Origin of the sequence: Burkholderia sp. BCC1638 (genome assembly GCF_902833195.1) — a bacterium.
Lineage (GTDB): Bacteria > Pseudomonadota > Gammaproteobacteria > Burkholderiales > Burkholderiaceae > Burkholderia > Burkholderia diffusa.
Genome location: NZ_CADFEC010000027.1, coordinates 1 through 56743, shown reverse-complemented (window position 1 = coordinate 56743; position 56743 = coordinate 1). Strand labels below are relative to the sequence as shown.

Sequence of the window (56743 nt, the reverse complement as noted above, 5' to 3'; positions counted from 1 at the left end):
CCAAGCCTTGCGATACGCGGCGATGAATTCGGCTTCGGCCTTCAACTGCGCGAATTGCGGCTGCGTGCGGAAATGTTCGAGCCAGCCGAACACGGGTTCCGGCACCGCCCATTGCACGAAGCTGTTGGTGCGTTCGGCGAAATACTGGTCGCGGATTTCGGTGGCGGAAATGTCTTCGGTCGCATCGACGTCGAGGAGCTCCCATTGCGGGAACATCCGGAGGTAATACGACGTGGCGTCCTTTTCGTGGCCGATCAGCCCGACCTTGTGATGCGCGACGTCGCCGAGCGCGGCGGCCACGGCATCCTGCACCCAGCGCACCCAGTCGCCGTCGTTGTACGTCGAATCCTGCACGGGCGCGACCGTCACGCGATCGCGCTCGGACGGCTCGAGCAGCGAAGCCAGCATCTGGCAGCGCTCGTCGAACGAAAACGGATCCTTGATGGTGCGGGGCTTGTCGGTCGACCCGATCAGCACGCACACGCGCTCGGCCCGGCTCAGTGCCGACTTCAGCACGTTCAGGTGACCACGATGCGGGGGCTGGAAACGACCAATGAAAACGAGCGCGTCGAAGCGCCGGTTCTGTTGCGTACTCATGAGGCTCCCTCAAGAGATTGAAACGCTTCGGGTCTTTCCCGAAGGCATGGAATCGATCGTAGGGGAATTCCCGGAGAAGGTCAATCGAGCACGCGCTCGACTTGACGAAGTCTGACGAAACGCGCGGCGCCGGCGCGGTACACTCGATTTCATCCCAATCCGCGCCGTGGCGCCCGCCATCCATCATGAGGATCTCAGTCAGCCGGATCGTCGGCGTCGATCGCAGACGCCTCTTCACGTGGTCGCAGGACTACGCGCGGCGGCTCGTGTGGGACAGCTTCCTCGCCGATGCGTATCTGCTCGACGGGATGACGGCCGACGTCGGCGTCGACGCGTTCTGCCGCAGCCAGTCGGGCGCGACGATGGTGTCGCGCTACATCTCGTACCGTCCGCCGCAGGTCGCGGCCATCGAAATGGTCGACGGGCCGAAAGTGCTCGAACGCTTCAGCGGCAGCTGGAATTTCACGGAACGCACGCCGGGCACGACCGAAGTGAAGTTCACGTACCAGTTCCGCGCGCAGCCGTCCTGGCTGCGCTGGCTGCTCGAACCGCTGATCGGCGCGTTCTATCTCGTGCACACGCGCCGGCGTCTCGACTCGTTCAAGCGCTGGGCCGAAGCCGAAGCGTTGCCGCACTGAGCGTCGCTCACGCGACGCCGCGCGCCACCTGCTGCCGAACCTGTGCATGCGTGCCGAGCGCGGCGGCGATCGCATCGACCGCATCGGCCGCGCGCGCGGCGCCGCACATGAATGCATCGACGGCCGCGAAGCCGTGCTCGGGCCACGTATGAATCGTGATGTGCGATTCCGCGAGCAGCACGACACCCGTGACGCCGTGCTCGCCGCCGAAATGATGGAAATGTGCGCCGATCACGTGCGCGCCGGCCTGACGCGCGGCGTTCGTGAGAATCGTCTCGAGCCGCGCGGCGTCGCGCAGCAGCGCCGCGTCGATGCCGGCGAGATCGGCCAGCACGTGCGAGCCGAGCATCGCACGCGGCGCGGCGAGACCGTCGCGCGCCGTCATTTGTGCGACCCGTACGACGAGTAGCCGCTGCGCGCCGACGAACTGCCCCACCCGCCGCCGCCCGAGCCGCTGCCGCCGAGCGACGCGCAGCTGAACAACGTGACGACGATCAGCCCGTAAAGTCCGTAGAGGATGTAGCGCATTACGCGTTGCCCCCGTCCGACGCGAAACTCTTCCACAGCCATTCAGGCAGCCACAGCACGAGCAGGCCGATCAGCACGTAGACGGAGCGGCCGCTGAACGAGAACAGCGAACCCATGTTGAAGATCACGAGAATCGCGCTGAACACGAGCGGCAGCGGCGCGAAGCTGTGCGGGTGCTTCGCGCCGAACAGGCCGGTCGACTGCCCGGCGGAACCCGTTGCGGACGCAACCGCCTCCTTCGCGAGCGCCGGCGTGGCGAAGCGTTCGGCCAGCGCGCTGGCCGACAACGGCTGCGCGCGCGACCAGACGATTTCCGCGGCGCTGCGCTCACGCGTGAGCTTGTCCTTCTGCCAGCCATAGTCGACGATCGACGTGCGGTCGCCCACCTGCACCCGCCAGTTGAACGCGCCCACCACGTACACGACTTCCGAGTCGTACGTCTCGCGCAGCCGGTAGGTCTTGCCGCCGTCGGTCACGTCGGATTCGCCGCCGATCGTCGGCCAGCGATCGAGCACCTGCACGCGCTCCCAGCGCCCTTCACTCTGCACGAGCCACAGGAAGCCGCGCTTCGGATTCAGCAGCAGGTATTCGTCCCACGTCTCGTCGTCGTCCGGCACGCGGCAACGCATCATGCCGATCACCGTGTACTTCACGCCGTCGAACGTGCCGATCGCGCCGAGTTCCAGCGCGCCCTTCACGGCATCGAGCTTGCGCTGTGCGGCGAACACGGTCTGCTGCTCGGCCGTGCACTGCACGCCCGCGTGACAGCTGCCGCACACGACGTAATCGGCCACGTCCGGCACATAAGACAGCGGCGCGCCGCAGCTCGGGCACGCGAACGGCACCATCTCCGCACCGCGTTTCTCCCGCGTATCGGTTTCGGTATCGCGCAGCCCCGTGAACGCGAGCGCGTCGAACTCCAGTGCCTCGCCCGTATAGACGGCGGGGCTCCCGCCGTTCGCATCGGCGTCGGAATAGTCGAAGGTCGCGAACGCGTTGCCGGTGCGCAGGTCGACGACGCGCGCTTCCCAGCCCGCATCGACGCGGAACGGCAACTCGCCGTCGCCGCCCGTGCAGCGCGCGGTGCGCACGTCGGACACGAGAAACGCGCGGCCGCCGTGATCGATCCGCATGCCCGGTTCCAGCGTGCCGAACGCAGGCCACGCGCCGCCGGATGCGTCGTCGGGCTCGCGCACCGTGACCGCATACTGGCCCGATGCATCCGACAGCCAGCCGAACGCGCCGTCGTCGAACACGACGTACCACTCGCTCCACGCGCCGGCGTCGTAGGTCATCTGGAGGCGGCCGAGCACCGTGAACGCCCGCTTGCCGTAGCGCCCGGCCGTGCCGATCTGGATCGGCGACGCGTCGTCGAGCACCGTGGCGAGCTCACCGATGCGTTCGACGTCGGCACCGCGCTTGAGCAGCGTGCTGCGACAGAACGCGCAGACGGCCATCACCGCCGCCGCCGAGCGAAACTCGACCGGCGCGCCGCACTGGGGGCACGAAGTGCTGAACATGCGCGACGCTTACCGGGTGAGCTTCGCGAGGATTTCCGCCTTCGCGCGCGAATAGTCCTCTTCGGTCACGAGGCCCTTGTCGAGCAATGCCTTCAGCTGTTCGAGGCGTTGCACGTAATCGGTTCCTTCGGCCGGTGCGGCCGGCTGCGCGGCAGCCACCGGTGCCGCGACGGGCGCGGGCGGTGCGGACGGCGCCGGTTGCGCGGCGCCCGCGATCTGACCGGCCATCGCCTGCCCGATCGCCGCGCCGGCCGCGAGCCCCGCGCCGACGCCCGCGATGCCGCCCGGGTTCTGCGCGGCCAGCGGGATCGCCTGTGCCGTCTGGTATTGCGTCGCGCGGGCGAGATCGCCGGCCATCCCCGCGCCGATCCGCAGGTCGAGCGCCTTCTGCAACTCGGCCGGCAGCGACACGCTTTCGACCGCGAACGCATCGAGCGCGAGGCCGTAGCGCGTAAACACCGGGACCAGCGCCTCGGCGACGCGTTGCGACAGCAGCGTCTGGTTCGCGGCCATGTCGACGAACGGCACGTCGGCCGAGCCGAACGTGGTACTCATCGCGGTGACGACCAGGTTGCGCAGCTGCTGCTCGAGATCGTCGACCGTGTACTGCGCGCGCGTGCCGCTCACCTCGCGGTGGAACGCGGCCGCGTCGACGATCCGGTACGAGTAGATGCCGAACGCGCGCAGCTGCACGAAGCCGAATTCGCGATCGCGGATCGTCACCGGCTGCGCGGTGCCCCAGCGCCGACCGAGCTGCAGCCGCGTGCTGAAGAAGTAGACGTCCGACTTGAAAGGCGACTGAAAGAATTTGTCCCAGTTCTTCAGGTACGTGAGCACCGGCAGCGTGCGCGTTTCCAGCTTGTACAGGCCGGGCTGGAACACGTCGGCGACCTTGCCTTCGTTGACGAAGATCGCGACCTGCGTTTCGCGCACGGTCAGCTGGCCGCCGTACTGGATCTCCTGGTCTTCCATCGGATAGCGCCAGGCGAGCACGCCGTCGGTGTCTTCCGTCCATTGCAGGACGTCGATGAACTGCTTGCGGATAAACGAACCCAGACTCATGTCGGTCTCCTCGAGCGCGTGGCGCGTCAGGTCAGGCAGGCGGCATTGATGATGCCGACGACGAGCGACGCGGTGCCCATCAGGCCGCCCATCGCGATGTTGCGATCCTCGATCGCATGATTCATGCCGGGAATCAGGCGCGTCAGCACCGCATAGGTGGCGAGCTGCACGGCCATCGCGCCGACGGCCCACAGCACGACTTCGCCGAGCGTCGAGTTGTGCGCGATGCTGGAGGCGAGCGTCAGGCAGAAGCCGATCAGCGCGCCGCCGAACGACAGCGTCGCGGCCGCGTTGCCGTCGCGGATCAGTGCCAGTTCGTCGAACGGCGTGACCTTCAGGTACACTGCCGCGAACACGAAAAGCAGCACGAACGCCGACAGCAAATGAACCGCATAAAGATAGGCACTATTCATTCTTTTCCTCGGATTTTGTGCTCGGTTCGCCGCCCCCTCGCCGGCCGGCCCATGGCGGGCCGCCCCACGAAAATCCGCGCCAGTATATCCACATTGACGAGCCCTGCACAACGGACGCGCCATGCTGCATAAGCGCGCGCTCGTCCTGTCGATCCTCGTGCTCGCGTCGTGCGGGCTCGGCTACGAACTGATCAACAGCGCGCTGTCGAGCTACCTGCTCGGCGATTCGATCCTGCAATTCTCGTCGGTGATCGGCTGCTACCTGTTCGCGATGGGGATCGGCTCGTGGCTCGCAAAGTTCGTCGAGGACGACGACGTGCTCGATCGCTTCGTCGACATCGAGCTGCTCGTCGGCCTGCTCGGCGGCGTATCGGCCGCACTCCTGTTCGCGGTGTTCGCGTGGCTCGCCGCGCCGTTCCGCGCGGCGCTCTATGCGCTCGTGCTCGCGCTCGGCCTGCTGATCGGGATGGAGATCCCGCTCGTGATGCGCGCGTTCCAGCAGCGCCGCCAGGCGTTTCGCCATACCGTCAGCGAGGTGCTGACCTTCGACTACCTCGGCTCGCTCGCCGTATCGCTGATCTTCCCGCTCGTGCTCGCGCCGCGTCTCGGCCTGCTGCGCACGAGCTTTCTGTTCGGGTTACTGAACGCATTCGTCGCGCTGTGGACCACGCACCTGTTCCGCGACGAGATCCGCAACGTGCGCGGCAAGCTGATGCGCGCGTCGCTCGTGATCGGGCTGCTCGTTGCCGGCTTCGCGCTGTCGGACCGCATCACGCACTGGGCCGAGCACGGCGTATACGGCGACGAGACAATCTATTCGGAAACGACGCCGTACCAGCGCATCGTGCTCACGCAATGGCACGACGACATGCGGCTGTACCTGAACGGCAACCTGCAGTTCTCGTCGCGCGACGAGCATCGTTATCACGAGGCGCTGATCCATCCGACGATCGAGGCGCTGCCGTGGGCGAAACGCGTGCTCGTGCTCGGCGGCGGCGACGGCCTCGCGGTGCGCGAACTGCTCAAGCACCGCAACCTCGAACGGATCACGCTCGTCGATCTCGACCCCGCGATGACGAAGCTGTTCTCGACCTCCGCGCCGCTCGTGAAGCTGAACCAGGGCGCGCTGAAGGACCCGCGCGTGCAGGTGATCAACGACGACGCGGTGCGCTGGCTCGAATCGAACGCCGACGTGTACGACGCGATCGTCGTCGACTTCCCCGATCCGACCAACTTCGGGCTCGGCCGGTTGTATTCGGTGCCGGTGTTCCGGCTGCTCGCACGTCACCTGTCGGAAAACGGCTATGCGGTGATCCAGTCGACGTCGCCGTACTTCGCGCCGCACGCATACTGGACGATCATCGCGACGCTGCACGAAGCCGGGCTCAACACGTGGCCGTATCACTGCTACGTGCCCTCGTTCGGCGACTGGGGCTTCGTGATCGCGGGCAAGCGCCACGACTTCACCGTGCCGACGCGCTATTCGGTGCCGACGCGCTGGCTCGACGCGCAGACGGCCGCCGAGATGTTCCATTTCCCGGCCGACATGCCGGCGCTGCCGATGTCGCCGAACGAACTCAACGACCAGCCGCTCGTGCGACGCTTCGACGACGACTGGAAGCACGTGCTGCGCTGATGGATCGCCGCACGTTCCTCGTCGCGTCCGCGGCCGCATCGCTTGCCGCGTGCGGGCGCACCGGCTGGATCGAGACGACGCCGCGCGTCGGCTACCCCGGCATGCGCGAAGGTCACGCGCTGCGCGATCACGCGGCGCTGCCGCCGCCGTCCGGCACGATCGAGACCGACGTCGCGATCCTCGGCGCGGGCGCGGCCGGCCTGTCATGCGCGTGGCAGCTCGCGCGCGCCGGTCATGCGCGCTTCGTCGTGCTCGCCGGCCCAGAATTCGGCGGCAACGCGGCCGGCGGCCGCTTCGGCGAGCTCGGTTATCCGAAAGGCGCGCACTACCTGCCGCTGCCGTCGCTCGAATCCGCGCATCTGCGCGACATGCTCGCCGATCTCGGCGTGATCGAATCGGCACCGTTCTCCGCGCATCCCGCATACGACGAACGCGCGCTCGTGCACGCGCCCGACGAGCGGCTGTTCATCGCCGGCCAGTGGCAGGACGGCATCGTGCCGACGACCGGCCTCGACGCCGCCGCGCTCGCGCAGCAAACGCGCTTCTTCGCTTACACCGACAGTCTGCGCACCGCGCGCGGCACGGACGGCCGCAAGGTGTTCTGCATCCCGATCGCCGAATCGTCGCGCGACCCGCGCTGGCGCGCGCTCGACCGGCGTTCGTTCAAACAGTGGCTGCTCGACGAGGGCTACACCGCGAGCGCGCTGCACTGGTACCTGAACTACTGCTGCCGCGACGACTACGGCGCGGGCTACGAGCGCGTGTCCGCATGGGCCGGTCTGCACTACTTCGCGTCGCGCGGCGGTCACGCGAGCGATGCGGGCGACGGCGCGGTGCTGACCTGGCCCGACGGACTGCACACGATGGTGACGAAGCTGAGCGACTCGATCACCGCGCGCACCGGCTCGAACGCGTGGTCGCGGGACGGGTTCGCCGTTCGCGCGACCGAACGAAACGGCGGCGTCGACGTGCTGTGCGCACGCGTCGCCGACGACGGTACGCTGACGACGTTCACACTGAAGGCGCGGCGCGTCGTCAGCGCGATGCCGCTGTTCGTCGCGGCGCGCGTGTTCCCGCAGCTTCACGCATACGGCTTCGATCCCGTGCGCGACCTGCCGCCGCGCGCGCCGTGGCTCGTGTCCAACTTCCTGCTCGACGGGATGCCGGCCGAAGAGGCCGGCGTGCCGCTCGCATGGGACAACGTCGTCTACGAAGGCGCGGGGCTCGGCTATGTCGTGTCGACGCACCAGCTGATCCGGATGTCGCCGCCGACGCGTTCGGTGTTTTCCGCCTACCAGGCGCTGAGCACGCGCTCGCCGGACGACACGCGTCGCTGGCTCGCGCAGGCAAAGCCCGACGCGCTGCGCGAGCAGGCGGCGATCGACCTCCAGGCTGTCTACGGACGCGAGCTGTGGAAACATGCGACCGCGCTCGAGATCACCGTGCGCGGCCACGCGATGGCGACGCCCGACGTCGGATTCCTGAGCCGGCCGGGGTTGCTCGCGCTGCGCGAGGCAGACGGCCCCGTCGTGTTCGCGCATGCGGACCTGTCCGGGCTGTCGCTGTTCGAGGAAGCGTCGTACTGGGGCATGCTCGCCGCCCGGCGCGTGCTCGCCTGATCGCCGGCGCGCGACGCCGTGCGGCAGCGGTCATTTCGTCATTGCGGCGCCGCCGGCAACCGCTATAATCGCGCGACATTCCGACTGCATTGAGCAGGCCGACGGTGCGCGCCATACGACGCGCCGCATGTCCTCCTCGACAACAACAATGACAAACCGAACCGTTCGACGCCTTCGCCCGTTCGTACGCGCCGCCGCGCGCCTGCTCGCGTGCGCGCCGCTGCTGGGCGTGCCGCCGGCGCTGCATGCGGCCGACGCCGCAAGCCCGGACGCACAGCCGGCCGCCGGCCGCTACGTCGTCGTCGACACCGGCCATACGCCGGCCCACCCGGGCGCCACCGGCGCCAGCGGCCGCGTCGAATACCGATACAACCTCGACCTGTCCACCGCCGTCGCGGAGAAGCTCGCCGCGCACGGCGATCGCGTACTGCGCACGTCGGCCGACGGCCGCGAGATCGCGCTCGATCAACGCTCGACGCAGGCCTCCGACGCGAACCTGTTCGTGTCGATCCATCACGATTCGATGCAGCAGCAGTTCATCGACGCGGGCCGGCAACGCGAATTCCGCGGTTTCGCCGTGTTCGTGTCGGAGCGCAATCCGCACTACGCGGAAAGCCTGCGTTGCGCGAAGGCGATCGCCGAGCGGCTGATCGCAACCGGCGAACGGCCATCGCTGTATCACGCGCAGCCGATCAAGGGCGAGAACCGTCCGCTGATCGATCCGCAACTCGGCATCCACCGCTTCGACGATCTCGTCGTGCTGCGCACCGCGCCGATTCCGGCCGTGCTGGTCGAGGCCGGCGTGATCGTCAATCCCGACGAGGAAAAACGTCTCGCGCAGCGCGAGACGATCCAGCGCCTCGCCACCGCGATCGCGGGCGGGATCGACGTGTGTACGGCGGCCAGGTAAAGGTAACGCCCGTTGGTTTTCAACGGATTTCACCCAGTGAGGAGGAGTGCCATGAAAAAGAAGAATCTGCTCGTATCCTGCGCTTTGCTTGCGCTCGCCGTTCCGTTCGCCGCGCATGCGGCCGGCTGCGGCAAACCGCGCAGCGCGTTCGATCAGGTGTACTGCAGCAGCAACGAGTTCTCGCAGCTCGACCGCGAGCTGAACGACGAGTACGGCCGCGTGCGCAAGCAGTTGAGCGGCGACCAGCAGGCGAAGCTGAAGACGGGCCAGCTCGCGTGGATGAAGCAGCGTGACGACCGCTGCAGCGAAACGCGCGACGACGGCTATCTCGTGAACCTGCAATGTGCGATCGACTACACGCAATCGCGCCTGTCGTTCCTGCGCGAGCGCGAACGTGAGTGCTCGAGCACGGGGTGCGTGACGGCGAAGCTCGGGGAGTAAGGGCTGACCGGGTGCCGTGCCGTGAGTCGATTCGCGGCACGGTACCTTCTTTCGTGCACCATTCGTCATTCGGCAATCCGATGGCACATCGATCACCTCGAACATGACGACGATCGACATCCGCGCCGCAACGTCCGTCGATGCATCGGCCATCGCCGAAATCCACGTCGCATCGTGGCGCGCAACCTACCCGGGCATCATGCCTGCCTCGTACCTCGCCGGTCTGTCGGTCGAACAGCGCACCATCGCCTGGCGCGACGTGCTCGACGCTGGACGGCCACGTGTCGCACTCGCCTTCACGGAAGGCGAGCCGAGGGGCTGGATCGCCTATGGTCCGACGCGCGACTCCGACAAGGATCCCGCATGGGGCGAAATCGAGGCGATCTATCTGCATCCGTCGCATTGCGACCTGGGAATCGGTGCCGCGCTGGTCGCCCATGCGCGCCGATCGCTGCATGACGCGGGGCATCGGTGGGTATCGCTGTGGGTCCTCGTCGAGAATCGTCGGGCGAAGGCATTCTACGAACGCGAAGGTTTCGTCGCCGAGCACGACGCCAAGACGTTCGAGATCGACGGTGTGCCGATCGAAGAGATCCGCTATTGGCGTGCGCTTCCTTAGTCACACCGTCACAGAAACCACCGATACTCCCGCGCCCCGATCTCGTTTCGAAAATCCAGCTCCTCCTGCCGCTTGTTCTCGCAATACACCATCACGAATTCACTGCCGAGCCCTTCCCGCACGGCCGCGTGATCCTGCATCGCCGCGACGGCGGAGAGCATCTCCTTCGGAAAATCGATCCCGCTGCCGCGATCGTCGTTGAGCGGCGCGATCGGCTCGATCCGTGCGTCGAGCCCGTGCTCCATCCCGCTGAGGATCGCCGCGAGCACGAGGTACGGATTCGCGTCCGCGCTCGCGAGCCGATGCTCGATCCGCAGATTGCGCGCATCCGATTCCGGAATCCGGATGCACGCATCGCGATCCTCAAAGCCCCAGCTGGCACGGCTCGCCGCGTTCACCATCGATCCATAGCGCCGGAACGCATTGTGATTCGGCGCGAACACCGGCATGCAGTGCGGCAGCAGCTCGAGGCAGCCGGCCACCGCATGCCGCAGCGGCCGCTGCCCATCCGCGGCGAGCAGGTTGCGGCCCGCGTCGTCGTACAGGCTCACGTGCACGTGCATCCCGCTGCCCGGCGCATGCAGATACGGCTTGCCCATGAAGCTCGCGCGATAGCCGTGCTGCAACGCGACACCGCGCGTGCTGCGACAGAACAGCGCCGACCAATCGGCCGCGCGCAACGCGTCGTCGGTGTGTCCGAAGTTGATCTCGAACTGGCCGGGGCCGAGCTCGGCCGTGATCACGGTCGCGTCGACGCCCTGCTCGCACGCGGCCTCGACCATCTCGTGCAGCACGTCGGAAAACCGCGACAGGCGTTCGATGTGCATGTTCGGCTGGTCGTCGCGGTCGTCGCTCAAGCGATCGCGCGGATACTGCGGCATCCCGTCCGCGAGCTGCGCGGCGAACAGATAGAACTCGAGCTCGAACGCGACGACCGGCCGGATACCGCGCGCCGCGAACCGCCGCAGCACGCGCGCCAGCACCTCGCGCGGCTCGAACTCGATCGGCGCATCCGTGCCGTCGGAGCTGATCAGCATTTGCGCGAGCGGCTGCCGCTCCCAGCGCACCGGCTTCAGCGTGCCGGGAATCAGGCGACGCGGCGCATCCGGGTCGCCGTCGTTGAAACAGTAGTCGCCGATCTTGTAGAGACCGCCCTGCGTGCCGAGCAGCACGCAGTTCTGCGGCAGCTTCAGCAGCGAGCCCGACGCGACCTTCTCGAGCGCATCGATCGGATAGCGCTTGCCGTAGAAATGACCCGGCAGGTCGAGACAGATCAGGTCGACATAACGGATCTCGGGATGCGCCTGCCGGAATGCGCGGATTTCATCGACCAGCGCGGGAACAACGTCAGCCATGTCTCATCCTTTCCATGTCTTGTATGGCGGTGCCGCGGCGCGGCGAACCGGACTCATCGGCATGCGGCACGTCACATGCCCGCTATCGATCAGTACTGCAAACCGGCAGCACAGCGCGACGGCCCGTCGCCGCCGTCCGACAACCTCAGGTGAACACCCAGATCACGCGTGCCGGCGCATCACTCAGGTTCGCGTAACGAAACCGCTTGTGCGCGGGAAGCTGAAATGCGTCGTTCGGGCCGAGCGTGACGGGCGTGTCGTCGCCGTCGATCCAGATTGTCAGCTCGCCTTCGAGCACGAAGCCGCCCTGCTCGTCGCTGTCGTCGACGGAACGCTCGCCGCTGCTCGCGCCGGGCGCGAGATGGCTCTCCAGGATCGAGAAGCGCGAACGCATGTTCGGCGACACGAGGATGTCCGTGATGCCGGCCGCGTAATACACGGTGCGCCGCTCGTCGGGCCGCGTGACCCACGCCACGCTGCGCGGCTTGCTGAGGCTGTAGAAATATGTGGTCGGCACGCCGAGCGCCTCGCCGATCGCGGTGAGATCCGCGACCGTTGGACGCGACAGCCCGCGCTCGACCTGCGACAGAAAGCCGACGGAGCGGCCGATCCGTTCCGCGAGATCGTTGAGCGTGACCTTGCGATGCTTGCGCAGATCGCGGATCAGGATCGCCAGACTTTCTATCTCTTCCTGTTCGTTCATGGTGGATTCCGGTGCGTCAGACGGTATCGCGCAAACGGTACCAGGCCTTGCCGATCGCTTCCAGCGGCGCGGCGAGACGATCGCCGCCGGGGAAGCGCGGGTTGCGGATGCGCTGGTACTGCGCGAGCAGGCGATCGTCGCCGAGCACGGCATCGGCGACCGCGCGCGCGCCGGCAAGCGTCGGCAACACACCATGCCCCGAGAAGCCCTGCAGCCAGAAGCGCTGGCCGCGACGGCCGATGTCCGGCGTGCGTCGCATGCTGATGTCGATGTGGCCGCCCCACGCGTAGTCGAGCGGCACGCCGGCCAGTTGCGGGAACACGCGTTCGAGGTGTGGGCGCGTCGCGGCCGCGATGTCGGCCGGAATCCCGCCGAGATACGTGCAGCCACCACCGAACAGCAGACGGTTGTCGGGGCTCAGGCGGAAGTAGTCGGGCACGAACTGGTTGTCGATCACGCAACTGTTCCGCGGCAGCAGCGAGCGTGCGACGTCCGGCGCGAGCGGCGCGGTCGCGACCTGGTAGGTGCCGACCGGCAGCAACCGGCGCGACAGTTCGCGATCGAGCCGGTCGACATACGCATTGCACGCGAGCACCAGCACGTCCGCGCGCACCTCGCCGCGCGCGGTGCGGGCAACGTGACCGCCCGCGGTCTCGCGACAGTCGAGCACGCGGCTTTGCTCGAAGATGCGCCCGCCGGCCCGTTCGATCGTCTGCGCGAGACCGAGCGCGAGCTTCAGCGGATTCAGATGGCCGGCCTCGGGATCGTGGAGCGCGGCAAGATAGCGCGCGCTGCCGATCCACTCGGGCATCTCGTCCGGCCCGATCACGCGCAGCCGGTCGTAGCCCCAGCGCTGCGCGGCCTCGTCGCGGGCCTGCGCGAGCATCGCGACGCGACGCGGCCGCACCGCGGCCCACAGGCTGCCGGGCCGGTAGTCGATGTCGAAGCCGTGCCGCGCGGGCAGTTCGCGCACTTCGGCCGCGGCCCAGCGCATGCTGTCCCACAGCACGCGCGCGCCGTCGCGGCCGAGCGAATCCTCGAGCGGCTGCATGTCGCACGACCAGCCGAGCAGCGCCTGCCCGCCGTTGCGGCCCGATGCGGCCCACGCGACGCGGCTCGCCTCGAGCACGACCACGCGCTTGCCCGCAAGCGCGAGGCGCAATGCCGTATGCAGCCCGCTGAAGCCCGCGCCGACGACCAGCACGTCGGCGTCGACGCGTTCGTCCAGTTCGGGCCGCCTCGGAATCGGCGCCGGATAAGTGCCGGCGTAGTAGCTTGCGACGTGACGGTCGGACTGCACGAACATGCGGACTCCCGTGAAATTCTCGCCGGATAATTTCATGAAAAATTAGCACGGCAATTTCACGAGAGCAAGCGGGAGAATGAGGGCACGTCTTGTGGTCCGACGAACTATAGTTGTGCGCTTTTCAGGGGGGCGGTGCGATTTGTCAATTCGCAGGAGTGCTCCTGCAAGCCATGTAGTTGCGCTTTGGAAATGTCGCCTTCTACTCGCGATGCAGCGTTTCGAGCATGGCTGATGACAGCCGCTGGCAAGCGCCATGGCCCTTCGACTGCAGCCCGGGCATCATGCCGACGACAAAGTCGATGAACGCTCTCACCTTGGCCGGAACGTGATTCCGACTGGGGTAGTAGACATAAAGCGGGAACGTCTCGTCGCGCCAGTCAGTCAGGATCGGCTCCAGCGTGCCGGCACGCAGGTGCGCGTCGATTCCGAGGTCAATCAGCTGAGCGATCCCGAAGCCTGCAACGCACGCGCCGATTTTGGTTCCCGCATCCGTGACGGTCAGATTCCCGTTGACAGCCACTTTCACTTTCTCGTTGTCGCGCCAGAATTCCCAGTCGAAGGGCCGACCAGTAGCCGGATCGATGGCCAGGATGCATTCATGGCCGTCATCGACCAGATCCTGCGGCGACCTCGGCCGGCCGCGTTGCTCCAGGTAGGACGGCGCGGCCACCGTCAGGACCCGCGGGCTATACAGCCTGCGACAGACCAACGTGGAAACGGATGGCGTCCCGAATCGTATGGCGAGATCGAATCCGTCGCTTACCAGGTCTGGCACGTCGTTCCGGGTTTCCAGCTTCAGATGAAGCGCAGGGTAATCCTTCATGAACTGGGCCAGCTCCGGCGCCAGCACCAGGCGAGCGAATGCTGCGTCGCACGCCACACGGAGCGTTCCGTTGACGAGCGAGGTCTGGCCGGAGGCTTCGGCGGTCGCCTCTTCGATTCCCTGGAGCAACGGCCGCACCTTTGACAACAGCTCGTGGCCAGCGTCCGTCACTTCGACGTGCCGGCTGGTGCGATGCACGAGCTTCGTGCGCAGGCGGTCCTCCAGTCGCTGAATGGCGCGACTGACCGCAGGCTGAGTCCTGCCCAGACGAGATGCGGCACGGCCAAAGCTCCCGGATTCGGCGATGGCCGCAAGTACAAGCAAGCCGCTGACAAGTCCTCCGTCGAGGTCTTCCATGATCCATGAGTTCCTGTAATGACAGCGATAACCGGGCCGCCGTAGCCGAGCCGAGGACGATCGCTCACTATACGAGCCGTTCACTATCGAGGAAAGCCAGTCATGACCCAGACCCAAGCCGTCGTCGCGTTGATCGAGGATTACTTCAATCTGGCTTACGAGCCGAAGAGCCGTGACTTCAACAAGGTCTTTCATCCGAGCTGCCTGATTCAGTGGCTGGATGAAGGCCGGCTGCGCACCCTGTCGTCGTCGGAGTACGAGGCGCTCGTCAACGGGAGGCCGAGCCCCCGGTCAACCGGCGCACCAAGAGACGAGGCGATCCTCTCCATGGAGCACATCTCGGACGGCCTTTCAGCGGCCACGGTGCGAGTGCGGATCGGAAGCAGGCTGTTCAACGATCACTTCGTCATACACAAGGTGGACGGCAGTTGGCTGATCGCCACCAAGGCGTCTGCCATCGTGCGTACGTTCGACTGAAACGCAGAGCTGCAAATGCGCATCAGTGTCCTGATTCATTCGGGCGCGACTCAATCGGTGAAAGATCGCCGGCGGAGCCACGCCGACGAACCGGGTCATAAAACATTTCGATGTAGTTGTTGAAGTTTCGTAGCTTCTGCTGATGAAGCCCCTTCGTGCGCTAATCGCGTCCGGTTAATCCGCTAATGCGGTGCGGCGGAGATCAAGCTACGACCGATCGGCCGCGCCCGCTGCGCACCCGACACGCTGCACGCGCGCCCCGCTTTGCGCCGCCACGATCCTGCATTACCATCGTGCGTCCGCCGCGCATACCCGCGCGCCCCGCCACCTCTGCGCTCCCGCACCGATGCTCGCCCTCATCATCATCGCCGGCCTGTGGGCCGGCCTGCAAAACGCCCTCGCGGGCGGCGGCTCGTTCGTCACGCTGCCCGCGCTGATCGTGTCGGGGATGTCGCCGCTCGCGGCGAACATCACGTCGACGGTCGCGCTGTTCCCCGGCCAGGTCACGACGGGCTGGGCGAGCCGGAACATGGTGCGCGGCGCGGGCAAGCTGCCCTTTCGCGCGCTGTTCGCGATCAGCGTGGTCGGCGGCGCACTCGGCGGCCTGCTGCTGCTGAAAACCCCGTCATCGATCTTCTCGCACCTCGTGCCGTGGCTCGTGCTGTTCGCGACGGTCGTGTTTACATGGGGCAGTTTCTTCCGCAAGCCCGGCGCCGACACGCAGCATATCGGCCCCGTCACCGCTGCGATCTCGCAATTCCTGATCGCGATCTACGGCGGCTACTTCGGCGGAGGCATCGGATTCCTGATGATGGCCGCGCTGACGATGGCGGGCCTGTCGCCGCGTCACGCGATGTCGACGAAGAATGCGCTCGCGGGCGTGATGAACGCGTCGGCGGTCGCGCTGTTCCTGACCTCGCCGCACCTGCACTGGCGCGAGGCCCTCGCGCTCGGCGGCGGCGCGATCGTCGGCGGCCTGCTCGGCGCGTGGGCGCTGCACCGCGTGAACGAACGCGTGCTGCGGATCGCGATCGTCTGCATCGGCGCCGCGCTGACCGTCGGGCTGTTCGCCAAGCCGATCTGACGCACGCGCAATCGACGGGCAAGCGTCCGTGCGGCGAGCGACGGCGGAGTAACGCGCCCACCTCGATGTCGCGGGCGTTTCGGGGCGACTTGCGCGCCCCGCGCTTCAATGCCCGCAGGCGTATGCGTTCAACTTCAACCGAACGGTCGCACGCCGATCAGCGGGCCATGCAGGAACAGCGCGAAGACGGCCCATACGACGAGCCCGGCGACGATCGTCACGGCATCGCCCGACAGCCTGCCGGCCGGATAGCGGACGCCGTCGCGGCGATCGCGCGCGCGCCACACGACGAAATCGACCAGCGACCACACGAAGAATGCGCCGAACAGCACGACCGCGTGCAGCGTGCCGTTCGCGAGCAGGTGCGCGACCGCCCACACCATCACGCCGGCCACCATCGGATGGCCGACGAGCGTCTTGATGCGGTTGCGCGGCACGTAGGACGCGGCGATCAGCACGAATGCGATCGCGGTCAGCATGCCGGTGAGATGGCGAACGCCGACGGGCGACACCCACAGCAGCGTCCCGCCCTGGCGCGCGACGCCGTAACCCCAGATGATCAGCACGAAGCCGACGATCGACGCGAGCGCATAAGGGCCCTTCCAGCGTTTCTCGCCGATCCGCTCGATGGTCGCGGATCGCCAGCCGTCCGCGACGATCCGAATCGAATGCACACCGAGGAAGATCGCTAAACCGAGAATCAGGACGAGCATCGGCTATCTCCGTCTGGAACGATGAGTGGGGAATCATTCGCGCGGCTTTCGATGCGCCGTTCGCGAGGCCGGCAGCGAGACCGGCTCGGGGTCGCGCCGGGCACGGACGCGATCGCGCCGATCATAAACGCCGGGGCCGCCGTTGTGAAGCAGCCGGAACATGCGGTGCGTCAAACCCGGCGCTTGCGCGCACCCGACGTGAACCGAAAGAAAGGAAGTAAGAAAAAGGAAATGCGCCGCCGTACGCCCGGCGCTACGTGCGCTTGCGCGTCGCTTCCGGTTTCGGCGCCGGCTTCGACTTCGGCCGCGCCTTGCGCTTCGGCGCCCCCGCCAGCAGCGCCGCGCGATACGCGCCGCGACACCAGTCGAACAGCGCGCCCGCGTCCTCGAGCACGTCGGCCGGCGTTTCGTAATAGCCCTCGAGCGCAACGGTGCGCGTGGGACGCTCATACGAGAACGGTCCCATCCCCGCCGCGACGAACGCGGGGCGGTTCACGTCGTCGACGCGCAAAAACAGCGACCCGCGCGACATGAAGCCGAACATCACGCCGTCGAGCCGCATCGCGGCGCCGCTGAAGAACCGCACGACCTGTACGTTGCCGAGCGGCGCGAGCCGATACGCGATCTCCTCGCCGTGCGCCTTCTCCGATTGCCAGCTCATGCGGGCTCCGTGCAGCGCTGCGTCCACACGTCGAGTTCCACGTCGTCGAAACCGACGGCCGCCGCGCTCTCGCGGATCTGCCGCCACGTCGCACGATCGACCGGAATGCCGTCCGCGCCGCGCGCGGCGCGGCTCGCCTCCTCCGGCTCGCCGGGCATCCGCACCGGCGCATCGCCCGCCTGCGGCGACGCCTTCGCCCATTCGACGAACGCATCGGCTTCGCGCTCCGCGTCGGCCGCGTCGAACGCGTTCGGATCGATCAGCACCGACAGCATCCCGTTGACGATCGCGCTCGTCTTCTGCAGCGTGCCGCCGTAGGTCGTATGCCCGCCGACCAGCGCGCCGCCGAAGATCTCGCACATCGCCGCCAGCGCATAACCCTTGTGCAGTCCGAACGGCAGCAGCGAGCCGAACGGCTGCTCGTGCATGACGGCCGGATCGTCGGTCGGCTGGCCGCGATGATCGATCAGCGACCCGGCCGGCACGCGCTTGCGCTGGTTGTATGCCACCCGCGTCTTGCCGTACGCGATCGCGCTCGTCGCGAAATCGAGCAGCAGCGGCGGCCGGCCCGCGCGCGGATACGCGGCGCAGAACGGATTCGTGCCGAAACGCGGATCGGTGCCGTGCAGCGGCGCGACGAGCAGGTCGCCCGGCACGTTGACGAAATGGAACGACACGAGCCCCGAACGCGCGCACTGCTCGGCCCAGTGCCCGATGCGGCCGAGGTGATGGACGTCGCGCAGCCCGAGCGCGCAGATGCCCATGCGTCGCGCGCGCTCGATCCCTTCGACCATCGCCTCGAACGCGATCACCTGGCCGAAGCCGCGCCCGCCGTCGATCGTGAGCACCGCGCCGCCGTCGCGGACGATCGACGCGTGCCCGTTCAACTGCAACTGCCCCTCCCGCCACGACGCCACGTAGTTCGGGATCATCCCGATCCCGTGCGAATCGTGACCCGCCAGATTCGCGCCGACCAGATGATCGGCAACGAGCCGCGCCTCGCGCTCGCTGCTGCCAGCCCGCTCCCAAAGTGCCGCGACGAATGCATGCAGCGGTTCGGCGCGCATGCGCAGCGGGTCGGTATCGGAGGTCGGCAGCGCGGTCATCGGCAAGGCTCCGTGAGGTCGAGGTGAATCCGGTTGAATCCGTTCGGGTCGGGCAGCGCGAACGCTCAGCGCGCGGACGCGATCACGTCCGCCACCGCGGCGGTCAGCTTCTTCGCGTACGGCACGTGCAGGAACTCGTTCGGGCCGTGCGCATTCGACTTCGGCCCGAGCACGCCGCACACCATGAACTGCGCGGCCGGGAAGCCGGCCTGCAGCACGTTCATCAGCGGGATCGTGCCGCCGAGGCCCATGTACGCGCAGTCCGCGCCGAAGTGGCGGCGCGACGCGGCGTCGAGCGACGACGCGAGCCACGGCGCGAGATCCGGCGCGCTCCAGCCGGTCGCTGCGCCCGCGTCCGGCTTGAACGTGACCTTCGCGTTGTACGGCGGATCGAGTTCGAGCAGGTCCTTCAGTTGCTGCACGGCCTGTGCGGCATCGACCAGCGGCGGCAGGCGCAGCGACAGCTTGAACGCGGTGCGCGGACGCAGCACGTTGCCCGCGTCGGCGAGCGCCGGCAGGCCGGCCGCGCCCGTCACCGACAGCGACGGACGCCACGTCGAATTCAGCAGCGCCTCGCGCGGATCGGTCGTGGTCGGCAGCACCGGCTTGCCGTCCGCGCCGCATGCCCACGGCAGCCCCTTCCACACGGCGTCGCCGAGGATCGCGGCTGCCGCATCGGCTTCGCGCACGCGGCTGTCGGGAATCTCGCAATGAAACACGCCGGGCAGCAGATTGCCGTTCTTCGCATCTTCCAGGCGCTCGAACAGCTGGCGCATCACGCGGAAGCTCGACGGCGCGATGCCGCCGAAGACGCCCGAGTGAACGCCTTCCTCGAGCACCTCGACCTGCAGGTCGCCGGACACCAGCCCGCGCAGCGACGTCGTGAGCCACATCTGGTCGTAGTTGCCGGCGCCCGAATCGAGGCACACGACGAGCGACACCTGGCCGAGCCGGTCGCGCAGCGCGTCGACGTACGGCAGCAGGTCGTAGCTGCCCGACTCCTCGCAGGTCTCGATCAGGCCGACGCAGCGCGGCCGTTCGACGCCCTGCTCGTCGAGCGCGCCGAGCGCCGCGAGGCTCGCGTAGATCGCGTAGCCGTCGTCCGCGCCGCCGCGGCCGTACAGCTTGCCGTTCTCGAACTTCGGCGTCCACGGGCCGAGGTCCGCGCGCCAGCCGTCGAATTCGGGCTGCTTGTCGAGGTGGCCGTACAGCAGGATCGTGTCGGTGCTGCCCGAGCGTGTCGCGGGCGTTTCGAAGAAGATCACCGGCGTGCGGCCGGGCAAGCGCACGATCTCGAGCTTCAGGCCTTTCACCGGCTGGCGTTCGGCCCACTGCGCGGCATCGGTGACGACCCGCTCGAGATAGCCGCGCTTCGCCCAGTCGGGGTCGAACGCGGGACTCTTGGCGGGGATCGCGATGTAGTCGGTCAGTGCGTGGAGAATTTCATCGTTCCACTTGCGCTCGACGAAGGTAACGAGCTTGTCATGGTCGAGGACGGGGGTAGTGTCGACGGAGGTCATGGTGGGGTGCCTGGATAGGGCTGACGAAAGACCGGATGATACGCCGATGCCCGGCCCCAGGGGCGCTTTCCGCGGACGTATTCAGGGCCCGTTCCCGCAGCGTTTCACACGCGCGCCGAACGCGACTTCGACCGTGATGCCGCGGCCGTCGGCAATCGCACCGATGCATCGTCATCGGCATCACCGTTCGGTAGAAACAATCACTGGCGCCGCCAAACGCGCATTTCAAGCGCCCGATAATAACCGACTAATTCAATCAGGGTTTCCCGAGTCATTCAGCCCATGAATTGAATTAACCAGTTCGGCAAAAAATCGATTATCCGTTCAATTTTCGAGATACTGCACCGTCACCCTCGAACATGACCCGAACCGGCCAAGGCCCGCCGCCCGGCCTCATACGCCCTCATCCGTTCGCACCATGACATTTCATCTTCCTCAATGATAATGATCAATATTCAAGATATTAAATTGCATCGTTTACTCCTATTGAAACTCAATTAAGAGATAAGATGCTGTCGTTCAATAAAGCGACGGACCATTCCGGATTCGTCGACACGGCGCCGGGCCGCGCCACCTCAACTGCATCACGATCATTCAAGGAGCCTCGCATGTCCGATGCCAGCTCGTCTTCCTCCCGTTCCACCGCCGCGCCAACCGCGATCGCCGCGCCGAAAATCGGCGTCATCCCCGCCACGCTGATGGTCGCGGGCAACATGATGGGCTCAGGCGTCTTCATGCTGCCCGCGAACCTCGCCGCCACCGGCGGCATCGCGATCTTCGGCTGGCTGATCACCGTCGTCGGCGCCGTGTCGCTCGCACTGGTGTTCGCGAAGCTCGCGGCGATCGACCCGGCCGCCGGCGGCCCGTATGCGTATGCGCGCAAGTCGTTCGGCCCGTACATCGGCTACCAGACCAACCTGATCTACTGGCTCGCGAACGTGCTCGGCAACGTCGGCCTCGCGGTCGCCGGCCTCGGCTATCTCACGCACTTCTTCCCGATGCTGCGCGACCCGCGGGTATTCGCGCTCGCGCAGATCTTCGTGATCTGGCTGTTCACCTACGCGAACATCCTCGGGCCGAACGTGGTCGGCCGCGTGCAGTCGGTCACGACGATCTTCGCGCTCGTGCCGATCCTCGGGATGGCCGTGTTCGGCTGGTTCTGGTTCAGCAAGGACGTGTACTTCGCCGGCTGGAACGTGTCGGGCGCGAACAGCTTCGGCGCGATCGGCGCGACGCTGAACTTCACGCTGTGGGCGTTCATCGGCGTCGAGAGCGCGTCGGTGTCGGCCGGTGTCGTCGAAAACCCGTCGCGCAACGTGCCGATCGCGACCGTCGGCGGCGTCGTGCTCGCGGCCGTCTGCTACGTGCTCAGCTCGACCGTGATCATGGGGATGATCCCGAACAAGGCGCTGCTCGCATCGAGCGCGCCGTTCGCGGATGCCGCGCGCCTCGCGCTCGGCGACACCGCCGCGAACGCGGTCGCGATCTGCGCGGCGCTCGGCTGCCTCGGCTCGCTCGCGGGCTGGACGCTGCTGGTCGGCCAGACCGCGAAGGCCGCGGCCGACGACGGCCTGTTCGCCGGCGTGTTCGCCCGCGTCAACTCGAAGAACGTGCCGTCGGCCGGCCTCGCGATCGTCGCGGTCATCATGTCGGTGCAGGTGCTCGCGACGATGTCGCCGAGCGCGAGCGAGCAGTTCGGCAAGATCGCGTCGATCGCCGTGATCATGACGCTCCTGCCGTACATCTACTCGTGCATCGCGATCAAGGTGCTCGGCTACGGCAAGATGCCGTCGCACCAGTTCACCTTCTACACGATCGTCGGCCTGATCGGCGCCGTCTACGCGCTGTGGGCGATGGTCGGCTCCGACGGCCAGCAGACGCGCTGGTCGCTGATCTTCGTGATCGCGACGATCGTGTTCTACGAGCTGTCGATCAACCGTCAGCGCGAAATCGAGGAAACCCATATCCATCCGGGCGGCCGCTCGCCGCGCTGGGTGCGCTACCTCGCGCTCGGCGTCACCATCGTCGCGCTCGTCGCGACCTTCTGGATCTCCGTGGGCCGACACACGGCCGACATCCTTCACGCACGCTCGCCGGCCGCGGGCGTCCAGGCAACCCAGCAAACGGGGGAATAACCCATGACCGCTTCCTTGACCCAACCGGCGTTCCGCCGCCTCGGCATGAAGGCGCTGCTCGTGCAGCACGACATCGACGAACGCACGGCGACCGGACGCGCGGCCACCGCGCTCGTCGAAGAATTGCGCACGCGGCTCGTCGACGTCGTCATCGCGACCTCCGCCGAAGACGCGCGCGCGGTGGTCGACGCCGATCCCGCGATCCAGTGCCTGCTGCTCAACTGGGAACTCGGCAACGATCCCGCCCACGCGCCCGCGCAGGCCGTGCTCGACGCGATGCGCGCGCGCAATGCGACGGTGCCGGTGTTCCTGCTCGCGAGCCGCGCGAGCGCGGCGGCGATTCCCGTCGACGCGATGCGCAAGGCCGACGACTTCATCTGGATGCTGGAAGACACCACCGCGTTCATCGGCGGGCGGATCGTCGCCGCGATCGAACGCTACCGCGAAACCGTGCTGCCGCCGATGTTCCGCGCGCTCGCGCAGTTCTCGCGCGTGTACGAATACTCGTGGCACACGCCGGGCCACACGGGCGGCACCGCGTTCCTGAAATCGCCGGTCGGCCGCGCGTACTTCGAATTCTTCGGCGAGGCGCTGTTCCGCTCCGACTTGTCGATCTCGGTCGGCGAACTCGGCTCGCTGCTCGACCACTCCGGCCCGATCGGCGAAAGCGAACGCTACGCGGCGCGCGTGTTCGGCGCGCACCGCACGTATCACGTGACCAACGGCTCGTCGATGTCGAACCGCGTGATCCTGATGGCGAGCGTCACGCGCAACCAGGTCGCGCTGTGCGACCGCAACTGCCACAAGTCGGCCGAGCACGCGATGACGATGTCCGGTGCGATTCCGACTTACCTGATCCCGTCACGCAACCATTACGGGATCATCGGGCCGATCATGCCGGAACGGCTCACGGCCGCCGCCGTGCGCCTCGCGATCGACGCGAACCCGCTGGTGCGCGGGCGCGACGGCATCGATCCGACGCCCGTGCATGCGCTGATCACGAACTCGACATACGACGGCCTCTGCTACAACGTCGCGCGCGTCGAGGAACTGCTCGGCCAGAGCGTCGACCGATTGCATTTCGACGAAGCATGGTACGGCTATGCGCGCTTCAACCCGATCTACCGCGATCGTCACGCGATGCACGGCGATCCGGCGCAGCACGACGCCAGCAAGCCGACCGTGTTCGCAACGCAGTCGACGCACAAGCTGCTCGCCGCGCTGTCGCAGGCGTCGTTCATCCACGTCCGCGACGGCCGCAATCCGATCGAGCATGCACGCTTCAACGAGGCATACATGATGCATGCGTCGACGTCGCCGAACTACGCGATCATCGCGTCGAACGACGTGAGCGCCGCGATGATGGACGGCCCCGGCGGCGAGGCGCTGACGACCGACGCGATCCGCGAGGCCGTGTCGTTCCGCCGGATGCTCGCGCGGCTGCATGCGGAATGCGAGGAGAACGACGACTGGTTCTTCAACGGCTGGCAGCCGGACACCGTGGTCGACCGCAAGACAGGCCGGCGCGTGCCGTTCCATGAAGCGGACGAAACGCTGCTCGCCACCGATCCGTCGTGCTGGGTGCTGCATCCGGGCGAGACGTGGCACGGCTTCGGCGAGATCGAGGACGACTACTGCATGCTCGATCCGATCAAGGTGTCGATCGTCACGCCGGGCGTCGCGCCGCACGGCGGGCTGATGCCGGTCGGCATTCCGGCGTCGGTCGTCACCGCGTATCTGGACCGGCACGGGATCGTCGTCGAGAAGACGACCGACTTCACGATCCTGTTCCTGTTCTCGCTCGGCGTGACGAAGGGCAAGTGGGGCACGCTCGTCAACACGCTGCTCGACTTCAAGCGCGACTACGACGCGAACGCGCCGCTCGAACAGGCGCTGCCGGACCTCGTCGCGCGCTATCCGGACCGCTACGGCAAGCTCGGCCTGCGCGAACTGTGCGACCTGATGTTCAGCGCGATGAGCGACCTGAAGACGACCGAGATGATGTCGCGCGGCTTCTCGACGCTGCCGCAGCCCGACTTCAGCCCGGCCGAGGCGTTCGAACATCTCGTGCACAACGACATCGAGATGCTGGAGCTGTCGGAGATGGAAGGCCGCACCGTCGCGACGGGCGTCGTGCCCTATCCGCCCGGCATTCCGCTGCTGATGCCCGGCGAGAACGCGGGGCCGGCCGACGGCCCGCTGCTCGGCTACCTGAAGGCGCTCGAGCAGTACGACCTGCGCTTCCCCGGCTTCACGCACGACACGCATGGTGTCGAAGTCGAGGACGGCGTGTACCGGATCGCGTGCATCAAGGAAACCGCCCGCGACACCAACACGCGTTGAGCATGCGCGCCGCGACGCCGCGCCGGCAGAATGCGGCCGGCGTCGCGATGCGTGACGACTCGCCGGTCATGCCGGCAACCGACCGACCCAGGCGGCAAGCTGCGCTTCGCCTTCTTCGTCGAGCTTTCCCTTCAGTTCTCCGTACCAAGGTGCGATCGCGTCGGCCGGCTGCGTGGCCTTCAGGATCTCGAAACTGTTCTCGAGGAACGACGCAAAGAACGGAATGCCCCGCATGTAGAGGAAGGTCGAGTCGGTGATCCGCACGTGGCCATACACGTCGCGCACCCACGCGAGATGCGGCAGCGCCTCGCGCAGGTGGCCGCTTTGCATCAGCGCGGAAATGAAGTTCACGCGCGCGGCGACGTCGGACTGCTCGTGCGTGTCGTGATTGACCTCGGCGGCCTTCTGCATCCACGCTTCGCCGCGCTCCACTTCGTCGCACATCACCGAGGTCGTCGCGAGCTGCACCGCGTTGTGCGCGCTCGGCTCGCGGTCGAACAGCGCGAGCCAGTACGGAAACGCTTCCCGGTAACGCTTCATCGCCGAATACGACAGCGCGCACAGGCGCGCCGCATCGGCCAGCCGCTCTGCATGCGGCGCGGCGGCCGCGATCGCGGCTTCGTGCCGGCCGGCCTGGAACGCCTTCAGCGCGGACGCAAGCTCGGGCGCGATGTCGGGGCCGTTCTGATCATTCGCGCCTTCGGATGCGTCGGATGCGTCGTTCGCGGACGGCGCGGGCGTCGCCGCTTCATCACGCGGTTTCTTTCCGAACAGCTTTCCCAGCAGGCCCATGGCGATTGTCCTTGTCGTTGTGATGGATGAATGGCGGCTGGTCGCAGCGGCGCAAGAAGCGCAGCGCGCGTGAACCGGATCGCCGCACGGCGACCGCCATCTTACGCGCGCTCGAAGTCGGCAGAAAGCGAACGACGGCCGGGCGCCGCCGTGGCGAAGGAAGACTCGACGCTCACGCGTCCGCGGGCCTCACGCCGCGATCCATCCCGCGCCGGTACGCGGCAGGGCTCGTCGCCGCGACGCGCCGGAAATGCCGACGCAACGACTCCTCGGAACCGAACCCCGCGCGCGCGGCAATCTGCGCGAGCGACAACCCGGGATGGGCTTCGAGCATGTCCTTCGCGACGTTCACACGCTCGCGGATCAGCCACGCGAGCGGCGACATTCCCGTCGCGTCCGCGAACTGCCGCTGCAGCGTGCGCGTGCTCATCGCCGCCTGCGCGGCCAGCGACGCGAGCGTGTGCGGCTCGGCCGCATGCGCGCGCATCCAGTCGATCAGCTTCGCGAGCCGGTCGCTGCCGCCCGGTGCGACCGGTCGCGGCACGAACTGTGCCTGGCCGCCGTCGCGATGCGGCGGCAGCACCAGGCGCTGCGCGACGCGGTTCGCGATCGCGCCGCCGTGGTCGCGGCGCACGAGATGCAGCAGCATGTCGAGCCCCGCCGCCGAGCCGGCCGACGTGACGATCTGCCCTTCGTCGACGTACAGCGCGTCGGGATTCACGCGCAGCGCCGGATAGCGCGCCTGCAGGCGCTCGGCGTAGCGCCAGTGCGTCGTGACGGTGAGCCCGTCGAGCACGCCGGCCGCCGCGAGCACGAACACGCCCGAGCAGATCGAACAGAGCCGCGCGCCACGGCGATGCGCGGCGCGCAGCTTTTTCAGCAGCGGTTCCGGCGGCGGCTCGTCCGGATCGCGCCAGCCGGGAATCACGATGGTGTCAGCGCGATCGAGCATCGCAAGCCGGTACGGCGCGGCGACCGTGATGCCGCCCGCCGCGCGCACGGGGCCCGGCTCGCTCGCGCAGACCGCGAAGCGATACCAGTCGACCCCGAGTTCCGGGCGTTCGAGCGCGAACAGTTCGACCACGCAGCCGAATTCGAAGGTGCAGAGGCGATCGTAGGCGAGCGCGACGACGAGATGATTGTGCATGGCGCGATGTTACCGGAACTTGTCGATCGCGCCACTGCCGCGATGACCGCCGAACCGCGATACTGCCCTTCATCCCGGCGCATTCCGCGCCGCCCTTCAGGAGCGCCTTTCATGTCTTACGTCACCGACGTCCCCGCCGCCGACAGCGCCGCCGCCCTCGCGCACTTCGAAGCGTCGCTGCGCTTCGAGACCGATTGCTGGGACGTGCACGACGCGCTCGCGTCCGGCGCGCCCGATTTCGTGTTGCTCGACGTCAGGGGTCCGGAGCAGTTTGCCGCCGGCCACGTGCCCGGCGCGCGCAACCTGCCGCACCGCAAGATCGTCGCCGGCAAGCTCGCCGACCATCCGGCCGCCACGCTGTTCGTCGTCTACTGCGCCGGCCCGCACTGCAACGGCGCCGCGCGCGCGGCGATCCGGCTCGCGCGCCTCGGCCGCCCTGTGAAGCTGATGATCGGCGGCGTCACGGGCTGGCTCGACGAAGGTTTCGCGTTGCGCAACGAAGCGCAGCCGCAGGACGTTGCCACGCGCTGATCGTCATTAAAAACGCAACAATCAATTGCCGGCACACAAACGGAAAAAGCGCGACAATCGGCCACATTGCAGTTCTGATGGAGCAGCAACATGGAACACGCAGTCCTGATTCAGGTGGCCGGTTCGGTCGCGGCGATCGCGCTCTATTTTCTTCCGGCCATCGTCGCCGACCGGCGCGCCCGGCACGACAAGCTGACGATCGCAATGTTCAACGCCCTGTTCGCGTGGACGGGCATCGGCTGGTTGATGACGCTCTACTGGGCATGCCAGCCGAACCCGCAAACCGACGTCGCGCAAACCATCCTCGCGAAGCGCCGCGGCATCAGCATGCGGACCTTCTCCGCCGGCCTCGTCGAACGCGTGCAGCGCCGCGTCGCCGCCCAGGAGCAATGGGCCGAGAAGCAAGGTTGCCGCTAGCCAGTCCCGCTGTTCTCCTTACCTCGCCGCTTCGAACTTCGGCATCCTGACATTGGTCGAGGCCCGATAGTCCCACACCAGCCTGTCGCGCGGCACTTCGCTGGCTGCGCGCAGCCACGCCCCGAACGCCCCCGCCGTCACCGCCCGCGCGATCCGCTCGCCCGGGCAGCCGTGCGGACCCGTGCCGAACCCGAAGTTCGGCCCCGGTGCGCGGCCCGGCAACAATCGGTTCGGCTCGCGATGCACGGCCGGATCGCGGTTCGCCGCCGCGAGCACGACCAGAATGGCCGCACCGGCATCGACGGTCACGCCTTCGATCGTCGTGCGCGACGCGACGAAGCGGCGCGTGTTCTGCACCGGCGCATCGAAGCGGCCGACCTCGGCGACGAATGCGTCGAGCGTCGCGGCATCCGGCAGCGCGCGTTCGGCGCCGGTTGCGTCCCACGCGACCAGCACATTGCCGAGCCACGCGGCCGTCGCCTCGCACGTCTGCGACAGCAACCCGACGAGATTCGCGACGAGCGCGCCGCTTGCGTGCCAGCCCGCGGCACGGGCCGCCTGCTGAATCGCCGCGACCCATGAGCCGTCGTGCGCGCGCGTGCGCGCGACGCGCTCCGTCATCCGGTCGAGCAGCTGCCGCGCGGCCTCGCTCGCGCGGGCCAGCGCCGCGTCGTCCGACAGCGGCGACAGCGCGGCGACGAAGTCGACGACCAGCGCAGCGATATCGTCGAGTTGCGCGTCGTCGAAGCCGAGCAGATCGGCAACCGCGCAAACGGGCACCGTCAGGCACCACGCATTCAGTGCATCGGCGTCATGCGATGCGCGCAGCCGGTGGCCGGCAAGTTGCACGGCCCGCTCGCGCAACGCGTCGACGTCGATCGGCGCGAACGCCGCGCGCAGCGCCTGCTTCGGCACGTCATGCCGCAATGCGCCGTCGTTCATGCGCACCAGATCGCCGAACAGCGCGCCCGCCGTCGTCCCGCGCAGCGCGGGCGGCACCGGCGCATCGAGCGGCCTGACGCGGCACGCCGGGTGACCGAGCACGGCCGTCACGCTCGCCGCCCGGCTCGCGACCCACAGGCCGAGCGAGGCGTCGAACGCGAGCGGTGGCCCGTCGACGAGCGTCGAGTAGTACGGGTAGGGATCGCGGTGCGTGACCGCGGCAATCGGATTGGTCGGGTTCATGCGTGCAGTATCGGCGCGTCGGGCCGCCGCATGTTTCGGGTTGACGTGAAATGTCGCGGATGTCGCGGTCACGCCCATGCCTGCACCGCGGGCTGATGCGACGCAGCAGTCGGCCGCCGGCAAGCGGCGTCGTGACGGACGTGGCCTCAGGCTGCCGAACGATAACGATGCGCCTGCATGCGCAGTCGGACGCGCCCGGCGGAAATCGCACGCGGTTCGGGCACCACCGTTTCGTGATGAAACATTTCCTGCCGGAAGTGGCCACCGTCGTCGAACCACTGGCAGATGAGCCAGTCGGCATCGTCGAACACGACCGGCCCGGCATAGGTGACCGTCATGCGCGGCCCGCCGGTTTTCAGCGTCACGACATCGCCGACGCGAAAGCCGTTGCTGTGATTTTCTCGGATTGTCATCGCTCTCTCGATTTTTTATATATTCATTTTCCGGCGGCCCGCTGACAGGTCTTTCGGATACGCGGCAGATTACCAACCCAATAAATAACCGGCAACTCCCGAATACCCCAAAACATCGACCTGAAAATCGCAACGATACGCGGCAGCGGTTCGCGCGGCGGGCTTCTGACACCATATTCGGCGCGGCTTGCGCGCCGAATATGGTCAAACAGCCGGAGTGCGGAGAATAAACGATGAATTTCGCGCCGTCATCGAACTTCAAATCGGCGGCGGTTTCGATTGATTACTGTCAATCGGATTTCAGCTGGAAACGTTCCCACGTTTTATCGGCGCTCATTGTTCGAACCGGACGTGCGAATTGTCCGGCGCCGAAAACCAGCGATTGAGGTCGCGCCCCGGCACCGCCGCCTGCGTGAACGTGAACGTGCCGTCGCGCGCCATTTCCGTCGCGGCGCGCAGGAACGCGCCGAATGCGGCCCGCGCCAGCGCGCCGCCGACGCTCACGCGCTTCACGCCGAGCGCCGCGAGCGCCTCGAGGCTCAGCAACCCGCCCTGCAGCCCCATCACGACGTTAACCGGCGCGCCGACCGCGCGCGTGATCGCCGCGATCTCGTCGGGATCGGTCACGCCCGGTGCGTAGAGCACGTCGGCGCCGGCGTCGCGGTACGCGACGAGCCGCGCGATCGTGTCGGCAAGGTCGGGACGGCCATGCAGATAGTTTTCGCAGCGCGCGGTTAGCGTGAACGGAAACCGCAGCGAGCGCGCCGCGTCGACCGCCGCCGCGATGCGCTCGACCGCCAGGTCGTGCGGGTAGATCGGCGCGTCGGCGCGGCCGGTCGCATCCTCGATCGAGCCGCCCACCGCGCCGGCGTCGGCCGCCAGGCGAATCGTCTCGGCGACCGCGTCGGGCGCGTCGCCGAAGCCGTTCTCGAGATCGGCGCTGACCGGCAGGCCGCCCGCGGCGACGATCTCGGCGATGTGGCCGAGCATTTCGTCGCGGTCGATCGCGTTGTCGGGCCGCCCCCTCGAAAAGGCGAAGCCGGCGCTCGTGGTGGCAAGCGATTCGAAGCCGGCCATCGCGAGCAGCCGGGCGGAACCGGCATCCCACGGGTTCGGGATGATGAAGGCCCCGGGGCGCGTGTGCAGCGCGCGGAAGGTTTCGGCCAGGCGGAACTGCACGTTGGAATCGGACATTGCGGTCTCCTCGGAATGGAGACGTCAGCATACGCGCGCGCGATACCGCGACGGTTCAGGGCGCGGTGAAATATATATGCGGATGCCGGGGCCGCGCGCGCGGCGCGGTGTGCCGCCAGTCACGCCGCCGTGCGGCTACACGACGTAAGCGCCCTTCGCATGCAGTTCCGCTTCCGTGCGCTCGAGCGCCGCGATCGCATCGCTGCCTTCCATCGCCAGCAGCTGCGCGACCAGCGCCTCGGCCATCGCATGCGCGGCGACCAGCGACGGAAAGAACGACGGGCTGTCGTGCGTGAAGATCAGCTGCGCGTCCGCATGCAGCGCGATCGGCGACACCGCGCTGTCCGTGATCGCGACGATCTTGCTGCCCTGCGCCTTCGCCGCCTGCGCGACACGCGTCGCTTCCGCGGAATACGGCGCGAAACTGATGATCACCGTCACGCTCTGCTTCGCGATCGTGCGCAGCTCCATTTCGAGCGAGCCGGCGACGCCGTTGAGCAACGACACGGTCGGCCGGAACAGCCGATAGCCGTATACGAATCCGAACGCGACCGGATAGCAGGACCGAAATCCCGCGACGTGCACGTGCGACGCCTTGCGAATCAGTTTCGCGGCGTCGGCGAGCGCGTGCGCATTCTGCGCGGCGGTGGCGGCGAGATTGTGCTGCTGTGCGGCGAGCAGGTCGTGCGCGAGCGACGCCTTCGCGTCGGGCCGCACGAGCGAACGCGCACGCTGCGTGAGCGGCTCGGGACGCGCGCGCACGCGCGCGACGCACAGGTCGCGCAGCTCGTTCCAGCCGGGGAAACCGAATTGCTGCGCGAGCCGCACGAGCGACGCGGGTTGAACCTGCGCGCGCTGCGCGACCTTGCGCATCGACGAGGTGGCAACCTCGTCGGGATGATCGAGCAGAAATGCAGCGCCCGCCTGGAATTGCGGGCTCAGTTCGGAAAATTGCGCCCGGATCCGGGACGCGAGTTCATCGAAATTGGCAGCCATCTTGGTGAGAACGGGAACCGGTCGTCCATGGTATCACCGGCCCCGTCCGCACCGGTGCACCGGTCAGCGCAACACTTCGACGTGATCGGCGTCGACCTTCACCTTGCCCGACCACTTGCGCTCGAACTCGCCGGTCAGCTTCACTTCGCTCTTGTCGCTGACGGGCTGGCCGGCCGCCCACAGCTTTTTGTCGATCTCGACGCGGATCGTGCCGGTTGCATCGGCGAACTCGTAGTCCTCGCCGCCGGTGTGCTTGACGATGCGCCCCTGCAGTTGCACGTGCTGATCGTCCTTGCCGTTCGCGAGCAGTTCCTTCACGGTCGTCGTGGTCAGCGTGGACGGCCCCGTGTATTCCGCGTAGACGGCGGCGGGCAGCACGGCGAGCGCGATCGCCAGGATTCTCGTCAGGTGTTTCATGATCTCGTTCCTCCATTTTTTCGAGTGCGCCGCGCTCCCGTTGAACGCGACGGCCCCGAGATTACGGAGCGTAAGATTAAGCAAACCTGAAGGCCGTCGGCCGCGGCATGCCGTCGCGGCCTTTCGGTGCGCGAACGCACGGAGGCGCCCGTGTTTAAGCTCGGCCTAAGACACCTGCGCTTATCATGGGAACCCCGGGCGCCACGCCCGCCAACTGACACGAATCCATGCGCGTACTGCTCGTCGAGGACGATCCGCTGATCGGCAGCGGGCTCGAACAGGGCCTCAAACAGGAAGGCTTCGCGGTCGACTGGGTCAAGGACGGCGACGCCGCGACGCTCGCGCTGCGCTCCACCAGCTACGGCCTGCTGCTGCTCGACCTCGGGCTGCCGAACCGCGACGGCCTGTCGGTGCTCGCGTCGCTGCGCCGCCGCGACGAAACCCTGCCGGCGATCATCATCACCGCGCGCGACGGCGTGCCGGACCGCATCGCCGGCCTCGACAGCGGCGCCGACGACTACCTCGTCAAGCCGTTCGTGCTCGAGGAACTGCTCGCGCGCATTCGCGCGGTCAACCGCCGCCACGCGGGGCGCGCACAGACGACGCTCGCGATCGGCCCGCTGCGGCTCGATCCCGTCAAGCACCTGGTCTGGCTCAACGACGACGAAGTCACGCTGTCGCCGAAGGAATTCGTGCTGCTGCACGAACTGATGCGCGACCCCGGCGCGGTGATTTCGCGCGAACAGTTCGAGGAACGGCTGTACAGCTGGGGCGAGGAAATCGAAAGCAACGCGGTGCAGGTGCACATCCACAACCTGCGCAAGAAACTCGGCCACGACATGATCCGCACGGTGCGCGGCGTCGGCTACCGGATCGGTGACGGCGCATGACGCATCTGCAACACGCGATCGCGCGCTGGCGCAGCGCATCGCTGCGGCGGCGCCTGTTGATGTGGCTGCTGCCGGCCGCGTGCGTGATCGGGCTGGTCGCGAGCGCGGGCACCTACTGGGGCGCGCTGCGCGAGCTCGACGATCTCCTCGACGACCAGATGCGCAGCATGTCGAAGCAAATCGTCGTCGGCCCGAACGGCGAACTGTCGTTCCGCAATCACGGCGACGGCAAGCACGATTTCGAGGCCAGCGATCCCGACGCCGTGCTGCTGCAGGTCTGGCGCAACGGCACGCTGGTCTATTCGACCGATCGCAAATCCGAGCTGCCGCCGCCCGCGCAGACGGGCATCGGGAGCGTCGACGTCGGCGGCCAGCCGTGGCGCACCTACGTGACCGAACGCGGCGGCACGACGATCCGGCTCGCACAGGCGCGCCATGCGCGCTGGGAAGCGATCGCGGGCATCGCGGTGCACCTGCTGTGGCCGGTGTTCTCGATGCTGCCGGTGCTCGCGATCGGGCTGTGGTTCGGCATCGGCGCGGGGCTTCGGCCGCTGCGCACGATCGCATCCGGCCTGAAGCGCAGGAATGCGAACAATCTCGAACCGGTCGACATCGCGTCGATGCCGAACGAAGTCCGCCCGCTCGCCGAAGCGATCAATGATCTGCTCGCGCGGCTCGACCGCTCATTCACGCTGCAGCGGCACTTCATCGCCGATGCCGCGCACGAGTTGCGCACGCCGATCATGGGGCTGTCGATCCAGTCGCAGTTGCTGCGGCGCGCGTCGACGGCCGACGAACGCGAGCAGATCCTCGCGCAGATCCAGGCCGGCACGACGCGCCTCGGCCACCTCGCCGAACAGCTGCTGACGCTCGCGCGCCTCGAACCCGACGCGCAGGCGTCCGCCGCGGCATCCGCGCCCGTCGATCTCGCCGCGCTGTGCCGCTCGGTGGTCGCCGACCGCACGCGCGTCGCGGATGCGCACCATATCGACCTCGGCGCGATCGTGTCGTCGCCGGTGATGGCCGCGGGCAACATGGACACGTTGCGCGTGCTGCTGAACAACCTCGTCGACAACGCGATCCGCTACGCGGGCGACGGTGCGCGCGTCGACGTGTCCGCGCGCCTCGACGGCGCGACGCCCGTGCTCGAAGTCGCCGACGACGGCCCCGGTATTCCGGAAGCCGAACGCACGGACGTATGGGAGCGCTTCTATCGCGGCGAAGGCGCGCAGGCGGCCACGTCGTCGGGCAGCGGGCTCGGCCTGTCGATCGTCAAGCGGATCGCCGAACAGCATCGCGCGACGGTCGCGCTCGGCACGACGCAAGGCGGGCGCGGGCTGACCGTGACGGTGCGTTTTCCCGTTCCGGCCTGACACTCGCCTGACGGCCGGCTTTTCCACAGATTGTGTTGGCAAGCTTGTGGACAACCGGCCGCTAACGACGGCAAGCAATTGATCCGAAAGGGTTTGGCGGTCGTGCGCAGCGAATGCGCCAGGCCGCGCCGGACAGGCGCACGTCTCGACGCGACATCGCGTAGCGATCCCCTCTCCCGCCACGCCGGCTCGTCCGCCCGTCCGTGGCAATCCACGACCACATTGACAACCAGTTACCAATTGCGTAAATTAGTTGTCAATTTATCGCGCATCCCGACCATGACGAAATCCACCAAGTTGACTTCCGTCGCGCTGTCCGTCTTCCGGCTGAACGGCCTGTTGATCGAATGGGGCAATACCTTTGCCGCGCCGCACGGCCTGACCAGCGCGCGCTGGCAGGTGCTGGGCGCCATCTCGATGGCGCCGGAAGCCCCGAACATCCCGCAGATCGCCGACACCATGGGCATCACGCGGCAGGCCGTCCTGAAACAGATCAACGTGCTCGTGGAAGAAGGACTGGTGCAACCGCTGCCGAATCCGACGCACAAGCGCTCTCCGTTGTACACGCTGACCCCGCGCGGTGCCGCGGCCTACCAGGCGGTGGTCGGGCAATGGCAGCAGCATGTCCGCGACATCTCGGGCCAATTCAGTTCGGCCGATCTCGATGCGGCGATGCGCGTGCTGTCGACGATGTCCGGCGCTCATGCGCCGAACGGGCAGGCGTGATCGCGCCATCGCCCCAATTACTTGCAGGAGTGCCCCATGCCTCATTTCAAGCCGATGGACCCGGCCTTTCCGATCCAGCAACAGCTCTGCATCGACGCGCAACCCGTCGTCCTCGTCAACGTCTTCACGCTGGATCCGGCCGACGAAGCGGATTTCCTGGCCGTGTGGAAGGACGACGCCGAGTTCATGAAACGGCAGCCCGGATTCATTTCGACCCAGCTTCATCGCGCGCTCGGCGACAGTCCGACCTACTTCAACTACGCGATCTGGGAATCGACCGACGCGTTTCGCGCGGCCTTCACGCACCCGGAGTTCGTCGCGAAACTGTCGGCTTATCCGTCGTCCGCCGTCGCGAGCCCGCACCTGTTCCAGAAAGTCGCCGTGGCAGGCGTGTGTACCGCGTGAGCCGACACACGGGCCGGCGCAGCGCGATCGCCACGCGGACTTCTCCACAGAAAATGTTGGCAAGCTTGTGGATATCCTGCGCACCGCGACGCTAAGCCCTTGATCCGACGGACTTTGGCACGCGTGATGCAGACGCGGCGCGCGCCGCGCCGTCAGACGCGCCGGTTCGCCGCACTTCGCATCACGATGCCACGTCGATGTGCGTTCCGATGTGCGTTCGATACGCGACGCGATCGTCACGCCACTTACCCACAGATTTTGTTGGCAAGCTTGTGGATATCCTGCGCACGCATCGCCTAACCCGTTGATCGGCCAACGATTCATGCGCCGCGCCACCGCTGCGGCAGCGCGCGGTCCGCTCACGCGCGCAATCGGACGATCCGGCGCAACGGCGGCACCCCGAACGCAGCTTGACGTTCATGCACACGACGCGTCAGGATCACACGAGCCGCACGCGGCCGCGCATCGCGCGACTGCACGCGCGGCGCCACGTGCGGGCCGTTCGGCCCGCATCGGACAACGACACATCATCCGAGGAAGACCATGGAACACTTCACCGCAGGACAGTTGATCGTCTCGCTCGTGCTCGTCGCGATCGTCGTCTATCCGTATGTCCGGATCGTTCGGCGTACCGGGCATTCAGGCTGGTGGATCCTGACGATGTTCATCCCGGTCCTGAACTTCATCATGTTGTGGGTGTTCGCGTTCGCGCGCTGGCCGTCGGTCGACGATCGGCATGGCTGAACATCGAGCGGGCTTGTCCACAGATTGTGTTGGCAAGCTTGTGGACAGCCTGCGCATACCACGCACAAGCGCTTGATCCGAAAGACTTTGTCCATGCCGCTTCGAATCGTGCAGGCAGGCCCGCGGCATACCGACGCCGCGCCCGCCGCGCGGTGAACGCGACCGCTCGCGGGCTTGTCCACAATTTTTGTTGGCAAGGATGTGGATATCCTGAGCATGCGTGACCTAAGTCGTTGATCGCACAACGTTTCGACCTGCCGGTCACGACCGCGGCACGACGTGCCTCCATCGCTTCGTCCATCCGTCGATGAACGCACGCCGCGCCGCCCGCTCAGGCGAACGTCGCGACCGCGATACGCGCGGCGGCGGCGATCACGTCGTCCTTCGCCTTCGCATCGGCACGCGCCTGCGTGTAGTACACGACGAGCACGATCGGCGCGCGCGACGGCGGCCAGATCACTCCTGCATCGTTCGTCGTCCCGTAGTCGCCGGTGCCGGTCTTGTCGGCCACCTGCCACCCGGCCGGCACGCCCGCGCGAATCCGCTTGTCGCCGACCTTGTTGCCGCGCAGCCACGCGACGAGCTGCGCACGCTGCGCCGGCGGAAGCGCGTCGCCGAGCGTAAGCACGCGCATGCTCGCGGCCATCGCGGCGGGCGTCGTCGTGTCGCGCGGGTCGCCCGGCAATGCGGTGTTCAATTCGGTCTCCCAGCGATCGAGCCGGAACGCGTCGTCGCCGATCGAGCGTGCATATGCGGTCACCGCCTCCGGCCCGCCGATCAGCTTCATCGCCAGGTTCGCGGCCGAGTTGTCGCTGTACTGGATCGCCGCCTCGCACAACTCGGCGACGGTCATCCCGGTGCCGACGTGCTTGCCCGACACCGGCGAGTAGTTCACGAGATCGGACTGCGCGATCGTCACGCGCTGCTGCAGCAGCCCCGGGTGCTCGACGCTCTGCGCGAGCACCGCCGCGCTCAGCATCGCCTTGAACGTGCTGCAGAACGGGAAGCGCTCGTCCGCGCGATGCAGCGCGTGCAGGCCGCTCGCGGTGTCGATCGCGCACACGCCGAGCCGGCCGCCCGCCGCGTGCTCGAGCGCGGCAAACGACGTCGCGGACGAAACGTCCCGCCCCGCGGCCGGCGGCGACGCGCACGCGGCGACGGTCAGGACGAGCGGCGCCGTCGCGGCGGCCAGCAACAGGGTTCGACGTTGCGATGAGTAGGTCATGTCGTGTCTCTCGTGGTGGAATGAATGCGGAACGGCCGGCCGCCGAGACAGCACTATCGTGACTTTACGGTTGCCTGACAAGCAACGATAATTGAGCGCTGCCACAAGAAATTCTTATGACCAAGCTCCGCCCTCATCTTCCGCTGAATGCATTGCGCGCGTTCGAATCGTCGGCGCGCCACCTGAACTTCACGCGCGCCGGCCTCGAGCTGAGCGTGACCCAGGCCGCCGTAAGCCAGCAGGTGCGTTCGCTCGAGGAGCGGCTCGGCTGCGCGCTGTTCACCCGGCTGCCGCGCGGCCTCGGGCTTACCGACGAAGGGCGCGCGCTGCTGCCGGTGCTCAGCGACGCATTCAGCCGGATCGAGACCGTGCTCAAGCAGTTCGAGGGCGGGCGCTTCCACGAGGTGCTGACGCTCGGCGCGGTCGGCACCTTTGCCCTAGGCTGGCTAATGCCACGGTTGAAGCGCTTCGGCGACACGCACCCGTTCGTCGAGCTGCGGCTGCGTACCAACAACAACGTCGTCGACCTCGCGGCCGAGGGCCTCGATTTCGCGATCCGCTTCGGGGAAGGCAACTGGCCGGCGACGCGCAACGAGCGGCTGCTCGATGCACCGCTCACCGCGCTGTGCGCGCCGGAGATCGCGCGGCGTCTCGCACGGCCGGCCGATCTCGCGAACGAAACGCTGCTGCGCTCGTACCGCACCGACGAATGGCTCGGCTGGTTCGACGCCGCGCAGCTCGAACCGTGGGCGGTGAACGGGCCCGTGTTCGATTCGTCGCGGCTGATGGTCGAGGCCGCGATGCAGGGCGCGGGCATCGCGCTCGCGCCGGCCTGCATGTTCGCGCGCGAACTGCAGCTCGGCCAGCTCGCGCGGCCGCTCGACATCGACGTGCGCGCGGGCGGCTACTGGCTCACGTCGCTGAAGTCGAAGCCGCTCACGCCGGCGATGACGCTGTTTCGCGACTGGATCGTTGCGGAAGCGGCCGACGCGGCGCCGGTCGAATGATGGCGCCCTGCTTGTCCACAGATTGTGTTGGCAAGGGTGTGGATATCCTGGGTACCCGGGGCCTAACCCGTTGATCGCGCACGAATTACCGCGCCGATGCACGCAGCGGGCAGCCCGTGCGCAAAGGCGCGAGCCTGCCGGCCGCCGCGCGCCGGATCCTCAACCATCAGGAAGCAATCACGTCAGACTTATCCACAGATTTTGTTGGCAAGCCTGTGGATATTCCACCAATGTGACGCGTAACATCCTGATACAAAAGGGGATTCAGTAGATCGGGGCAGGCAGGTCAATGACGCGGCATCGTTTGCGGCCTCAAGGCCTGCACCACGCAGCCGGTTTTGGGGGCCGGACGGTTCTCCACAGATTGTGTTGGCAAGCTTGTGGATATCCTGCGCACCGGCGGGCTAACTCGTTGAGCGCACGGGGTTTTGTGCGCGCCGCGCAGGATTGGGCAGCACCGGCGCGGGCCGTGCGGCCGACGCCCGCGCTGCCGGTTCATCAATGCCGGTCAAGCCCGCCGCGCAAATCACGCGCCTTGTCGCGCAGCGCCTCGTATCCGGAGCGCGCATGTTCGGGCAGGTCGGGATCGCCGATCAGCGCGCCGAGCGTTTCGATCAGGCTGAACAGGATGCCCTTCGCCGCGCCAGCCGCGATGCTCTGCGACTCGATCGACTTGTGCAGGTGGTCGACCGCCGCTTCCAGATTCTCGAGCTTGTGCTCGCCGTCGTCGGGCCGATTGTCGGTCGTCATCGTAGGTGCCTCCGCCATCGTTCAAGGGTCATGTCACGATTCTATGCCGCTGCGCGCGGACGTGGCGCGACATCGCGCAACGTCCGTGCAGGCCGCTGCACGACTACAGCACCGCGACCACCTTCACCCGCCCCGGCTGCGCCGCCGCCGCGACCACCTGGCCATCGACGCGCCGGAACGTCAGCGATACGGTTTCGTCGCCGACCCGCAGTTCGTCGATGCGCAGCCAGTCGACGCCTTCGGGCAGCGCCGGGCGTTCGACGCGCACTTCGTGGCGCGCCGCGTCCACGCTCACGCCGAGACAGGCCTGCAGCATCATGAACGGCGCACCGGCCGCCCACGCCTGCGGCAGGCACGCGACCGGATAGGCCGTCGGCGGCTCGCCGCGCCGGCGCGGGAACCCGCAGAACAGCTCCGGCAGCCGCATCTCGAAGCTGACCGCGGCTTCGAACAGCGCGCGCAGCAGGTTCACCGCGGCCGTCTTGTCGCCGTAGCGCGCAAGCCCGCGCGCGATCAGCGCATTGTCGTGCGGCCACACCGAGCCGTTGTGATAGGCCATCGGATTGAAGCGCGGCTGGCCGGCCGCGAGCGTGCGAATGCCCCAGCCCGTCTGGAACAGCGTCGAGCCGAGCACGCCGGCGACCGCCGCGCCGCGCTCGGCGTCGGGCAGCCCGAACGCGAGCAGATGGCCCGCATTCGACGCCAGCACGCGGCACAGGTCGCCGTGACCGTCGAGCGCGATCCCGTAGAACTCGCCCTCCGGCATCCAGAACAGCGCGTCGACCTGGTCGCGCAGCGCCTTCGCGCGCAACGCGTAGCGCGTCGAGTCGGCCGCGTGGCCGCGCCGGTGCGAGCACATCGACATCGCATCGAGCGCCGCGCACGCATACGCCTGCACTTCGACCAGCGCGATCGGGCCGTCGGGGAAGCGCCCGTCCGCGTGGAACACCGAATCGTGGCTGTCCTTCCAGCCCTGGTTTGCGAGGCCGCGCTCCGACGTGCGCTGGTAATCGAGCAGCCCGTACGGATTGCGGTCGCACTTGTCGATCACCCACTGCGCGGCGCGCTCGAGCGCGGGCCACAGCTCGTCGATCAGCGCGTCGTCGCCGGTGTGTTCGACGTACGCGCCCGCGAGCACGATGAACAGCGGGGTCGTGTCGACGCCGCCGTAATACAGCGCGAACGGCACCTCGCCCGTCGCGGCCATCTCGCTGCGGCGGAACTCGTGCATGATCTTGCCGGGCTCCGCGTCGCGGAACGCGGACGTCTCGCGCGCCTGGTGCTCCGCGAGAAAGCGCAGCACGCCGCGCGCGAGCGACGGCTGCAGCCACAGCATCTGCAGCGACGTGATCACCGCGTCGCGGCCGAACGGCGTCGAGAACCACGGAATGCCCGCATACGGATACGGCCCGGTGTCGAGCTGCGTCGTGAGCAGCCCGAGATCCGCGAGCGACCGGTCGAGCCATGCGTCGAACAGCGGATTGCCGGTGTTCACGCGCGCCATCGACTCGCGCCGCGAACGCATTTCGCGATGCACGCCGACGAGCGCGGTGCGCAGCGCGACGCGGCCGCATCCCGGGCCTTCCCCGTCGTGCGCGGGGCCGAGCGTCGCGTCGACGGTCAGGTAGATCGACACGCACGCCTGCGCGGCGATCGTCAGCGTGTAATCGGCGCGATCGACCGACAGCGCGTCGGGCGCCGGCGAAAAATGCACGGTCACGTTGCGCTCGACCTTGTCGAGGCCGTCGTAACGCAGCCGCACCGCCCCGGCGTCGACGCGTGGCGCGACCACCGTGCCGCGCTTCGGGCGCGGCGTGCCGCGCACTTCGAACATGTCCTTGAAATCGGCCGCGAACGACAGCGACAGCGGCACCTCGGCCTCGCTCGCGCCGTAGTTCGTCAGCGTCAGCGCTTCGTACAGCACGTCGCCCGCGAGCACGCGCATCCGTTCGATGTGAATCACGCCCTCGGGCGTCTCGCGGCCGCCGAGCGGCGGCAGCGGGCGGTTCGTCAGGTGCGCGGTGAACGACGCGTTGTCCGCGCTCGTCGCGCCCGACAGCAGCGACGGCGCGCGGCCGCCGAAGGTCAGGCGCCATGTCGACAGCACGCGCATGTCGTCGACGAACAGGCCGTCGTCATGGCCGCCGATGTCGCCGAGCGCGTCGCTGACCACGAACGCGTCACCGGATTTCAATACGTACTGGTTGTTGCGTGCGAGTGCCTGCGGATCGGCTTCGGGGGCGATGAACGCGGCGCCCGTCGCCTGGGTCGGGGGAACCGGCGCGACTTGCGGCGCCTGCGTCGTGGTGGCTTCGGCGTGATTCGGCATCGATGCTCCTGTGTCGAGGCGCAACGCGCGGTGCGCGTCGCGTGTTTCGCACAGGATAGGCCAGAACGGGGAGTGCGCGCAGCGACGAAAAAGACGCGACCCCCGCGGCGTTGCCGTCGCCGCACGAGGTCGCGCACAGGCACATCAGGCGGTGCTCAGAACTTCCACAGGATGTTGCCGAGCACCGCGTTGTCACGCACGCCGCTGCCGTACTGGCCGCTGAACGTGAGGCCGAGCGTCAGGCGCTTCGTGATGGCCGCGTCGATACCCGCTTCGAGCACCGCGCTGTCGCGAGCAATCGGCACGCCCGACACCTGGAACGACGTACCGCCGTTCGCGAACGTGAACGCCGACGACGGCTGCACGTTGCCGAACGCGTGCCGCCAGCCGACCGTCCCGCGCGCGGTGAACGTGCCGCTCGCGATCGTGCCGAGCTGCGACGCGGCACGCACGCCGAGCGTCGAAAAACCGACGTGGGTCGTCTCGCCGCCGGCGCGCAGCGCGGCCGCGCCGCCGCTTTCCGTATAGCCGTCGGTATGCAGGTTCACGTAGGCAAGACCCGCGAACGGTTCGAGCGCGACCGGCCCGACCGGCAGCGCATAGCCGACTTCGCCGAACACCTGCGCGGAATTCGCGTTGTAGCCGGCCGAATCGTGATCGGAGAAGCCCGCGAAGCCCGGATTGCGGTCGCTGTTGATCCGGTACCACGTGTACGACGCGCCACCGCGCACGCCGAGCGCACCGTATTGCGCGCCGCCGTACAGCGACAGGTAATAGCTGTTGACCGACGCCGACGAACTCTGGTCGTTGTCGAGCGAGCTGTGCGTGACGCCGGCGGCCAGGCCGGCGCGCCACTTGTCGTTGAGCGCCATGTCGGCACCGGCGATGAAGCCCGTCATGCTGCGGTTGATCGCCGACGTGTTGCCGTCGCCCGCGAGCCTGCTGCGGCCGCCGAACGCCTGCCCCCAGACCACCGGCTGATACGGCGTGCCGCCATAGCATCCTTCGCGCGAACCGATCCGGCGTTCCGGCGGCAACGTCGGGTCGGCGACACCGGCCGTGTTGTCGCCGCACAGCGCGGCGCCGCCCGACGACAGCGCAGCGAGCGGCCCCGATCCGGGCGCGAGGCCCTGGCGCACGCGATCGGTGACGGCATCGCGCACGTAGCGGCTGTCGAGCAGCAGCATGCTCTTCAGGCTCGCTTGCAGTTCGCCGTCGAGCATCCCGTAGGCGCGGCGCGCGGTGGCCGCGTCGGTCGTCAGTATCGTGTCGTACAGCGGATTGCCCGTGCCGAGCGCACCGATCGCGGTCGCGACCGCGCGCTGGTTCGGCGTCGTCGCGACATCGGGCAGCGACGTGCCGTTCGTGACGAGCTGCAGGTACACGTGGTCCGGATCGTAGCTGAGCGTCGGCATCAGGAACGCGTAGTTCGAATTCACCTGGCTGAACGTGCCCTGCACGCCCGACGATGCGGTGAGGATCGTGTACTTCGTGGTCGGCTGGTAGCTGGCCTGGTTCGCGAGCACCTGCACGGTGCCGCCGTTCAGCGTGGCCGCGCCGCTCGCCGCGATGCTGCCGCCCTGCTGCGGCGTGACCGCGACCTGCAGCGTCGAGCCCGGCTGGAACGTGACGTTGCCGGCGACGTTCAGCGCCGCGCCCGGCTGCGACACGGCCGCGAACGCGCCGCTCTGCACGACGATGCCGCCGACCGTGCCGGTGCCCGTCAGCGTCGCGCCGCTCTGCACGGTCACGGTCGACTGGCCGAGCGAACCGTCGACGGCGAGCGTGCCCGCGGCGACGGTGGTGGGACCGCTCAGCGTACTGAGGCCCGTCAGCGTCAGTTGTCCGCTGCCGGCCTGGGTCAGCGAGCCGGTGCCGGACAGCACGCTCGCGAGCGTCACGTGGGCGGACTGGTTGAAGATCAGCGCGCCGTTGTCGACGACATTGCCGACCACGCTGCCCGACGTGCCGCCGTTGCCGAGCTGCAGCGTGCCGCCCGCCGCGATCGTCGTGCCGCCCGTGTACGTGTTCGCGCCCGTCAGCGTCTGGATGCCGGTGCCCGCGACCGTCAGCCCGCCGGTCCCGCCGATCACCCCGCCGAACACGCCGCTGGCGGTTCCGCCCAGCGTCAGCGCGTTGCCGCCGAGGCTCACGTTGCTGCCGGCCACGCCCGACAGCGCGCCGAGCGTTTGCGCGCCCGACGCGCTGCTCAGGTCGAGCGTCGCGCCGGTGCCGGCGAGGTTCATCGTGCCGGTCGCCGCCAGGCTGCCGCCCGCGCCGACCGCCAGCGTGCCCGCGTTGATCGTCGTGCCGCCGGTGTACGTGTTCGCGCCCGTCAGCGTCGTGGTCGCCGCGCCGTCCTTCACGAGCGCGCCCGTGCCGGAGATCGCGCCGCTCAATCCGAGCGTATTGCTGCCGCCGAGCGTCAGCGTCGCGCCCGTGCCGAGAGCAACCGCATTCGTCATCGACAGGTTCGTGTTCGTATCGAGCGTCGCCGCGCCGCCGACGTTCAGCGCGCCGGTACCGAGCGCCGCGGCGTTGCCGAGCACCAGGCCGCCGCTATTGAGGTTCGTGCCGCCCGAATAAGTGCTCGCGCCGTTCAGCGTCTGCGTGCCGGTGCCGGCCAGCGTCAGGCTGCCGGTGCCGCCGATCGCCCCGTTGAACGTGCCGCTGCCCGTCCCGCCCAGCGTCAGCGCGTTGGCGCCGATATTCACGTTGCTGCCGGCCACGCCCGACAGCGCGCCGAGCGTTTGCGCACCCGTCGCACCGCTCAGGTCGAGCGTCGCGCCCGCGTTCGCGAGATTCATCGCGCCGGTCGCGGCCAGGCTGCCGCCCGCACCGATCGCCAGCGTGCCCGCATTGATCGTCGTGCCGCCGGTGTACGTGTTCGCGCCCGTCAGCGTCGTGGTCGCCGCGCCGTCCTTCACGAGCGCGCCCGCGCCGGAGATCGCGCCGCTCAATCCGAGCGCGTTGCTGCCGCCGAGCGTCAGCGTCGCGCCCGTGCCGAGATCGACTGCGTTGGTGATCGACAGGCTCGCGTTCGTATCGAGCGTCGCCGCGCCGCCGACGTTCAGCGCGCCGGTGCCGAGTGCCGCGGCGTTGCCGAGCACCAGGCCGCCGCTATTGAGGTTCGTGCCGCCCGAATAGGTGCTCGCGCCGTTCAGCGTCTGCGTGCCGGTGCCGGCCAGCGTCAGGCTGCCGGTCCCGCCGATCGCCCCGTTGAACGTGCCGCCGGTCGTCCCGCCCAGCGTCAGCGTGTTGGCGCCGAGATTCACGTTGCTGCCGGCCACGCCGTCCAGCGCGCCGATCGACTGCGTGCCCGCGGTCGCACCGCTCAGGTCGAGCGTCGCGCCCGCGTTCGCCAGATTCATCGCGCCGGTCCCCGCCAGGCTGCCGCCCGCGCCGATCGCCAGCGTGCCTGCGTTGATCGTCGTGCCGCCCGTATACGTGTTCGCGCCGGTCAGCGTCACGGTCGCCGCGCCGTTCTTCACCAGCGCGCCCGTGCCGGAAATCCCGCCGCCCAGCCCGAGTGCATTGCTGCCGCCCAGCGTGAGCGCCGTGCTCGCGCCGAGATCGATCGCGTTGCCGATCGCCAGGTTCGTGGTCGCATCGAGCGTCGCCGCGCCGCCGACGGTCAGCGTGCCGGTACCGAGGGCCGCGGCATTGCCGAGCGCGAGGACACCCGCGTTCAGCGTCGTGCCGCCCGTGTAGTTGTTCGCGCCGTTCAGCGTCAGCGTCGCCGCGCCGTTCTTCACGAGCCCACCGCCGCCGGAGATCGTGCCGCCGAGCCCGAGATCGGTGCTGCCGACCACGGTCAGCGTCGTGCCGGTGGCGACGTTGATGCCGTTCGCGAGCGACACGTTGGTGGTCGCATCGAGCGTCGACGAGCCGTTGACGTTCACCGCGCCGAAACCCAGCGCCGCGTTGCTGCCGACGACGAGGTTGCCGCCGTTCAGGTTCGTGCCGCCCGTATACGTGTTCGTGCCGGTCAGCGATTGCGTGCCGGGGCCGGACAGCGTCACGCTGCCCGCACCGCCGATCGTGCCCGCGTAGGTTGCGTTGACGGTGCCATTCAGCGTCAGCGTGTTGGCGCCGAGGGTCACGTTCGTGCCGGCCGCGCCGGACAGCGCGCCGATCGTCCGCGCGCCCGACGCGCCGCCCAGGTCGAATGTCGCGCCCGCGCCGGTCAGGTTCACCGTGCCGGTCGCCGCGAGGCTGCCCGCACCGCTCAGCGCGAGCGTGCCGCTGACGATCGTCGTGTCGCCCGTGTAGGTGTTCACGCCGCTCAGTGACAGCGTCGCCGCGCCGTTCTTCACCAGGCCGCCGTTTCCGCTGATCGTGCCGGACAGCCCGAGGTCGTTGCTGCCGCCGAGCGTCAGCGTCGCGCTGTTGTTGAGATTGACCGCATTGTTGAGCGTGACGCTCGCGCTCGTGTCGAGCGACGCCGCCGCATTGACGTTCAGCGCGCCCGTGCCGAGCGCCAGGTTGTTGCCGGCCACGAGGCCGCCGCCGTTCAGGTTCGTGCCGCCCGCATAGGTGTTGGCGCCCGACAGCGTCAGCGTGCCGCCGTCGTTCTTCGTCAGCGCGCCGCTGCCCGATACCGTGCCCGACAGCGTGAGCCCCGTCGCGCCCTGCACCGTCAGCGCGGTGCCGAGCGCCACGTTGTTCGACACGTTGAGCCCCGCCGTGCCCGCCTGCAACGCACCGCCGTTGGCCGTAATCGTGCCCGTGCCGAGCGACGCGTTGTCGTTGATGATCGCGACGCCGCCCGCGAGCGTCGCGTCCTGCGCGGTCGACGGGCCGTTGATCGTCCAGTTGCCGCTCGTGACGTCGAGATGATTGAAGTTGATGTAATTGTTGACCGCGATCGTGCCGTTCGCGGAGGTGCCCTGCTGCAGGTTCAGCGTGTTGTTGCCGCCCGCGCCGCCGTCGACGATCCCCGTCGCCGCCACGTTGATCGTGTTCGGCCCGATCGTGATGTTGAACGCGCCGCCGGTGCCGCCCGCCGCGTTGACCGACGAGCCCGTCACCGCGTTGAACGTGTTGTTGCTGTTCGCGCCCATCGACACGCCGCCGTTGATCGTGCCCGAGTTCGTGAACGTGTTGCCCTGCCCGGGCGTACCGTTGGTGCCGAGCGACACGCGGCCGTTGATCGTCCCGCTGTTCGTCATGTTGACCGTGCCGCCGCCGTACGCGGCGACCACGGGTGCATCCGCGCCGGACAGCGTCGCGCCGACCAGCGGGTTCGAGCCGATCGTGCCGGTGTTATTGATGGTCGACGTGCCGCCGGTGCCGTTCTGGACCGACAGCGCCATGCCGGTCACGCCGCTGATCGCTACCCCGGTCGAGCCGTTCATCGTGCCGTTGTTGGTGACGGTGGTGTTGCTCGCCGACGCATTGCCGACCACCGCCCCGCTCGACAGCACGCCGAGCCCCGAGCCGAGCGCGGACGGGTCGATCAAGCCGTTGTTGGTCAGCGTGTTGTTGTTCCCGGTCAGCGACATCGCGGTGCCGCCGACGCCCAGCAGCACGCCGACGCTCGCGCCGGGATTGACGGTGACGTTCAGGTTGTTCGCGCTGTTCGCATAGCTCGGCGCCAGCGGATTCGCGACGCCCGAGCAGGTTACCGTGGTGCCCGCCGTGCTGCAGGTCGCGTACGCGGGAACGATGCCCGCGCCGGACAATGCCAGGAAAACCCCCGTCGGCAACAGGAATCTCGGAAACGGCTCCCCGCTCTTCTTCGAATGCGCAATGTTCATGCTTCCCCTCATCATCGGCATGGATGCTGATCGGACCGGCGACAGCGGAAAATCCGGGACGCAAGCGTGCCCTCCGGCGGTCGCGGAACGACGTCGGTTTATTCGTGGATGAACTGCTGGTTAATCGATTCTCGTTTGCGAACGCAAAACTAACCGGATGCCATGATCGCGACCCCTCGTTTTTTTATGCAGCGACTTTCTGGTTGATTTGATTTCCGCCTGCTTTTGTCAGACTAGGCTATATCAAAAAAACGTGGTTTTCCAGTCGACGTTTGGTTATCTGATCGAGGTCAATCGAATGCGTATTTTTTACTTGAGGAAATGCGTGGAGCGACCGGCTTACGTAGGCTTCCCGGTCATTCCGGCAAAATCCGGGGCCAAGCTACCGACGCCGCGGAATCCGTGAAAACACCGATATTTCGCACTGAATCGCCGGCTGGATTTTCGCGGTGCGATATGAATGACGACGGCGGCAGCCGGCACACATTATCCGGATCCATTTCATTTGCTAATTGAAAGCACGGATTTTCAACGTCCCGCCAAGCACGTTCGAATCAGGCGCACATGAAATCGCCGCCTTGAAACGAAAATGAAAGCCGTGAAATCAATCGATTCCCGGCCGGCACGCGGTGTTACGAAAACAGGCTCATCAGATAGAGCATCGGCCGGAACGACATGGGTCGCGCATCGGGATCGAGCCACAGGCGCAGCGCGTAGATCGCGTATGCGGGCACTTCCCGCCAGCTCGAATAGATATCGCGCCACTGGAAGCGGCGCGGATACGCGGCGAAGATGTTCGCGGGCGCGATGCCGACCCGCTCGAACGCGAGGCGCGCCCGCGCGAGGTGGTAATACTGGCTGACGATCAGCACGCGCGACATCCGGTGCGCCTGCATGTACGCGCGCGCGTGCTGCGCGGTCGCGAGCGTGTTGTCGCCCTGGTCGTCGACGGCGATCCGGTCGGCCGGCACGCCGCGCGCGACCAGATAGTCGCGCATCGCGGTCGCCTCGTTCAGCCCGGGGCCGTCGATCGCGCCGCTGACGAGGAACGCCGGACACTGCCCGGTGCGATAGCAGCGCACGCCGACATCGAGCCGCGCCGCGAGCACCGGTTTCGGCGCGCCACCGTCGTCGAGCGCATTGCCGAAGATCACCGCGACGTCGGCCGGCGCGCTCGGCATCCGCATCCCGGTTCCGACGAGCACGACGGCCGCGACGATCCACAAACACGCGAATGCGGCCAGCACGCGGCCGATTCGGGCCGCACGGCCCTTCTTGAAACGCTGGTTCAAAGCTGTCGGACTCCTGGGGAAGCGTGCCGCCGGTTTGCACGGCACACGGCCCGGCATGCTGCCACGGCGCGCTCGCGCCTGTCCAGGTAACGCGGTCGACACGACCTGCCGAGCGCGTCCGGAGAATCCGGACGACGTTCGGCATGCTGGAGATTCGGGGTTCGAAAGACGGGCGAGGAACGCCAATGCGCCGGCCCGGCCGGCGTCAATCCACCGGACACGTCGCGAGCCGCCCCATCGCCTCCCCCGCGCCGCGCACCGCGCAGGTGGCCGGCTCGTCGGCGATCCGCGCGGTCAGCCCGGTCTCGTCGCGCAGCAGGCGTTCGAGGCCCGCGAGCAGCGCGCCGCCGCCCGTGAGCACCACGCCGCGATGCGCGATGTCGGTCAGGAGTTCGGCCGGCGCATTTTCCAGCACCGACTTCACCGCGCCGATCACCTGCTTGAGCGGTGCGGCCAGCGCGTCCGCCACGTCGTGGTTGGACAGCTCGATCGAGCGCGGCAGGCCGTCCGCGACGCCGCGCCCGATCGCGCGCGTCGACGTGCGCGGCACCGCGCTGGTGGCCGAGCCGATCGAATTCTTCACGCGCTCGGCGGTCTGCTCGCCGAGCAGCACGCCGTACAAGTTGCGCACGTGGTTGACGATCGCCGCGTCGAACTGGTTGCCGCCCACGCGGATCGCCTCGCGGTAGACGATGCCGCCGAGCGCGATCACCGCGACTTCGGTCGTCCCGCCGCCGATATCGATCACCATCGAGCCGACCGGCTCGGTGACCGGCAGGCCCGCGCCGAGCCCGGCGGCAAGCGCTTCCTCGATCAGTTCGACGTCCGATACACCGGCGGCGAACGCGGCCTCGCGGATCGCGCGGCGCTCGACCGCCGTCGCATCCGACGGCACGCACAGCGTGACCTCGACGCGGCGGCCGAAACGCGAACGCGTGCGCGACATGTCGATGAAACGGCGGATCATCTGCTCGGCGGCGTGCGCATCGGCGATCACGCCATGCCGCATGGGCCGCACGGCCTCCAGATGCCCCGGCTCACGGCCGAGCAGCGCCTTCGCGAGCTCGCCGACCGCTTCGAGCGTCGGTCGCGCGTCGGTCGCGCCGCCCTTGCGAAAACAGACGACCGACGGCTGGTTCAGCACCACGCCGCGCTCGTGCGTATAAATCCGCGTACTCGCCGTTCCAGGGTCGATCGCAACGGGTTGCGCAAACAACTTTCCGAACAGCGGTGTCGACATATCAAGCCTTTTTTTGAACAAACCGGCCGAAACGGCCAGGCCGCGTCACCGCGGCGCGCTTTTACCGCCCCATCATGGGCTTAGCGGCAAATCGTTCCGGTACTTTAGACAATTCCCATGATTTTTTCGCGACGAGATTGCCGAATGTGCGTTTCGGCAGGCCCGCGGCTACGCATCGGCCTCTCGCGTCGCGCTTGTAAAACACGGTAATCTCTCGGTCTTGCCTGCTCCCGGCAGGCGTCCGACGACCGATCACGCCAGGTATTCCTCCATGACAGCGACCGCTTTTCCCCGCTGGCTCGGGGTGCGCCCACTCGGCGCAACGCTCGTTGCGCTCTGGTGCTGCACCGTTGCCGCGCAGCCCTTGCCGGCCGCCGACACCCCCGCCGGCCCCGTGACGGCGGCCACTGCCGCCGCACCGGGCGCGCTCGCCGCGACGGCCGCCGCCCCCGCCGCCAAGCCCGCGCCGACCTGCAACGCCGACGGCGGCCCGGCCGGCCGGCCGGCGATCGGCCTCGTGCTGTCCGGCGGCGGCGCCCGCGGATACGCGCACCTGGGCGTGCTGAAGGTGCTCGAGGAGAACCGCATTCCGATCGACTGCATCGCCGGCACCAGCATGGGCGCCGTGGTCGGCGGCCTGTATGCGAGCGGGATGGCCGCCGACGAGATGCAGAAGCAGCTGTCGGAGGTGAACCTCGCCGACATCGCGTTCGACGTGACCGACCGCGCGGACCTGCCGCAAAGCAGCCGCGAGGACGAGCGACTGTACATCAACAGCCTGACGCTCGGCTTCGGCAAGAAAGGCGTGAAGGCGCCGGTCGGCCTCGTGCAGGGCAACCGGCTGCAGGCGCTGCTCGCGAACTGGACCGCCGCCGTGCCGACCAACCAGCCGTTCGACCAGTTGCCGATCCCGTATCGCGCGGTCGCGACCGACCTGCAGACGGGCCAGATGGTCGTGCTGGACCACGGCTCGCTGCCGCTCGCGATCCGCGCGAGCATGGCGATGCCCGGCCTGTTCGCGCCGGCCGAGATCAACGGCCGCGCGCTCGTCGACGGCGGGCTCGTCAGCAACCTGCCGGTCGACACCGCGCGCCAGATGGGGGCGAAGGTCGTGATCGCCGTCGACATCGGCTCGCCGCTGCGCCCGCTCGACGCGCTCGCGTCGCCGGCCGACGTGATGCAGCAGATGGTCGGCATCCTGATCCGCCAGAACGTGACGTCGCAGCGCAAGCAGCTTGCCGCGCAGGACGTGCTGCTCACGCCCGACCTCGGCGCGCTCGCGTTCACCGATTTCCAGAACGCGAAGCAGGCGATCGCCGCCGGCGCGGCCGCCGCGACCGCGGCGCTGCCGCGGCTCAGGCACTTCGCGCTCACGCCCGAACAATACGCGGCCTACCGGTCCGCGCATGCGCAGCCGCTGCCGCCGCCGATCCGCATCACGCGGATCGAGATCAAGACGACCGGCGGCGTGCCGAAGCGTGTCGTCAGCGACGCGCTGCATGTGAAACCGGGCGACACCTACGATCCCGCGACCGTCAGCCAGGACCTGCTCGGGCTGACGACCGGCGGCAATTTCGAGAGCGTGACGCAGCAGATCGTGAGCCACGGCGACGAGAACGTGCTCGAGATCGATGCGCGGGAGAAATACTGGGGGCCGAATTTCCTGCTGTTCGGCGTCGGGATGTCGAGCAGCTCGACCGACGAGGGCGGCTTCCGCCTGCACGTCGGCTACCGGCGGCCGTGGCTCACCGAATCGGGCCTCGAGTTCCGCGCGGACACGACGATCGGCAGCGATCTGCAGTCGGCGCGCGTCGAATTGCGCCAGCCGCTGCCGGCCGCGTACGGCTTCTACATTTCGCCCTATGCGGAATACCAGCGCCGCTATGTGAACCTGTACGACAACAGCGGCGAGGTGAAGCTGAATCAATACTTGATGCAGACGGCGCGCACCGGGCTCGACTTCGGCCTGCCGATCGCACGGCTCGGCGACTTCCGGATGGGTATCGGCTACGCGACCGGGCATGGCTCGCCGAACTACAACCTGCCATTCCCGTTCGACGACGGCAGCTCGACGCTGATTTGGCCGAGCTTCACGTCACAGGCGCTGACTGCGCGTGCGCGGCTCGTCATCGATCAGCTCGACGATCCGATGTTCCCGCGGCGCGGCTACTACGGCGAATTCCGTGTCGAACGGTCGCTGTGGTCGCACAACACCCAGTCCGCCCAGGACCTCGCCGATGCGTCCAACACGCCCTATACCGAGCTCTACGGCAAGGCAATGATCGCGCAGCAGTTCGGCCGGCACAGCGTCAGCGCGACGATCGAGGGCGGCAAGAGCATCGGCGGCACCAACCTGATCAACGCGTTCAACTTCACGCTCGGCGGATTCCAGCATCTGGCCGCGTATGCGGCCGACCAGCTGACTGGCAACGAACTCGCATACGGCAACGTGACCTACATGAACCAGTTGATGACCTTCAACGCGTCCCCGATCAAGGCGCTGTCGGTTGGCGCCAGCGCGGAAGTCGGCAACGTGTGGTCGAGCGGCGTGAACGTCGGCGGCGGCACGCTCAAGCAGAGCTACACGTTCTTCACGAGCCTGTCGACCGCATTCGGTCCGCTGTACATGGGTGTCGCGCTCGCGCCGGGCGGCCGGCGCAACATCTACCTGCAGCTCGGCCGCACGTACTGACGGCGCTCAGATCGGCCAGCTGATCTCGAAGCGCGCGCCGCCGAGTTCGACCGGATCGACGACCGCGATCCGGCCGTTGTGCGCGTGGAGCACCTGCCGCGTGATTGCGAGGCCGAGCCCGTAGCCGCCCGTGCGGCGGTCGAGGCGCACGAACGCGTCGAAGATCCGCTCGCGCTCGCTCTCCGGCACGCCCGGGCCGTCGTCCTCGACGAAGATCGCGATGTTGCCGTGCTCGATCGCGATCCCGACGACGATCCGCGACGCCGCATATTTGCTCGCGTTGCGCAGCAGGTTGCGCATCGCGTACGACATCAGCCGCCGGTCCATCTTCACGCGCAGGTCCGACGCGATCGCGATGCGCGACTCGATCGCGCGCTCCGGATACAGCAGCTGCGCGTCGCTGATCTGGTGCTCGAACCACGCGACCGGCGCGGTCAGTTCGAGGTTCGACTGCAGCGAGCTGTATTCGAGCCGCGCATACGTGAGGCTCATGTCGATCAGCTCCTCGAGCTCGGTCACGTCCTGCGCGATGCTCTCCAGCGCACCGTTGTATTCGGCGGCGGAGCCCGGCTCGCGCAGCATCTCGAGCGCGAAACGCACGCGCGCGAGCGGCGTGCGCAGCTCGTGCGAGATCCCGTTCGTCAGGTCGCGCTGCGCGGCGATCAGCCGTTCCATGCGCATCGCGAGCGCGTTCAGCGTGCGCGCGAGCGGGCCGATGATCACACTGTGCGACTCCCGCGCGCGCGTGTTGAAGCGCCCGCCGGTGAAGTCGATCGCGCGCTCGCGCACCATCACCAGATCCGACCAGACCGGCCGCATCCACCGATACGCGGCGAGCGCGGGCGCGGCGAACACGAAGGCGAGCACGATCCAGATATCGCCCGGCAGCGCGTCGAACGCGTGCCACACGACTTCCGGCGACAGCACCACGCACAACGCGAGCGCCGGCACGAGCGCGGTCAGCAGCACGAGGCCGAGCAGATGCAGGTAAGTCCGCACGTACAGGCGCGACCAGCTCGGAATGCGGTCGGCGCGCGTGTCGGTCCACGCGCGGCGGAAATGCAGCCAGCGCCATTTGACATAGCGCGGCGCCGAAAGCGGCGCTGCGTCGGGGTGCGAAGGGGTGCGTCGGATCATCGCGGCTTCCGGCTATCGTGCGATGCGGGGATGCCGCGGCCGACGGCGTCGTGCCGGGCCGGCGTCATTCCCACGCATGCTTGCTGAACTGGTAACCCTTGCTGCGGATCGTCTTGATCCGCTGCGGGTTGCCCGCGTCGTCGTGCAGCTTGCGGCGCAGCTTCGAGATGCGCCCGTCGATCGTGCGGTCGAGACCGTCGAACTCGACGCCGCGCAGCTGCAGCATCAGGTCGTCGCGGCTGACGACTTCTCCCGCGTGGCACACCAGCACCCACAGCAGGTCGAACTCGGCCGACGTGAGGTCGGGTGAGCTGCCGCCCGGCAGCACGACCGAACGGTCGGTGCGGTCGATCGAGAACTGGCCGAACGTGTAGCGCTCCGGCTGCGGCGCGGCACCCTCGGCCGCGCGCGCGGGGACGCGGCGCAGCTGCGCCTTGATCCGCGCGAGCAGGATGCGCGGCTCGACCGGCTTGTGCACGTAGTCGTCGGCGCCGAATTCGAGGCCGAGCAGCTCGTCGAACGGCTCGTCGCGCGCCGTCACCATGATGATCACGCCGTCGTACTGCTTGCGCGCCTCGCGGCAGATCTCGAAGCCGTCCTTGCCCGGCAGGTTCACGTCGAGAATGACGAGATCCGGGCGCGTGGACAGGATCGCCGGCACGGCGGCGTCACCGTGCAGCACAGTGTCGACTTCGTAGTCGTTCTTGCGCAGGTAGCCGGCGATCAGCGTGGACAGGCGGGTGTCGTCTTCGACGAGCAGGATGCGAAAAGACATGGGCAACGGTCGGATCATACGGGGAGACCGTGGCGGCGGCGGGCTTGCGCCGGCTGCCGGCCATCGGCCGAAACGTACCGCATGATACTGCGCCCGCCGATTGCCCGTTTGAAGATCTGGAGAATAAGGGCGCGATGGCTGCCACGCTTGACGAATCGGCGCCGAAACGGTTCCATACGGGCTCTTTGAAAACCGGGCTCCGCGCCCGCCCTGCCTCGTACGCGATGAACTATCAGCCGATCCTCGAACGCATCCATGCCGAACTCGCCCCCTGGATCGGCCAGGGACGCGTTGCCGACTACATTCCCGAGCTCGCGAAAGTGCCCGCCGACAAGTTCGGGATGGCCGTCGTGACGCTGGACGGAAACGTTTACACCGTCGGCGACGCGCAGGAGCGCTTCTCGATCCAGAGCATCTCGAAGCTGTTCGCGTGCACGCTTGCATTCCAGCTGCTGGGCGATGCGCTGTGGGAACGGGTCGGCCGCGAGCCGTCCGGCACCGCGTTCAATTCGCTCGTTCAGCTCGAAAGCGAGCGCGGCAAGCCGCGCAACCCGTTCATCAACGCCGGCGCGCTGGTCGTCACCGACGTGCTGTGCCGCCGCTTCGTCAAGGCCGAGACGGCGCTCGTCGAATTCGTGCGGCGGCTGATCGGTGTTGGCGACGTCGACTACGATTCGCGCGTCGCGCTGTCGGAACTGGAACATGCGGAACGCAACCGCGCGATGGCGCATTTCATGGCGAGCTTCGGGAACATGCAGATGCCGCCCGACACGGTGGTGGACGCGTATTGCCGCCAGTGTGCGATCACGATGAACTGCATCGAGCTTGCGCAAGCGGCGCTGTTTCTCGCGAACGGCGGCATCGCGCCCGTCACCGGCGAGCGGGTCGTCGATGCGAGCTCGGCGAAGCGGTTGTCGGCGCTGATGTTGACCTGTGGCACCTACGACGCGGCGGGCGACTTCGTTTATCGCGTCGGCTTGCCTGCCAAGAGCGGTGTCGGCGGCGGGATCGTCGCGGTGCTGCCGGGTGACATGGCCGTGTGCGTGTGGGCGCCGGGGCTGGATGCGAATGGGAACTCGTTGGCGGGGACGTTGGCGTTGGAGTGGTTGACGACTTATACGGGGAGGTCGATTTTTTGAGGGGGCGGGGTTGGGTTTAGGCGTACTTCATTTGGCGCAATGTCGGTGGGTTCATATCGACTCGTGCCGGCGTGCTCAGCGGGGAGGTCGGTTTTCGGCAGCAATCGACCCGCTTGGGTCATTCGGCGTCCCGCATAACGGACCTTCAAACGAGCAATTCTGCCCAACTTCAAAAGACGACGTTGGGAGGCGTTCAACTACGGCCTCGTTGGCCCTACGTCCTCCGGCACCAAGGTTCCGACTCTCCAGTTCCGTGCGATTTCCTCGGCAGTCGACAGTGAGTCGCCGGACAGTTCCGGACGATAGCCCAGAAGCCCGACTACCGATCCAGGATGCGTAGTTTCAGCAATCTTTAGCCAGGCATATGCCGCAATCAGATTTTGCGGAACGCCGAAGCCATTTTTTAGCATCAAACCCAGCTTTGTTTGAGCACTCTCATCGCCTTGTATGGCCGCTTTGCGAAGCCATGTCGCCGCCTGAGCATCGTCTTCGTGCACACCGATTCCGAGGAAGTACAGATTGCCTAGTTCTGACTGGGCCATGGCCTGACCTTGATCGGCCGCTTTGCGGAGCCAGTACGTAGCCGTTACCTCGTCACGTTGTACGCCGTATCCATGGAGGTACATCTCGGCCAGATTGAACTGCGAGTGTCCATAGCCCTGTTCGGCCGCCTTGTGGTACCAAGCTGCGGCTTCGACAAAGTCGCGCTTCACGCCAATTCCGCACCAGTAGATGACACCGAGGTTGTGTTGCGCTGTCGGATCACCTTTCATAGCGGCGTCTTTGACGTTCTCGAAACTGGCAATCGTTGCTGCGCTTGCCGCACAAACTGAGTCGACTCGCTGCTTCACCGCAACCGAACCAGAGTCTCGGCCTCCATCAGAAGAGCTGACGGAAGCTGTCTGAGCTGACGCAGATGGGCATTGAGCTGCGAGGAGGTAAGAGGTCCACACGGCAATGAGGTTAATACAGGTTTTAGTCGCGCGAAATTGCATACCGTATCTGCCAAGCGGAGGGACTCGGTCTGTGTAAGTTGTATCGATACAAGCACTCAAATCAAGGCATTCCAGTTCGTGAACGCACTCGACGATGAGCGTGATCGTCGACCATCTTAGCCTCGGCGTCGAACGTCCGAAAGTTGGCCGATCGCGGCCGGCCGCCGCCCTGCAACGCGCGACCGGCGCAGATCGACCCATTGTCGCCGTTCGACCAAGGACTAGCCAAGGGGGCGCTTTCACTAGTGCAACAGCCATTCTCCGTTCGCATTAACCAACGCGTGCTCGATCTTATGCGAAGCCCTTCGCGTAAGTTGATTGTCCGGGTGCGCGACCGGGTGGAGCGGATGTCCGAATGTGGGAGCGAGTTCAATATAGTCTTACTCTGCAATGGCCGTGCTAGGGAAACACTGATTTATCCGGCTCTGTGGTCATCGCTGACGCAGCCGAGGACGTTGTAGAAGATAGTTCACGGAACGGGTCCACGACGATGAAACGGCAAATGAGCTTTGCGGAAGCGGAAAGCACGGGCAAGAAGCGCATGACTCGGCGCCAGCGTTTCCTGGAAGAGATGGAGAAGCTCGTGCCGTGGTCGCGATTGCTGACG

The 56743-nt window shown here is 67.5% G+C and carries 51 protein-coding genes and 1 pseudogene (1 of these 52 cut by a window edge); 21 read left to right on the top strand and 31 right to left on the bottom strand.

Annotated features, from left to right (window positions below):
- Positions 1-597, bottom strand: the 5' portion of a protein-coding gene (locus HWX22_RS25100; RefSeq protein WP_175911779.1) for a bifunctional nicotinamide-nucleotide adenylyltransferase/Nudix hydroxylase. It extends 444 nt beyond the left edge of the window; the window shows 597 of its 1041 coding nt (coding positions 1-597); it begins with the start codon at positions 595-597; its stop codon lies off the left edge, out of view.
- 185 nt (positions 598-782) lie between these two features.
- Here HWX22_RS25100 and HWX22_RS25095 point away from each other — a divergent pair, with 185 nt between their 5' ends.
- Positions 783-1235 (top strand): SRPBCC family protein, encoded by a 453-nt coding sequence (locus HWX22_RS25095; RefSeq protein ID WP_059692120.1) that lies wholly within the window; start codon positions 783-785, stop codon positions 1233-1235.
- Positions 1236-1242: 7 nt separating this feature from the next.
- On the opposite strand, the gene speD is transcribed toward HWX22_RS25095, so the two are convergent.
- The 5 genes from speD to HWX22_RS25070 are packed head-to-tail and all read right to left on the bottom strand — an operon-like array spanning position 1243 to position 4758.
- Positions 1243-1620, bottom strand: a complete 378-nt coding sequence (gene speD, locus HWX22_RS25090) for an adenosylmethionine decarboxylase (protein ID WP_059819438.1) — start codon at positions 1618-1620, stop codon at positions 1243-1245.
- Positions 1617-1763, bottom strand: a complete 147-nt coding sequence (locus HWX22_RS25085; protein ID WP_175911781.1) for a hypothetical protein — start codon at positions 1761-1763, stop codon at positions 1617-1619. The genes speD and HWX22_RS25085 overlap by 4 nt, the downstream gene beginning before the upstream one ends.
- The gene (locus HWX22_RS25080; protein ID WP_175911783.1) at positions 1763-3283 is read right to left on the bottom strand and encodes a DUF4178 domain-containing protein; all 1521 of its coding nucleotides are present in this window, start codon (positions 3281-3283) and stop codon (positions 1763-1765) included. The genes HWX22_RS25085 and HWX22_RS25080 overlap by 1 nt, the downstream gene beginning before the upstream one ends.
- Positions 3284-3292: 9 nt before the next feature.
- Positions 3293-4345 carry an SPFH domain-containing protein gene (locus HWX22_RS25075; RefSeq protein ID WP_175911785.1) on the bottom strand — a complete coding sequence of 351 codons (1053 nt, stop codon included), beginning with the start codon at positions 4343-4345 and terminating at the stop codon, positions 3293-3295.
- Between the two features lie 26 nt (positions 4346-4371).
- Positions 4372-4758, bottom strand: a complete 387-nt coding sequence (locus HWX22_RS25070; RefSeq protein WP_059819440.1) for a DUF350 domain-containing protein — start codon at positions 4756-4758, stop codon at positions 4372-4374.
- Positions 4759-4879: 121 nt separating this feature from the next.
- Here HWX22_RS25070 and HWX22_RS25065 point away from each other — a divergent pair, with 121 nt between their 5' ends.
- The 5 genes from HWX22_RS25065 (at position 4880) to HWX22_RS25045 (ending at position 9983) form a co-directional block, all read left to right on the top strand.
- Positions 4880-6394: a polyamine aminopropyltransferase gene (locus tag HWX22_RS25065; RefSeq protein ID WP_175916597.1), complete on the top strand. Its 1515-nt coding sequence runs from the start codon at positions 4880-4882 to the stop codon at positions 6392-6394.
- Positions 6394-8013 carry an FAD-dependent oxidoreductase gene (locus HWX22_RS25060; protein ID WP_175916596.1) on the top strand — a complete coding sequence of 540 codons (1620 nt, stop codon included), beginning with the start codon at positions 6394-6396 and terminating at the stop codon, positions 8011-8013. Before HWX22_RS25065 ends, HWX22_RS25060 begins: the two co-directional genes overlap by 1 nt.
- A 148-nt stretch (positions 8014-8161) precedes the next feature.
- Complete coding sequence (locus HWX22_RS25055; RefSeq protein ID WP_175916595.1) at positions 8162-8923, top strand: N-acetylmuramoyl-L-alanine amidase; 762 nt, start codon at positions 8162-8164, stop codon at positions 8921-8923.
- Positions 8924-8974: 51 nt separating this feature from the next.
- Positions 8975-9364, top strand: coding sequence for a lysozyme inhibitor LprI family protein (locus HWX22_RS25050; RefSeq protein ID WP_059819444.1), 390 nt, complete (start codon positions 8975-8977; stop codon positions 9362-9364).
- A 91-nt stretch (positions 9365-9455) separates the two neighbouring features.
- Positions 9456-9983 carry a GNAT family N-acetyltransferase gene (locus HWX22_RS25045; RefSeq protein ID WP_175916609.1) on the top strand — a complete coding sequence of 176 codons (528 nt, stop codon included), beginning with the start codon at positions 9456-9458 and terminating at the stop codon, positions 9981-9983.
- A gap of 8 nt (positions 9984-9991) precedes the next feature.
- Here HWX22_RS25045 and HWX22_RS25040 read toward each other — a convergent pair whose 3' ends face one another.
- From HWX22_RS25040 to HWX22_RS25025, 4 genes are all read right to left on the bottom strand, one after another.
- Positions 9992-11338, bottom strand: a complete 1347-nt coding sequence (locus HWX22_RS25040; RefSeq protein ID WP_175916594.1) for a glutamine synthetase family protein — start codon at positions 11336-11338, stop codon at positions 9992-9994.
- A gap of 145 nt (positions 11339-11483) precedes the next feature.
- On the bottom strand, positions 11484-12041 hold the full coding sequence (locus HWX22_RS25035; RefSeq protein ID WP_175916593.1) for an XRE family transcriptional regulator: 558 nt from the start codon (positions 12039-12041) through the stop codon (positions 11484-11486).
- A 16-nt stretch (positions 12042-12057) separates the two neighbouring features.
- Entirely contained in the window at positions 12058-13347 is a 1290-nt protein-coding gene (locus tag HWX22_RS25030) for an FAD-binding oxidoreductase (protein WP_175916592.1), read from the bottom strand.
- A gap of 199 nt (positions 13348-13546) precedes the next feature.
- The gene (locus HWX22_RS25025; protein ID WP_175916591.1) at positions 13547-14527 is read right to left on the bottom strand and encodes a LysR family transcriptional regulator; all 981 of its coding nucleotides are present in this window, start codon (positions 14525-14527) and stop codon (positions 13547-13549) included.
- Between the two features lie 102 nt (positions 14528-14629).
- Here HWX22_RS25025 and HWX22_RS25020 point away from each other — a divergent pair, with 102 nt between their 5' ends.
- Positions 14630-15004, top strand: a complete 375-nt coding sequence (locus HWX22_RS25020; protein WP_059819450.1) for a nuclear transport factor 2 family protein — start codon at positions 14630-14632, stop codon at positions 15002-15004.
- A 346-nt stretch (positions 15005-15350) separates the two neighbouring features.
- Positions 15351-16088, top strand: a complete 738-nt coding sequence (locus HWX22_RS25015; protein WP_175916590.1) for a sulfite exporter TauE/SafE family protein — start codon at positions 15351-15353, stop codon at positions 16086-16088.
- Positions 16089-16222: 134 nt separating this feature from the next.
- Here HWX22_RS25015 and HWX22_RS25010 read toward each other — a convergent pair whose 3' ends face one another.
- The 5 genes from HWX22_RS25010 to HWX22_RS32060 all read right to left on the bottom strand — a co-directional run bounded on the left by HWX22_RS25010 (position 16223) and on the right by HWX22_RS32060 (position 20824).
- Complete coding sequence (locus HWX22_RS25010; protein WP_059819452.1) at positions 16223-16801, bottom strand: NnrU family protein; 579 nt, start codon at positions 16799-16801, stop codon at positions 16223-16225.
- Between the two features lie 253 nt (positions 16802-17054).
- A complete protein-coding gene (locus HWX22_RS25005) occupies positions 17055-17462 on the bottom strand; it encodes a TfoX/Sxy family protein (RefSeq protein ID WP_059527237.1) in 408 nt (135 codons plus the stop codon).
- Complete coding sequence (locus HWX22_RS25000; protein ID WP_175916589.1) at positions 17459-18568, bottom strand: malate/lactate/ureidoglycolate dehydrogenase; 1110 nt, start codon at positions 18566-18568, stop codon at positions 17459-17461. The genes HWX22_RS25005 and HWX22_RS25000 overlap by 4 nt, the downstream gene beginning before the upstream one ends.
- A gap of 65 nt (positions 18569-18633) precedes the next feature.
- A complete protein-coding gene (locus HWX22_RS24995; protein WP_059819454.1) occupies positions 18634-20088 on the bottom strand; it encodes a M20 family metallopeptidase in 1455 nt (484 codons plus the stop codon).
- Between the two features lie 493 nt (positions 20089-20581).
- Positions 20582-20824: a hypothetical protein gene (locus HWX22_RS32060; RefSeq protein ID WP_244135284.1), complete on the bottom strand. Its 243-nt coding sequence runs from the start codon at positions 20822-20824 to the stop codon at positions 20582-20584.
- Between HWX22_RS32060 and adiC the strand changes: the two genes are divergently transcribed.
- Positions 20787-22223 carry an arginine/agmatine antiporter gene (adiC, locus tag HWX22_RS24990; protein ID WP_244135283.1) on the top strand — a complete coding sequence of 479 codons (1437 nt, stop codon included), beginning with the start codon at positions 20787-20789 and terminating at the stop codon, positions 22221-22223. The two genes, HWX22_RS32060 and adiC, sit on opposite strands and share 38 nt — an antisense overlap.
- Before the next feature lie 3 nt (positions 22224-22226).
- The gene (locus HWX22_RS24985) at positions 22227-24566 is read left to right on the top strand and encodes an Orn/Lys/Arg decarboxylase N-terminal domain-containing protein (RefSeq protein ID WP_059526881.1); all 2340 of its coding nucleotides are present in this window, start codon (positions 22227-22229) and stop codon (positions 24564-24566) included.
- A gap of 66 nt (positions 24567-24632) precedes the next feature.
- Here the strand turns inward: HWX22_RS24985 and HWX22_RS24980 are convergent, their stop codons facing one another.
- Positions 24633-25358, bottom strand: coding sequence for a hypothetical protein (locus HWX22_RS24980; protein ID WP_059819457.1), 726 nt, complete (start codon positions 25356-25358; stop codon positions 24633-24635).
- Between the two features lie 172 nt (positions 25359-25530).
- Complete coding sequence (gene ftrA, locus HWX22_RS24975; RefSeq protein ID WP_059819458.1) at positions 25531-26505, bottom strand: transcriptional regulator FtrA; 975 nt, start codon at positions 26503-26505, stop codon at positions 25531-25533.
- A 111-nt stretch (positions 26506-26616) separates the two neighbouring features.
- Here ftrA and HWX22_RS24970 point away from each other — a divergent pair, with 111 nt between their 5' ends.
- Together HWX22_RS24970 and HWX22_RS24965 are read left to right on the top strand one after the other, a co-directional pair.
- Entirely contained in the window at positions 26617-27036 is a 420-nt protein-coding gene (locus tag HWX22_RS24970; protein WP_175911808.1) for a rhodanese-like domain-containing protein, read from the top strand.
- A gap of 90 nt (positions 27037-27126) precedes the next feature.
- Entirely contained in the window at positions 27127-27453 is a 327-nt protein-coding gene (locus HWX22_RS24965; RefSeq protein ID WP_059819460.1) for a superinfection immunity protein, read from the top strand.
- Between the two features lie 18 nt (positions 27454-27471).
- Here the strand turns inward: HWX22_RS24965 and HWX22_RS24960 are convergent, their stop codons facing one another.
- The 5 genes from HWX22_RS24960 to HWX22_RS24940 all read right to left on the bottom strand — a co-directional run bounded on the left by HWX22_RS24960 (position 27472) and on the right by HWX22_RS24940 (position 31658).
- Positions 27472-28638: a cytochrome P450 gene (locus HWX22_RS24960; protein ID WP_175916587.1), complete on the bottom strand. Its 1167-nt coding sequence runs from the start codon at positions 28636-28638 to the stop codon at positions 27472-27474.
- Between the two features lie 146 nt (positions 28639-28784).
- Positions 28785-29051 carry a YodC family protein gene (locus HWX22_RS24955; RefSeq protein ID WP_059819461.1) on the bottom strand — a complete coding sequence of 89 codons (267 nt, stop codon included), beginning with the start codon at positions 29049-29051 and terminating at the stop codon, positions 28785-28787.
- 333 nt (positions 29052-29384) lie between these two features.
- Positions 29385-30245: an isocitrate lyase/phosphoenolpyruvate mutase family protein gene (locus HWX22_RS24950; RefSeq protein ID WP_175916586.1), complete on the bottom strand. Its 861-nt coding sequence runs from the start codon at positions 30243-30245 to the stop codon at positions 29385-29387.
- A gap of 135 nt (positions 30246-30380) precedes the next feature.
- Positions 30381-31241 carry a MurR/RpiR family transcriptional regulator gene (locus HWX22_RS24945; protein WP_175911811.1) on the bottom strand — a complete coding sequence of 287 codons (861 nt, stop codon included), beginning with the start codon at positions 31239-31241 and terminating at the stop codon, positions 30381-30383.
- Positions 31242-31304: 63 nt separating this feature from the next.
- Complete coding sequence (locus tag HWX22_RS24940) at positions 31305-31658, bottom strand: NirD/YgiW/YdeI family stress tolerance protein (protein ID WP_059526909.1); 354 nt, start codon at positions 31656-31658, stop codon at positions 31305-31307.
- A gap of 227 nt (positions 31659-31885) precedes the next feature.
- Between HWX22_RS24940 and HWX22_RS24935 the strand changes: the two genes are divergently transcribed.
- The 5 genes from HWX22_RS24935 (at position 31886) to HWX22_RS24915 (ending at position 35796) form a co-directional block, all read left to right on the top strand.
- Complete coding sequence (locus HWX22_RS24935) at positions 31886-32548, top strand: response regulator (RefSeq protein WP_059699147.1); 663 nt, start codon at positions 31886-31888, stop codon at positions 32546-32548.
- Positions 32545-33921, top strand: a complete 1377-nt coding sequence (locus HWX22_RS24930; protein ID WP_175911812.1) for an ATP-binding protein — start codon at positions 32545-32547, stop codon at positions 33919-33921. Before HWX22_RS24935 ends, HWX22_RS24930 begins: the two co-directional genes overlap by 4 nt.
- Positions 33922-34200: 279 nt before the next feature.
- On the top strand, positions 34201-34647 hold the full coding sequence (locus HWX22_RS24925; RefSeq protein ID WP_175911825.1) for a MarR family winged helix-turn-helix transcriptional regulator: 447 nt from the start codon (positions 34201-34203) through the stop codon (positions 34645-34647).
- 36 nt (positions 34648-34683) lie between these two features.
- Positions 34684-35052, top strand: coding sequence for an antibiotic biosynthesis monooxygenase family protein (locus tag HWX22_RS24920; RefSeq protein ID WP_175911813.1), 369 nt, complete (start codon positions 34684-34686; stop codon positions 35050-35052).
- 543 nt (positions 35053-35595) lie between these two features.
- Positions 35596-35796, top strand: coding sequence for a hypothetical protein (locus HWX22_RS24915; protein WP_059526917.1), 201 nt, complete (start codon positions 35596-35598; stop codon positions 35794-35796).
- Between the two features lie 331 nt (positions 35797-36127).
- Here HWX22_RS24915 and blaPEN-bcc read toward each other — a convergent pair whose 3' ends face one another.
- The gene (blaPEN-bcc, locus tag HWX22_RS24910) at positions 36128-37021 is read right to left on the bottom strand and encodes a PEN family class A beta-lactamase, Bcc-type (protein ID WP_175916585.1); all 894 of its coding nucleotides are present in this window, start codon (positions 37019-37021) and stop codon (positions 36128-36130) included.
- Positions 37022-37137: 116 nt separating this feature from the next.
- On the opposite strand from blaPEN-bcc, the gene penR reads away from it, so the two are divergent.
- Entirely contained in the window at positions 37138-38028 is an 891-nt protein-coding gene (penR, locus tag HWX22_RS24905; protein ID WP_059692105.1) for a beta-lactamase transcriptional regulator PenR, read from the top strand.
- Between the two features lie 498 nt (positions 38029-38526).
- On the opposite strand, the gene HWX22_RS24900 is transcribed toward penR, so the two are convergent.
- The 5 genes from HWX22_RS24900 to HWX22_RS24880 all read right to left on the bottom strand — a co-directional run bounded on the left by HWX22_RS24900 (position 38527) and on the right by HWX22_RS24880 (position 49398).
- Entirely contained in the window at positions 38527-38778 is a 252-nt protein-coding gene (locus HWX22_RS24900) for a hypothetical protein (protein ID WP_059527240.1), read from the bottom strand.
- 103 nt (positions 38779-38881) lie between these two features.
- Positions 38882-41107: an amylo-alpha-1,6-glucosidase gene (locus HWX22_RS24895; protein WP_059692193.1), complete on the bottom strand. Its 2226-nt coding sequence runs from the start codon at positions 41105-41107 to the stop codon at positions 38882-38884.
- 155 nt (positions 41108-41262) lie between these two features.
- Complete coding sequence (locus tag HWX22_RS24890) at positions 41263-46866, bottom strand: autotransporter domain-containing protein (protein WP_175916584.1); 5604 nt, start codon at positions 46864-46866, stop codon at positions 41263-41265.
- A 632-nt stretch (positions 46867-47498) separates the two neighbouring features.
- Positions 47499-48158: a YdcF family protein gene (locus HWX22_RS24885; protein WP_175916583.1), complete on the bottom strand. Its 660-nt coding sequence runs from the start codon at positions 48156-48158 to the stop codon at positions 47499-47501.
- Positions 48159-48363: 205 nt separating this feature from the next.
- Positions 48364-49398, bottom strand: a complete 1035-nt coding sequence (locus tag HWX22_RS24880) for a rod shape-determining protein (RefSeq protein ID WP_059526935.1) — start codon at positions 49396-49398, stop codon at positions 48364-48366.
- Between the two features lie 271 nt (positions 49399-49669).
- On the opposite strand from HWX22_RS24880, the gene HWX22_RS24875 reads away from it, so the two are divergent.
- The gene (locus HWX22_RS24875; RefSeq protein ID WP_059692102.1) at positions 49670-52090 is read left to right on the top strand and encodes a patatin-like phospholipase family protein; all 2421 of its coding nucleotides are present in this window, start codon (positions 49670-49672) and stop codon (positions 52088-52090) included.
- Between the two features lie 6 nt (positions 52091-52096).
- Here the strand turns inward: HWX22_RS24875 and HWX22_RS24870 are convergent, their stop codons facing one another.
- Positions 52097-53227 (bottom strand): ATP-binding protein, encoded by a 1131-nt coding sequence (locus tag HWX22_RS24870; RefSeq protein WP_059526953.1) that lies wholly within the window; start codon positions 53225-53227, stop codon positions 52097-52099.
- A 64-nt stretch (positions 53228-53291) separates the two neighbouring features.
- The gene (locus HWX22_RS24865) at positions 53292-54002 is read right to left on the bottom strand and encodes a response regulator (RefSeq protein WP_059526956.1); all 711 of its coding nucleotides are present in this window, start codon (positions 54000-54002) and stop codon (positions 53292-53294) included.
- Positions 54003-54226: 224 nt separating this feature from the next.
- Here HWX22_RS24865 and HWX22_RS24860 point away from each other — a divergent pair, with 224 nt between their 5' ends.
- A complete protein-coding gene (locus HWX22_RS24860; protein WP_059692100.1) occupies positions 54227-55141 on the top strand; it encodes a glutaminase in 915 nt (304 codons plus the stop codon).
- 197 nt (positions 55142-55338) lie between these two features.
- On the opposite strand, the gene HWX22_RS24855 is transcribed toward HWX22_RS24860, so the two are convergent.
- Positions 55339-55992 carry a tetratricopeptide repeat protein gene (locus HWX22_RS24855; protein ID WP_175916582.1) on the bottom strand — a complete coding sequence of 218 codons (654 nt, stop codon included), beginning with the start codon at positions 55990-55992 and terminating at the stop codon, positions 55339-55341.
- A gap of 634 nt (positions 55993-56626) precedes the next feature.
- Here HWX22_RS24855 and HWX22_RS24850 point away from each other — a divergent pair.
- Positions 56627-56743: pseudogene (locus tag HWX22_RS24850) on the top strand (IS5/IS1182 family transposase); the annotation flags it as partial.

Bases quoted from the DNA above. Each gene is read 5' to 3' on its own strand.
- HWX22_RS25095 (WP_059692120.1), top strand. From the start codon at position 783: ATGAGGATCTCAGTCAGCCGGATCGTCGGCGTCGATCGCAGACGCCTC.
- speD (WP_059819438.1), bottom strand. From the start codon at position 1,620: ATGACGGCGCGCGACGGTCTCGCCGCGCCGCGTGCGATGCTCGGCTCG.
- HWX22_RS25085 (WP_175911781.1), bottom strand. From the start codon at position 1,763: ATGCGCTACATCCTCTACGGACTTTACGGGCTGATCGTCGTCACGTTG.
- HWX22_RS25080 (WP_175911783.1), bottom strand. From the start codon at position 3,283: ATGTTCAGCACTTCGTGCCCCCAGTGCGGCGCGCCGGTCGAGTTTCGC.
- HWX22_RS25075 (WP_175911785.1), bottom strand. From the start codon at position 4,345: ATGAGTCTGGGTTCGTTTATCCGCAAGCAGTTCATCGACGTCCTGCAA.
- HWX22_RS25070 (WP_059819440.1), bottom strand. From the start codon at position 4,758: ATGAATAGTGCCTATCTTTATGCGGTTCATTTGCTGTCGGCGTTCGTG.
- HWX22_RS25065 (WP_175916597.1), top strand. From the start codon at position 4,880: ATGCTGCATAAGCGCGCGCTCGTCCTGTCGATCCTCGTGCTCGCGTCG.
- HWX22_RS25060 (WP_175916596.1), top strand. From the start codon at position 6,394: ATGGATCGCCGCACGTTCCTCGTCGCGTCCGCGGCCGCATCGCTTGCC.
- HWX22_RS25055 (WP_175916595.1), top strand. From the start codon at position 8,162: ATGACAAACCGAACCGTTCGACGCCTTCGCCCGTTCGTACGCGCCGCC.
- HWX22_RS25050 (WP_059819444.1), top strand. From the start codon at position 8,975: ATGAAAAAGAAGAATCTGCTCGTATCCTGCGCTTTGCTTGCGCTCGCC.
- HWX22_RS25040 (WP_175916594.1), bottom strand. From the start codon at position 11,338: ATGGCTGACGTTGTTCCCGCGCTGGTCGATGAAATCCGCGCATTCCGG.
- HWX22_RS25035 (WP_175916593.1), bottom strand. From the start codon at position 12,041: ATGAACGAACAGGAAGAGATAGAAAGTCTGGCGATCCTGATCCGCGAT.
- HWX22_RS25030 (WP_175916592.1), bottom strand. From the start codon at position 13,347: ATGTTCGTGCAGTCCGACCGTCACGTCGCAAGCTACTACGCCGGCACT.
- HWX22_RS25025 (WP_175916591.1), bottom strand. From the start codon at position 14,527: ATGGAAGACCTCGACGGAGGACTTGTCAGCGGCTTGCTTGTACTTGCG.
- HWX22_RS25020 (WP_059819450.1), top strand. From the start codon at position 14,630: ATGACCCAGACCCAAGCCGTCGTCGCGTTGATCGAGGATTACTTCAAT.
- HWX22_RS25015 (WP_175916590.1), top strand. From the start codon at position 15,351: ATGCTCGCCCTCATCATCATCGCCGGCCTGTGGGCCGGCCTGCAAAAC.
- HWX22_RS25010 (WP_059819452.1), bottom strand. From the start codon at position 16,801: ATGCTCGTCCTGATTCTCGGTTTAGCGATCTTCCTCGGTGTGCATTCG.
- HWX22_RS25005 (WP_059527237.1), bottom strand. From the start codon at position 17,462: ATGAGCTGGCAATCGGAGAAGGCGCACGGCGAGGAGATCGCGTATCGG.
- HWX22_RS25000 (WP_175916589.1), bottom strand. From the start codon at position 18,568: ATGACCGCGCTGCCGACCTCCGATACCGACCCGCTGCGCATGCGCGCC.
- HWX22_RS24995 (WP_059819454.1), bottom strand. From the start codon at position 20,088: ATGACCTCCGTCGACACTACCCCCGTCCTCGACCATGACAAGCTCGTT.
- adiC (WP_244135283.1), top strand. From the start codon at position 20,787: ATGGTCGCGGGCAACATGATGGGCTCAGGCGTCTTCATGCTGCCCGCG.
- HWX22_RS32060 (WP_244135284.1), bottom strand. From the start codon at position 20,824: ATGAAGACGCCTGAGCCCATCATGTTGCCCGCGACCATCAGCGTGGCG.
- HWX22_RS24985 (WP_059526881.1), top strand. From the start codon at position 22,227: ATGACCGCTTCCTTGACCCAACCGGCGTTCCGCCGCCTCGGCATGAAG.
- HWX22_RS24980 (WP_059819457.1), bottom strand. From the start codon at position 25,358: ATGGGCCTGCTGGGAAAGCTGTTCGGAAAGAAACCGCGTGATGAAGCG.
- ftrA (WP_059819458.1), bottom strand. From the start codon at position 26,505: ATGCACAATCATCTCGTCGTCGCGCTCGCCTACGATCGCCTCTGCACC.
- HWX22_RS24970 (WP_175911808.1), top strand. From the start codon at position 26,617: ATGTCTTACGTCACCGACGTCCCCGCCGCCGACAGCGCCGCCGCCCTC.
- HWX22_RS24965 (WP_059819460.1), top strand. From the start codon at position 27,127: ATGGAACACGCAGTCCTGATTCAGGTGGCCGGTTCGGTCGCGGCGATC.
- HWX22_RS24960 (WP_175916587.1), bottom strand. From the start codon at position 28,638: ATGAACCCGACCAATCCGATTGCCGCGGTCACGCACCGCGATCCCTAC.
- HWX22_RS24955 (WP_059819461.1), bottom strand. From the start codon at position 29,051: ATGACAATCCGAGAAAATCACAGCAACGGCTTTCGCGTCGGCGATGTC.
- HWX22_RS24950 (WP_175916586.1), bottom strand. From the start codon at position 30,245: ATGTCCGATTCCAACGTGCAGTTCCGCCTGGCCGAAACCTTCCGCGCG.
- HWX22_RS24945 (WP_175911811.1), bottom strand. From the start codon at position 31,241: ATGGCTGCCAATTTCGATGAACTCGCGTCCCGGATCCGGGCGCAATTT.
- HWX22_RS24940 (WP_059526909.1), bottom strand. From the start codon at position 31,658: ATGAAACACCTGACGAGAATCCTGGCGATCGCGCTCGCCGTGCTGCCC.
- HWX22_RS24935 (WP_059699147.1), top strand. From the start codon at position 31,886: ATGCGCGTACTGCTCGTCGAGGACGATCCGCTGATCGGCAGCGGGCTC.
- HWX22_RS24930 (WP_175911812.1), top strand. From the start codon at position 32,545: ATGACGCATCTGCAACACGCGATCGCGCGCTGGCGCAGCGCATCGCTG.
- HWX22_RS24925 (WP_175911825.1), top strand. From the start codon at position 34,201: ATGACGAAATCCACCAAGTTGACTTCCGTCGCGCTGTCCGTCTTCCGG.
- HWX22_RS24920 (WP_175911813.1), top strand. From the start codon at position 34,684: ATGCCTCATTTCAAGCCGATGGACCCGGCCTTTCCGATCCAGCAACAG.
- HWX22_RS24915 (WP_059526917.1), top strand. From the start codon at position 35,596: ATGGAACACTTCACCGCAGGACAGTTGATCGTCTCGCTCGTGCTCGTC.
- blaPEN-bcc (WP_175916585.1), bottom strand. From the start codon at position 37,021: ATGACCTACTCATCGCAACGTCGAACCCTGTTGCTGGCCGCCGCGACG.
- penR (WP_059692105.1), top strand. From the start codon at position 37,138: ATGACCAAGCTCCGCCCTCATCTTCCGCTGAATGCATTGCGCGCGTTC.
- HWX22_RS24900 (WP_059527240.1), bottom strand. From the start codon at position 38,778: ATGACGACCGACAATCGGCCCGACGACGGCGAGCACAAGCTCGAGAAT.
- HWX22_RS24895 (WP_059692193.1), bottom strand. From the start codon at position 41,107: ATGCCGAATCACGCCGAAGCCACCACGACGCAGGCGCCGCAAGTCGCG.
- HWX22_RS24890 (WP_175916584.1), bottom strand. From the start codon at position 46,866: ATGAACATTGCGCATTCGAAGAAGAGCGGGGAGCCGTTTCCGAGATTC.
- HWX22_RS24880 (WP_059526935.1), bottom strand. From the start codon at position 49,398: ATGTCGACACCGCTGTTCGGAAAGTTGTTTGCGCAACCCGTTGCGATC.
- HWX22_RS24875 (WP_059692102.1), top strand. From the start codon at position 49,670: ATGACAGCGACCGCTTTTCCCCGCTGGCTCGGGGTGCGCCCACTCGGC.
- HWX22_RS24870 (WP_059526953.1), bottom strand. From the start codon at position 53,227: ATGATCCGACGCACCCCTTCGCACCCCGACGCAGCGCCGCTTTCGGCG.
- HWX22_RS24865 (WP_059526956.1), bottom strand. From the start codon at position 54,002: ATGTCTTTTCGCATCCTGCTCGTCGAAGACGACACCCGCCTGTCCACG.
- HWX22_RS24860 (WP_059692100.1), top strand. From the start codon at position 54,227: ATGAACTATCAGCCGATCCTCGAACGCATCCATGCCGAACTCGCCCCC.